Source organism: Mesorhizobium sp. WSM4306, assembly GCF_007003975.1.
Lineage (GTDB): Bacteria > Pseudomonadota > Alphaproteobacteria > Rhizobiales > Rhizobiaceae > Mesorhizobium.
This window is the reverse complement of sequence record NZ_VFTC01000037.1, coordinates 1-56,545: the sequence shown is the minus strand read 5'-3', so window position 1 is coordinate 56,545 and position 56,545 is coordinate 1. Positions and strand designations below refer to the sequence as shown.

Genomic DNA, 56,545 nt, shown 5'->3' with positions numbered 1-56,545 from the left:
CCTATTGCCTCATATCCCTTGGCGACAATTGCCCGCGCCGCGAGTTGAGATTGGGCGAAACGCTCAGTGGGACTCGGCAGCCATGCCTCGTCGATCATCGTCTGATGCTTCTTGAACCAGGGCACATGTGCGTAGCCGAACAGGGCCATCCGGTCTGGCTCCAAGGTCAGTGCCTGCGCCACCGTGGAACAGATCGTCTCGCGTGTCTGATTCGGGAGCCCGTAGAGCAGGTCCAGATTGACCGATTCGACGCCCCGCGAACGAACCCCGTCGACGACTGCCTTGGTCTGCAAAAAACTCTGCTCACGATTAATTGCTTTTTGCACTTGCGGATCGAAATCCTGCACGCCGAGGCTCGCCCGCGTTACGCCGATTTGAGCAAGTGCATCAAGGCGCGCCTTGTCCATGTCGTTGGTTTCGATTTCGATGCTGACCGTAGCATCCGGGAGAAGGTCGAAGCTGTCCCGCAAGGCCGCTCCAAGAGCAACCATATCATCGGGCCTCAGAATAGTTGGCGAACCGCCACCGAAGTGGATTGCACGGACATGTGCCTTGCCGCTCACCAGACCGGCAATCGTGACGATTTCGGCATTCAGCGAGCGCAGATAAGCGGCCACCGGCTCATATTGGTGCGTCTGCTTGGTGTGGCAGGCGCAGAACCAGCAGAGCTTGTCGCAGTAAGGAATGTGCAGGTACAGCGAGATTTCGTCGCCGCTTTCCAGCGTCTCCAACCAGCCACGGTAAATGGCAGCATCGATCCCCGAATGGAAATGCGGCGCCGTCGGATAGCTGGTGTAGCGTGGGACGTTCTCGCTGAGTTTGACAGCTATTTCCGATTGCATCTCGCGTTCACCGTGTTGCCCGCCGGAACACTGCACGCATCGCTGAAGCAGACCCTGATCTCGATCAGCCGCGCTCATGGACAAACCGCCGCAGGATTTCTCTACCCTGGATGGGTATCCTGCCGGCAGTTAGGATCGGGTAAGGCGAACGCATGACCTTTCGGCAAGACATTCATAGTTCCGGCATTCCTGTTCTTTGCTTCCCTTGCGAGGCACGGCGTCGCGGTGTCTGCGGTGCGCTCGATCCAGACAATTTGGTTGGGCTCGCCAAGACTTGCTCGCGTCGCCGGATCGAGTCAGGAATGGAGTTGACCGGCGAGGCACAGAACGTCGACAGCTACTCCAACGTGCTTTCAGGCGTGGTAAAGCTATCAAAGAGCCTGTCGGATGGGCGCCAGCAGATCGTCGGTCTCCAGTTTGCACCGGATTTTCTGGGACGTCCTTTCAAGGAGGAAAGCTCGATCAATGCGGAAGCGGCAACAGCAGTCACGCTGTGTTCGTTTCCGCGAGCGGCCGTCGAACGGATGATGAAGGCGTCACGGGAATTCGAGCATCGCCTGCTCAAACAGACGCTGAATGAACTCGATGAGGCGCGCGAGTGGATGGTGACGCTGGGGCGCAAGACAGCTCCGGAAAAGGTGGCGACTTTTCTCCTCATGATGGCCCGGAATATCGATTCCAGTCTCGATGCGGCTTCCGGGTCGGCCTCCTTCGATCTGCCGCTGACGCGTGCCGAAATGTCTGATTTCCTTGGAATCACCAGCGAGACCGTGAGCCGCCAACTGACGCGATTGCGGGCTGACGGGGTGATTCGGATTGAGAACGCACGCCATGTGACGGTGGACAGCATAAGCCGTCTGGAGAAGCGCTGTGGCGGCGGACGCGAGCGGCCCTAAGCGGCGAGGCCATGTCGCATGACTCCGGGGCGGGCCGTGTTTGCCTTTTAATGCGATGTCGCCGCGCCTTCGACGAAGCGGCGTCACGGTTGTCGAGACAAACAGCTTTCGGGCTTTGATAGGAACGTGACCAATCGCCAGGTGTGTTTCGGCACATACCGGCGAAGCATGGTCCTTAATCTGCCACGGCTCGGCGGAACGATCGCGTTCGTTTCCAATGGGATCCGAACAACGTTTGGCAGGGCATCGGCAATAGCATCCAACGCGCGCAGAGCCTCAGCTTTCGCCTCAGCGATCGCGTCTGCGCCCGCCCAACCCAGGGAACGCCTTCCATGAGGGAGTGAGCCCGCGCTGCGTTCCTCGTTCATTCGCCACCTGCTGATTGCGCCGCACAAAATCGTGCGGCCTGACATAGATCAGGGCGAGGGGGCGGCGGCTGCGCGATTAGTGCGCTGCGGATTTGGCATCCACCAGATTCGAGATCGGGATCTGCAATGAAATTCGGCACAGAGATCGTCCTTCTAAGCGTGTTCGCTTTTGCGGCCCTGGTGGCCGCCGGCTTCGGCGTGGATGAACCTTTCCGCCGACACATGTGGGTGTTGTTCTTCGCAGTGGCTGGTTTCACTGCGATCCTGTTGCGCAACACGGAGTTCAGGCCAGCAGCTCCGATTGACCCATCCGCTTACATGGATGGTCCGATCCGCTACGGCGCGATCGCCACCGTGTTCTGGGGTGTCGTCGGCATGCTGGTCGGCGTGGTGATCGCGCTGCAGCTCGCCTACCCCGATCTCAACATCCAGCCCTGGTTCAATTTCGGTCGTTTGCGGCCGTTGCACACATCCGGTGTCGTTTTCGCCTTCGGCGGCAACGCGCTGCTTTGCACGTCTCTGTATGTCGTGCAGCGCACCTGCCGCGCGCGCCTCTTCGGCCGTGATCTCGCCTGGTTCGTCTTCTGGGGCTACCAGCTGTTCATCGTCATGGCCGCGACCGGCTACCTGCTCGGCATCACCGAGGGCCGCGAGTACGCCGAACCCGAATGGTATGTGGATGTCTGGCTGACCATCGTCTGGGTCGCCTACCTCATTCTGTTCCTTGGCACGATCCTGAAGCGCAAGGAACCGCATATCTACGTGGCCAACTGGTTCTACCTGTCGTTCATCGTGACCATCGCGATGCTGCATGTGGTCAACAACCTGTCCATACCAGTCTCGTTCCCGGGCTCCAAGAGCTACTCCGCCTTTTCAGGGGTCCAGGACGCCTTGACGCAATGGTGGTACGGCCACAACGCGGTCGGCTTCTTTCTCACCGCCGGCTTCCTCGGCATGATGTATTATTTCGTGCCCAAGCAGGCGAACCGGCCAGTCTATTCGTACCGGCTGTCGATCGTCCATTTCTGGGCTATCATCTTTCTCTACATCTGGGCCGGGCCGCATCACCTGCACTACACCGCCTTGCCCGATTGGGCGCAGACGCTCGGCATGGTGTTCTCGATCATGCTGTGGATGCCGTCCTGGGGCGGCATGATCAACGGCCTGATGACGCTGTCCGGCGCCTGGGACAAGCTGCGCACCGATCCGATCATCCGCATGATGGTGATGGCCGTCGCCTTCTATGGCATGTCGACCTTCGAAGGCCCCATCATGGCGATCCGGGCGGTCAATTCGCTGTCGCATTATACCGACTGGACCATCGGGCACGTCCATTCGGGTGCGCTCGGCTGGGTCGGCATGATCTCGTTCGGCGCGATCTACTACATGGTCCCGAAGCTCTGGAACCGTCAACGGCTCTACTCGCTGAGGCTCGTCACCTGGCACTTCTGGCTGGCGACACTCGGGATCGTCGTCTACGCCGCGGTGATGTGGGTGTCCGGCATCATGCAGGGCCTGATGTGGCGCGAATATGGCGAGCAGGGCTTCCTGGTCTACTCCTTCGCCGAAACCGTCGCCGCCATGCACCCCTACTATGTCCTGCGCGCCATCGGCGGCGCCATGTACCTCTCCGGCGCCCTGATCATGGCCTGGAACATCACCAGGACCATCCTCGGCCACCAGCGCGAGGAGGAGCCGATGCCGAGCCCCGTCGCCATCCGACCTGCGCGATCAGGAGCCAGGTAATGGGCTTGATGGACAAACACGCAATCATCGAGAAGAACGCCACGCTTCTTCTCGTTGGCTCGCTGCTCGTGGTGACGGTCGGCGGCATCGTCGAGATCGCGCCTCTCTTCTATCTCGACAACACGATCGAGAAGGTGGAAGGCATGCGCCCCTATTCGCCGCTCGAACTTGTCGGGCGCAACATCTATATGCGCGAGGGCTGCTACCTCTGTCATAGCCAGATGATCAGGCCGTTCCGCGACGAAGTTGAGCGCTATGGCCACTACAGCCTGGCTGCCGAGTCCATGTACGATCACCCCTTCCAGTGGGGATCGAAGCGCACCGGGCCGGATCTCGCCAGAGTTGGCGACCGCTACTCGAATGCATGGCATGTCGCGCATCTTACCGACCCGCGCTCGGTGGTGCCGGAATCGATCATGCCGAGCTATGGGTTCCTGAAAGACACGCCGATCGACGTGAAGGATTTCTCGACGCATCTGGTCGCCAACAGGCTTGTAGCCGTCCCTTACACCGATGACATGATCGCCCACGCCAATGCGGATCTGGCGGCGCAGGCCGATCCCAATGCCGACACATCAGGCCTTGAGGCGCGTTACCCAAAAGCCAAGATCGGCGACTTCGACGGCAACCCGCAACAGGTCACCGAAATGGATGCCCTGCTCGCCTACCTGCAGATGCTTGGCACACTGGTCGACTTCAAAAATTACGACGAAGCCGCCGGCTACCGCTGAGGAGAACGCTGATGACCTACAATTTGATGCGGGCGTTTGCCGACAGCTGGGGCCTGGTTGCGATGGCGCTGTTCTTCGTGGGGTGCATCGCCTTTGCCCTACGCCCCGGCAGCCGAAGGCTGGCCGACGAAGCGGCCCGCATTCCGCTCGAGGACGAGTGATCATGAGCGACGAGCATATCGATGAAATCTCTGGCGTCTCGACCACCGGCCACGAATGGGATGGTATCCGGGAGCTGAACAACCCGCTTCCCAGATGGTGGGTTATCACTTTTTACGTCACCATTGTCTGGGCGATAGGCTACACCATTGCCTATCCAGCATGGCCTCTGTTGCACTCGGCGACAACGGGTGTGCTCGGCTATTCCAGCCGCAACGAGGTCAGGAACGAGCTGACCGCGGCTGAGGCCGCCAAGGGCAAATATATCTCGGCGGTGGAGTCCAAGAGCGTCTCGGAAATCGCCGCGGACGACGGCCTGCGCGAATTCGCAATCGCCGCCGGTGGCGCCGCTTTCAAGGTCAATTGCGTACAATGTCATGGCTCCGGCGCCCAGGGTTCCAAGGGCTTTCCCAATCTCAACGACGACGACTGGCTGTGGGGCGGCAAGGCCGAGCAGATCCAGCAGACGATTACGCACGGCATCCGCTTCGCATCCGATCCGGACACGCGCCTGTCGGAAATGCCGGCCTTCGGCGACATCATTACCGCCGACCAGATCGCACAAGTCAGCGCCTACGTGGCCAGCCTTTCCGGCAAGGTCCGCGATGCAAGTCTGATCCAACCCGGCGCCAAGGTCTTTGCCGAGAATTGCGTGGCCTGTCACGGCGACAATGCAAAAGGCAACAGGGAATTCGGCGCCCCCGACCTGACCGATGCGATCTGGCTCTATGGATCCGGTGAGACAGCCATCGCCGCACAGGTCCGTGCGCCAAAACAGGGCGTCATGCCGGCCTGGGTTGGCCGTCTCGGCGAGATCAAGGTCAAGGAACTTGCAGTTTATGTCCATTCGCTTGGCGGCGGAGAATAGGAATGGAAGGTCCTATTCTTCGGTCCCCCCTGCCAAGCGGACGAGGCCCGGCGTGAGCCGCCCCTCGACACCATCCCTAATGCGATCTGCACAACCCGGCAAGGCTATCCTACGGCGAGGCTTTACGACAGGTGCCCCTGACATTGGCTGGGAAAGTGGAGTTGCACATGCGTGACAAGACGCAGTTGACAGGGCTCGAAACAGAAACTGTCAATTCCGCCAAAACCCGCAAGCCGCTTTATGCCGCGCGTCAAAAGATCTTTCCGAAGCGCGCCTCGGGCAACTTTCGTCGCTTCAAATGGCTGGTGATGACGATCACACTTGGCATCTATTACCTGGCTGCGTGGCTGCCTTGGGCTCGCGGTCCATTTGCCCCGGACCAGGCAGTCCTGCTCGATCTCGCGAACCGGCGCTTCTACTTCTTCTTCATCGAGATATGGCCCCAGGAATTCTTCTATGTGGCCGGCCTCCTGGTCATGGCGGGCGTCGGTCTTTTCCTGATCACCTCGACTGTCGGCCGTGCCTGGTGCGGCTATGCATGCCCTCAGACGGTGTGGGTCGATCTGTTCCTCGTCGTCGAACGTGCGATAGAGGGCGACCGTAACGCTCGCATGAAACTCGATGCAGGCCCCTGGACCGCCCGCAAGCTGATGCTGCGCTTATCGAAGCACGCCGTCTGGCTGGTCATCGGTGCGGCGACCGGCGGCGCCTGGATTTTCTATTTTGCCGATGCGCCGACGCTGGTTGGCGAACTCTTCACCGGCACCGCGCCACCCGTCGCCTACATCACTGTCGCCGTGCTGACGGCTACCACCTACACGTTCGGCGGTCTGATGCGCGAGCAGGTCTGCACCTACATGTGCCCATGGCCGCGCATCCAGGCAGCGATGCTCGACGAAAGTTCTCTCACCGTCACCTACAATGACTGGCGCGGCGAACCGCGTTCTCGCCACGCCAAGAAGGTCCTTGCCGCAGGGCTGCCGGTCGGTGACTGCGTCGACTGCAATGCCTGCGTCGCGGTCTGCCCGATGGGGATCGACATCCGCGATGGCCAGCAGATGGAATGCATCACCTGCGCGCTGTGCATAGACGCCTGCGACGGGGTCATGGACAAGCTCGGCAAGGAGCGCGGGCTGATCTCCTATGCGACACTGTCCGACTACAACGCCAACATGATGCTGGCGACCGCGGGCGGCTCCAGTTCAGTCAACCCGTCGCAGGTCAGGACCGCTGATGGCCTGTTCTCCGACAAGGTGGCGCATTTCCATATCCGCAAGATCTTTCGGCCACGCACCTACGTCTACATGGGTATCTGGTCGCTGATCGGCCTGGGTCTGCTCTATTCGCTGCTGACGCGCGATCGGCTCGAAGTCAACGTGCTGCATGATCGCAATCCGCAATTTGTCACGCTGTCCGACGGCTCGATCCGCAACGGCTACACCGTCAAGCTGCTCAACATGATCCCCGAGCCAAGGACGATCGTTGTCGCGATTCAAGGCTTGCAGGGCGCCGAGATGAGCGTGGTCGGCGACGACATCCCGGAAGGCCGTTCTTTTGCCATTCCGGTCGAACCCGACCGCCTGAAAATGCTGAAGGTCTTCGTGCGCCAGCCGGCGGATCAAATCCAGGGCACAGCGCAGACCTTCAAGTTCCGTGTCGAGGACAAGGCGAGCTTCGAGGCGGACGAATACACCGCCACCTTCAACGCGCCGGAGACTGCCAGATGACCGCTAACGCTGAAAAACCCCGCGTATTCACCGGCAGGCACATGCTGGCCATCATCCTAGCCTTTTTCGGGGTGGTCATCGCGGTCAATCTGACGATGGCAACGCTCGCCAACACGAGCTGGACCGGCCTTGTCGTCGAAAACACCTATGTGGCGAGCCAGCAGTTCAACAAGAAGGCCGAGGAGGGGCGGGCGCAGGCAGCGCTCGGCTGGACCGGCAAGCTGACCATCGCATGGGGCGAGGTCCGCTATAGCCTTACCGACGCCGTCGGCAAGCCGATTGCCTTGCATGGCGTCAAGGTGCTGTTTCGCCATCCCGCCTACGAGAAAGAGGACAAGGCGGTCAACCTCGCCCTCGCCTCCGGCCAGGAATTCGCAGCCCAGCACATGCCGAAGGATGGCGTCTGGATCGTCGAAGTCGACGCTGACGCCGGTCTGGCCGAGCCCTACCGCGAAGTCCGCAGGATCATGATTTCCCATGGAGCGCTGAAATGAGTTGTTGTGCACCGGGCGCCGAAATGGCGCTTGATCTGGGCAGCACCACGTCGGTCCTGCCGTCTAGTCAAGAGATCAGGCTGGCGAGCCGATCGCTTGGAGATGATCTCCGCCAAACCGATCTTTCGGTGCCGAGCGTTCATTGCGCAGCTTGTATCCAGACGATCGAGACGGCGTTGGGAACGCTCGATCGCGTCGAGAGCGCCCGCGTCAACCTGTCGACGAAACGGGTCTCGGTCCGCTGGCGTGGCGACGAGGTTCCACCGTTCGTCGCCGCGCTTGGACGGCTCGGCTACCAGGCGCATCTCTTCGCCCCCGAGATTGATGAAAAGGACAGGACGCTTTCGGAGTTGATCCGCGCCGTCGCGGTTGCCGGGTTCGCGGCGGGCAATATCATGCTGCTTTCGGTCTCTGTCTGGTCCGGGGCCGAAGGGGCTACCCGCGACCTGTTTCACTGGGTCTCCGCATTGATCGCCATCCCAGCGCTCGCCTTCGCCGGCGGCATCTTCTTCCGCTCGGCCTGGAATGCACTGCGCCACGGCCGCATGAACATGGACGTGCCGATCGCGGTCGGAGTGTCGCTCGCTTACGCCATGAGCCTCTATGAGACGATCAACCATGGCGACCACGCCTATTTCGACGCGTCGGTTTCGCTGCTTTTTTTCCTTTTGATCGGCAGGACGCTGGATCACGTGATGCGCGAACGTGCCCGCACCGCGGTGAAAGGCCTGTCGCAGCTGGCCGCACGCGGCGCCATGGTGCTGCGCGGCGATGGCGCGCGCGACTATCTGCCGGTTGGCGAGATCGAACCGGGGATGCAGCTGCTGATCGCGGCCGGTGAAAGGATCCCCGTCGACGGCAAGATCATCCACGGAGCGTCTGATCTCGACTGCTCGCTGGCCTCAGGCGAAAGCGCGCCGAAAAACGTGGCGCCGGGCGAAGCCGTGCAGGCCGGCGTGCTCAATCTTACCGGCCCGCTGACGATCGAGGCGACCGCCGCCGCGAAGGATTCGTTCCTCGCCGAAATGGTTCGGCTGATGGAAGCCGCAGAGGGCGGTCGCGCGCACTATCGCCGCATCGCTGATCGCGTGTCGGCACTCTACGCGCCCGTGGTTCATCTCACCGCCTTCGTGACATTCCTGGGTTGGATGGCGGCGACGGGCGACTGGCACCGGGCGATGACGATCGCCATTGCCGTTCTGATCATCACCTGCCCGTGCGCGCTCGGCCTCGCCGTACCGATCGTTCAGGTGGTCGCCGCGCGGCGTCTGTTCGAGAACGGCATCATGGTCAAGGACGGTTCGGCCATGGAGCGCCTGGCGACGATTGATAACGCAGTGTTCGACAAGACCGGAACGCTCACGCTCGGACAACCCCGGCTCCTCAATGCATCGTCGATCGATCCGGCCATGCTGGCAATCGCGGCAGACATGGCCGCGCACTCGCGTCACCCGTTTTCAAAGGCCATAACCGGCTTTGCCGCTCCTGGCGGGCAACACAAATTCGATGCCGTCACAGAGCATCCGGGGTTCGGGATCGAAGCCACTGTCGCCGGAAGCATCTGGCGGCTGGGTCGACGCGGATGGGCTGGATGGAAGGCCCGGACCGGTGGTGAAGGCAACCATGGCTATGGCGGAACGGTGCTGACAAAAGACGGGTTCATTGTCGCGACCTTCGATTTCGAGGATGCGCTGCGCGCCGACGCGGCGGCGGCGATCAAGCGATTGAACGATACTGGGGTGTCGATGCAAATGCTGTCGGGCGATACCGCAGGTGCCTGCGGTGAAGTTGCAAGAATGCTGGGTGTCGAGGACTTCGTTCCGTGCCTGCTGCCGTCGGGCAAGGTCGAGCGCATCGAGACCCTGGCGAAAGACGGACACAAGGTTCTGATGGTTGGCGACGGCCTCAACGACACGCCGGCGCTGAGCGCGGCGCATGTCTCGATCGCTCCGGCCACCGCCGCCGACATTGGCCGCAATGCCGCCGACTTCGTATTCCTGCGCGAAAGCCTTCTGGCAGTGCCTCTCGCGCTGGACGTCTCGCGCAAGGCGGGACACCTGATCCGCCAGAACATCGCGATTGCGATCGTCTACAATGCCGTCGCCGTGCCGATCGCCATCCTGGGCCACGCCACGCCTTTGTTAGCGGCGATTGCCATGTCTGCCTCATCGGTGCTTGTTATTGGAAACGCATTGCGCTTGCACGGCTTCGGGGCGAATGCGACGCTGCAAGTTATTCAAAAAGTCGGACGCTCCGCAGTCAGCTATTCGGCATAATCCTCGTGACGACGTTGCTCTATCTCATACCAGTGGCCCTTTTTCTGGGTGCACTGGGTGTGTCCGGCTTCGTCTGGGCATTGCGAAGCGGTCAATACGAAGATCTCGACGGAGCCGCCGAGCGGATACTAATTGATCGGGACGACAAACCGGAACGCTGATTTCAATCCGCTGTGCATAAGATGCGCGGATCGCGCTCGTCAGTCGAGCCGGCTCGGTCGGGAACAAGCTGTCCATGCTCCATGCTCCATGCTCCATGCTCCATGCTCCATGACCATCTTGACCTAAGCTGCACACTACATTTGTGAAAAGCCTCTGTCGTGCGAAGGACTGCCTCCCATTGCACCCAGTATGAGGCGTGTGATGCCACGAGAGTACCTCGCGTGGCCGGACGAGAGCTTGGCAATGTGCGCACGGGTTCCAAAGTGGAACGTCACGGTCGATCACCTGACCGTGAACCGCCAGTGCCGATTGGTCATGTCTGGCTGATCCAGATCAGGGTCATACTCATCGGCGTGGTCTATTGACCAGTCTTCGACGGAGAAATGCATGACTTACGGAAAGATTGGTCGTCATTATCAGCACCTTCACGGTTCTGGGTTTTCTGTCGTGTGGTCGGCCATGCCTTGTGCTTACGGCGCAGCCATTAGCTGACCGGCGTCGTGTGTATCTCGCTTGCTGGCTGACCATCCGCGTGGCTTGCGCGGACAGGGGGCCGATCAACAGCTTTCGCCTTTGATGGGTTGTGTGCGTCGTTGCCGATCCATCCCGATTCCCGGCCCGCGCCTTGAGGCTATGCGACGGTACCGGAACCCAGCGCACGTCACGCGGTTCCGCGCGCGTGGTGTCCGCTCGTCACGACGATGAACGAACAAGCGGCTGGAGTACCATGAACACCGTACACATCATCGACTGCCACAATGCAAATGACTACTTCGCCGACAGGCAAGAGGGACCGATCGTGCAGCACTTGTTAAAGGCTGTCAACATCCGCGCGGAGCTCCAAATGGCGTTGAACCGAACGAAATTTGGTGAGGCTGTAGTACGAGCGATGGAGGCGGAGTGCGACGTGCTTCACATCGCCGGGCACGGCAATGGTGACGGGATCGCTTCGTCCAGTGGGCGAAGTGGCCTTCTTTGGGCTGACTTCGTAAAAATGTTCCAGGGCTCGCATCCAGCGCCGAAGATCCTCGTGATGTCAACGTGCTGCGGAGCATCATCGGGGTTGGGACGTGCGTTTTCGAAATCGATCAACCGTCCGAAGTTGATCATTGGTTCGAGTGACGCGCGCTATTTCGACGACTATGTCGCCGCGTGGGCTTTGCTCTATCGGCGACTGAATTGCAAGGACATCGACATCGAAGCCATGCAGCAGGTTCTTGATGAGATATGCGCGGTCGTGGATAAAAGTTTCCGCTACCTTGGCTGGGATGACGAGAGAGAGCGCTACGTTCGATACCCTCACCCTCGCAAGAGAGCCCGCTTCGACGTCGTGGAGCGTGAGTAGTATGCGCAAGGGTTCCAGGTGGAATGTGGCGATCGATGCGGCGCGGCCGTCGCTGACCAGCGTCGCGAGTGTCTCGCTTGCTGGCGGCGATCTGCGCGGCTGCGCGGCGAAAGGGCGGGATCGGTTAGCCGCATCCACCTCTGAGCGCTTTGAGTGCTTCGTTGCCGATCGATGCGAATCTCCCGGCCCAGCGCCTTTAGGCAATGCGGCGGGCACGGAGCTCATGTCACTCGGCTCAGTTCCACCGTTACACGAGGATAGGCGACCGGATGGCGGCACGCTGATGGGCTCTGACGATAATTTTGACATCGTTGTCGTTGGAGCCGGCCCGGTCGGCCTTTCGTTCGCTGCGTCGCTTGCCCAAAGCGAACTCAAGGTGGCAGTTGTTGAACAGAACACATTCGATAGTCTGGCGAATCCGGCTTTCGATGGTCGCGAAATCGCGCTGACCAACGCTTCGATCAGAACCCTTCGCGAGCTCGGCGCCTGGGATGTCATCCCGGCTTCGGACAAATCAGCACTTCAAGGCGCGCGCGTGCTCAACGGCTCGAGCGCATTCGCTCTTCGTTTCGATCCTCCCAGCAACTCTGGAGAACCGCTGGGGGTTTTGGTTCCAAATTGCCGGATCCGCGAGGCGCTGTTCAAAATCGTCCGCTTGCAGGATCGCGCCCGGCTGTTGTGCGGCCACTCGGTCGTCGATGCAACAAACAGCCAAGAAGGAGCAGTCGTAACGCTCTCTAATGGCGCGCGTTTAACTGCTCGGCTGGTTGTTGCCGCGGATTCGCGTTTGTCCGCCACGCGTGATCTGCTAGGCATCGGCGCCGATATCAACCGGCTTGGCCACTCGATGCTGATTTGCCGAGTGAGGCACGAGCGCGCCCACCACCAGATCGCCATCGAATGGTTCGATCACCATCAGACGATAGCGATATTGCCCCTCGCGGAGGGCATGTCGTCGCTGCTGCTCACATTGCGCTCAAACGAGGCCTATAGACTGCTTGCCTTCGATGATGATTTGTTCCTGTCGGAGTTGACGAAACGGTGTCGAGGGCGCCTTGGAAAAATGACCTTGGCAAGCAAGCGCCACACCTATCCGCTGGTCACGACCTGGGCGCACAAATTCCGGGCGCCGAGCGCCGCACTCATCGGCGACGCTGCCATCGGCATGCACCCGGTGACCGCTCACGGATTCAACATCGGTCTCAGCAGCCAGAAGCAACTCGCCCGTGGAATCATGACTGCGTGCCGCGACGGCCGCAATGTTGGCGACCCCGACATGCTGCATATATACGAAAGGCGGCTGCGCCTGTCGGCGGCGCCGCTCTACCATGCAACGAACATATTGGTTGGACTCTACTCCAGAGACCACCTGGCGGCACGGCTTGCAAGGCATCTGGGGCTTCGCTTTGCCCAACATGTTCCCCTTGTCCGGCATGGGATTTCGGCGGAGCTCCAGCGGTGATACTGCACCAGCAGTCGCATTTTTGCGCGTGCTGGGCGAGCGATGAGAGAGTGCATGATGCACCGGAGTAATCCTGCTCCCCGACGCTGATCTCCGATTGAAGAATTAACCCGTCCTTCAGGGGGGCTGCATAGGCTGCGGACAAGCAGGAGTAAGCAAGCTGACCCGTCCAGCCTTGGAAAAAGAAGATCCGCTGGAGGCGAGAATCCTTCAGGACCAGCTCGCTGATCTGAGGGCAGGCCTTTTCGTCTCAATGCCGATAAGCATTGTGCTGTCCGGGCTGATTTTGACCGTGCAGGCCCTTTCCGGGAACGGTCTTGCTGGCGCGGCCTGGTTTTCGGTCGTTAATGCGATAAATGCCGCCCGCCTTGCACTCGCCCGTCATCAGCTGAAGGAACCCGGAGTCCAGGATGATCTGACACGGGTTTGGCTGCGGCTTCGCTGGTTTGGCAGGCTTGCTCTTCTGGCGGGATTCACCTGGTCATTCCTTGCCGTCCTAACGGCTGGATACACGACGTCTCAAGCATCGCTGCATCTAATAATTCTGGCGGGCATTTCAGCTGGCGCGGTCACGTACGGCAGCTCATATGCTGCGGCAGCGATATGCTTCATCACACCGCCACTCCTCATTGCCGCCGCATGTTTGCTGACGAAGGGAGCCCCGGAAAACTACATTCTGGCTTTTGCCGTCCTGCTTTTCGAGGGCGGCCTGGTTCGATCCTCGTTCGTTGGACAAGCGCGCTTCCGTGACGCGAGCCGCCTGAGACATCAAGCCGAGCGGCTTGCCGCGGAAATGGAGCGCAATTCCAGGGAGGACCATCTTACCGCGCTCCTCAACAGGCGGGGCCTCGAACATGCAATCGATCAGTTTGAGAACACCGATGGACCCTTTGTGGCCATGCTGATTGATCTGGACGGGTTCAAATCTGTCAACGATACCTACGGTCACAGAACGGGTGACGAGCTGCTTGCCAGGATCGCCCGCCGAATAGAGGAAGAAGCACCGGAGGGCTCAACGCTCGCCCGCATCGGTGGGGATGAATTCGTGCTGGTTTTTTCTTCGCGAAAGAATTCTCCTTCTCCCACCAATCTCGCGTCCAATCTCATAGCCAAGCTTGCTCGCCCCTATCCTGGGATCGCATCAGTCCGCATTGGAGCGTCTATAGGAATCTACTTGGCTGAAAACCCCGGACTAACGGAAATGTTGTTGCGGGCCGACATCGCCCTTTACACAGCTAAGCGCCGCGGCAGGAATGAATTTTGTCTGTTCGATGCCGAGCTAGCCCGGGAGTTGCAACGCCGCCAGTCAATCGAACGCGATCTTCATTCGGCGATAACGATGAGAAGCTTGGTCGCTTGGTTTCAGCCAATCGTAAGACTCGAAACTGAAGCCGTCGTCAGTTTTGAAGCCTTGCTAAGATGGTCTCACCCGCTTCACGGTCCCATTTCTCCGCCCGAGATCATGACAGCGGCACGCGAAACTGGAATGCTTCAGCTGCTAACTCAAACGGTATTCGCCGACTGTTGCGCTCTTATCGAGGGCTTGGTCAAAGCTGACCGTCGTGATGTTCGTGTGGCGATGAATGTTTCACCGTGCGAGTTGGAAGCTGGCGATATTGACGAGATGATTCTTAATGGTCTGGCGGCAAAAGACCTCCCTGCAACGATGTTCGACATCGAGATTACCGAAGAAGCCCCAGTGGATCCGGACAGAGTGGATGAAAAGCTCGCCCGGCTTTCACATGCTGGCATTTCTATCGCGCTCGATGACTTCGGCACCGGTTTTTCGACGTTGGCATCGCTCAAGGACAGTCGGATCAGGAAGGTGAAAATAGATCAGGGCTTCGTTCGCGGCTTAGCCAAGTCCCGGGAGAATCGGCTGCTTGTCAAAGCGGTGATTGATCTTGGTAGGACGCTCGGGATCGAGGTCATGGCCGAGGGCGTTGAAACAGAGGCAGATCGGCAAACTCTGTACAAGCTTGGCTGCAGAACCGCGCAGGGCTTCCTGTTCTCTAAGGCAGTGCCTCTCCATTTGGCACTTGATTCGGTAGTAAAAGAGCACGCGAAGGAGTTGTGACCGGCCTCTCCGTCCGTGCTGCTCGCGGAACTTTCATGTGGGGTGGACCTGACGCGCGAAAGCCGTTTCGGACGGTAGAGTTATTACGGGGGCGAAACTGAGCACGTGGTTTGGATAGCAGCAATCCGGTCCACCGGCGCACATGCAGCGGCTTCATACAAGCGTTCAAGTTGCGAGATGAGCTTGAGTGAACGACGTCGGAGAATTGCGTCCTTTGGACGCTGGTTTCGCGGTTCCCGTAGGATTCGATTACGGGAAGCGTTCTTGGCTGCTTCTCGGCTCAGCGCTCATCGGGATGAACAACGTACCCGCGGTCAAGGTCTTCGCGACCTCAACCCAGTCACCATCCCGCAACAGCAGCGGTCGGGTCCTGATCAAGCGCTCAGCCTCAGCACAGGTGCTGGAGCAACGGTAGAGCGCGGAAAACGTGTATCGGAATGCGCTGGCTCACCATAGGAAGCTGCCACGGCATGTCGAATGTCCCCAGGGGGCGGACCGTTCCCTTGCATTTGTCTCGATGACGGGCTCTCAAAGCTAAAGCCAAGAGAGCTTTATAAAAATCGCACCCGATCGGCTGCGCAACGACGACCAGCTGAGGCCCGATCGGGTGCTAAGGTCGTGCCAAAAAAGGCGCGTCACTGTCGCATTTCTAGCCGGCTTGCGATCGGACGTCATCTCTTGGCGATCGCTGCCCCTTCTCTCAAATGCGCTTAGCGGCGCCGATGGCGAATAGCGCAAGCTTTTCCACCCGTTTCTACTCCACTACCGAGACTCGTCACCAACCTCCTTTTATTCGCTTCCATATGGCCCATCCTGTCTCCAATCGAGGAGGAGCGCGAACATGGGCCAAGCCGTAGAACGTCTCAGTCTCGGGAATTCTTCTGCTCGCCAAACTGCCGTTGTCGCCGGCACCATATTTGGCAGGGTGACAGTGCACGACAAGATATCAGGCGTTCTTGTCTGGGCTGAACTATGCTTGCAAGCCATAACCCAAAAATCGCCGATCCCTTTGAATTCGAGCCGGATGAATGGGTGTTTCAAAATTTTTGGCGGTTTTAGGCAGAACCCTCCGATGGCCCGCGTACCGGTCAAGCTTCGTGAGCACTTTAGGTTCGTCGATCAGGCATAGGTTTCTTTCCCATGCCACATGCTGGCCGTTTGCCTAGTTCGGAAGCCCTCGAGAGGCGTTGCTCGTCTTGGTATGGCGTCGCCCCTTTTTCCGATCCATCGGCCACGGAGCTAGAATGGTGTCTAGCTGTTGCCGCCTACTTGGTCATCCGGCATGGAGATGCCTATATACCGACCTTCGAAAGGCTGGAATACGAGGTCGAACAAATGCGGCGGAAGCTCGGAAATCGCGAGCGAGCGCAGCGCGTGCTGGCCACGCTCAACCTAAATGGCTCGGACAGCTGGAGCCGTGAGGTTGGTTCTCAAGGCCTGGATGGCGCCGCAATCACATTCGCCCGGGCGGGGTAAAAGCGATTTTTTGGAGCCACTCGCGCTTTTGCGCTAACGAAGGTCCCGCGCCGTATTTGGGCCGGATCCATTTGTGGCCCATCAGAGAAGCAATTACCTTCTCCGGCGCCTCAACTGCCGTCAGCCGGTCCTCGAAAGTGTGTCGCAGGCTATAAAGACTATGCTCGGAAGTCGGCAGAAGTTCCTTGCTGGCGAGCACCTTGTTGACGAGCGCTGAAAGTGACGCGGCCTTGTCGCGATAACGAGGAAAGCCGTCCGGATGGAGCTTGATGGCTGCAAGTGCGCCGCCAACCAAGGGAATGTCACGGGCTGAATGACCGGTCTTCAAGCGACGGCCATTGGGGCGCACCCGCACATGCGGGATTTCTCGATCGAGGTGGATTGTTTCGGTGGTGAGGTTTGCCGCTTCAGAAAGCCTGAGTCCGGTATCGGCAATCACATAGATTAGATGGCGGGCTTCGTCATTGAGTCCGTCGAGCGCGCCTTCAGCGAGTATCTTCTCCTGAATGAACTCCGCTGTGAACGCAGCGCGTTGCCCGGGGACGGCGCCGGAAAGACGCAGGTTTCGAAAAACCGGCTCCAGCTTGAGCTGGTGAGTCAGATCGACGACGCGCAGCATTTTCGAAACATGGCCGATGTCCTTGTTGGCCGTACCGATATCAAGTCCATCCTCAACGATCCGCTTTTGCCACCACTCGCGGAACGCGATTGCGTCGTCCCGAGTGAGGCTTGCGATCTCCTTGTCGCCAATGACTCCAACCAGATTGGCAACTGCGCGCTTTTTGGGGTTACGCCATTTCTTGATTTGGTTGGGCGACATGGTCAGCAAGTTCTGTTGCTCGATCGTCTCGAATTCCTTGATAAGACCGCTCAGGCGGACCGCTGGCCGCTTCTCCCCACCCATGACGGCCGAGACGTCCTGCGCGTCCTCGATCGATTTTTTGTCGAGGAGCAGCTTGATACGGGCCATGAGTTCGTCGAGCGGCCCCGCTGCTAGTTCCTCGTTAGTGCGATAGGCCAATCCAAATGACCGCGCGCGCTTCCTCGCGGCTTCGAAACGCAGCCCCGCCTCGGCGGATTGGCCTTCCCGCAGTCTACGCCAATACGCCTCCAGCCCCGCGCCGAGGCTTTGCACTGCATCTCGCGCCCGTACACCGCGGGGATCGTCAGCCACGGCGACGCCCGTGGAAATGCGTACTAGGCAGCGGCGATCAAACGCCGCGAATTCCTTCGGCACCCTGCGGACGAGATACCAGATGCCTTCACGTTTATGCGGCTTTGGCGCTGCGGAACGTCGCATTATCTTTCTCTAATGTTACACAGTTTGTTACACAGTCTAAGATATGTTTCGCTTCGTGCTGGTCAAGCGCAACAAGGAAGCTTTTGAAAGGAAAGGATTTTTATGGAAGCTAAATGGCGGAGAGGGAGGGATTCGAACCCCCGATGGGCTTGCACCCATGCCGCATTTCGAGTGCGGTGCATTCGACCACTCTGCCACCTCTCCGCGGTCATGGTCGGCCGTTGCCGGCGCGGCGCACTAGATAACGGCTGGGCGGACAGGTTACAAGGCCAAATCCGCGGGGAAATTCAGGTTCCTGTGTGGGCTTTGTCGGGAGAGCTGCGTTGCGGCCGCGTCGACAGGCGAGGCCGACCAGCCTTCGACCGCAGGGATCGGGCGCGGCGAGGATCCGGCATGGCCAAGGAATCGGGCCGTTTGCCTTGACTTCAGCCAAACCTTCGGTTAGGGAAAGCGCGCAATCGGCGTGGAGGGTTCTTCCGCGCCGCTTGTTTTTTGAACCCGCAGACTGACAAAAAGACGGCCGAACCGCCAGAGGCGGTTCATCAAGGCCGACCGAACAGCGAAAGGCAAAAAATGTTCGCAGTCATTAAAACGGGCGGTAAGCAGTATCGCGTTGCCGCCAACGATCTCCTGAAGATCGAAAAGCTCGAAGCCAATGTCGGCGATATCGTCGAAATCGGCAGCGTTCTCGCGCATGGCGAGGGCGAAAATGTCACCTTCGGCGCACCGTTCGTCGATGGCGCTCTGGTCACGGCGGAAGTCGTCGAGCAGGGCAAGAACCGCACCGTCATCGCTTTCAAGAAGCGCCGCCGGCAGAATTCGCGCCGCAAGATCGGCCACCGCCAGCTTCTGACCACGGTCAGGATCGCCGAGATCCTGCTGGGTGGCGCCAAGCCTTCCAAGAAGGCCGCAGCCAAGGTCGAAGCCAAGGCGCCGGAAGCCAAGGCAGAGGTCGCACCCGAGGCGAAGGCCGAGGCCGCGCCGAAGGAAGCCAAGGCCAAGAAGGAAGCCAAGGCAGAGGCTGCCCCGAAGGCAGAAGCCAAGGCCGAGACCGCCGTCGCCGCGCCGCTGTTCAAGGCGCCGAAGGGCGAGCCGGACGATTTGACCGTGATCAAGGGCATCGGCCCGGTCGCAGCCAAGGATCTGGCAGAGCAGGGCATCATCACCTTCGCGCAGCTGGCCAAGCTGACCGACAAGGATGTCGCCAAGATCGACGAGCACATGCCCTTCAGCGCCGACCAGATCAAGGACTGGCGCGAGCAGGCCAAGGAGCTGGCGAAGAAGTAATTTTCCGGCGACAGGGTCGCCGGATCGGACTTGAAACGGAACGCGAACGCGTTCATAAGACCATTCAAGCGCCTCTTGAGGCGCATCGGAGTTAGTTAGATGGCACACAAGAAAGCTGGCGGCTCGTCGCGCAACGGTCGCGACTCGCATTCCAAGCGCCTGGGCGTGAAGAAGTTCGGTGGCGAAGCCGTTATCCCGGGCAACATCATCATCCGTCAACGCGGCACCACCTGGCATCCCGGCGTCAACGTCGGCATGGGCACGGACCACACCCTTTTTGCGCTCGAGACCGGCGCAGTCACCTTCAACAAAAAAGCCAACGGCCGAACCTACGTATCGGTCAATCCGATTACCAAAGCCGCGGAGTAGCCGGTTCCGCACTATAAAACCGGCGCCCATCTCGGGAACCGGTGTCTGGAAGCCAAAAGGGTTTGGCAAATCCAGGAAAAGGATCAGGGGAGATGGGTTTTCCATCTCCCCTTTTTTCTTGCCTGGAGGACTGAAAATGGTTGCCGAAGCGGAAGACACCGAAGACGAAAGTTACGCGATAGACTGCCCGGTGCTGGCCACGGAGCGGCTGGTGATGCGGGCGCCTTGCGAAGCCGATATCGCGCAACTGGTCGAGCTTGCCGACAACCGTCATGTCGCTGAAATGCTGGCCCGCATGCCACACCCCTATGGCGAGGCCGAGGCACGCGCCTTCCTGGCCATGACAAGATCGCGCCGCGCCGGCATTGCCTATGCCCTGACGCTGGCCGGCACCGACACCTTCGTCGGCTGCGCCGGGCTCAACATGACCGATCGCGGGCTGGAACTTGGCTACTGGATTGGCGAGCCCTACTGGAAGCGCGGCTATGCGACGGAGGCGGCGCATGCGCTGGTCGACCTCGCCTTCCAGCGGACCTCGACGCAGGTGCTGCAGGCTTCGACGCGGGTGATCAATCCGGCCTCGCGCCGGGTCATCCACAAGTGCGGCTTCCAGTATGCCGGCCAGGGCATGCTGAACTCCATCGTCGCCGGCCAGGTGCCGGTCGAGCGGTATCGGCTGGATCGCAAGACGTGGATTAGTCTGCGCAACTGGGTGCACTTCTAGGTGTGCCGATATTCAGGTGAGGCCGGCCTGCGAATGGCGGCTTCCTGCGCTTCCGATGCTCACGTACGAAAAGTACGCTCCGCTCCGGCCTTCGCCGGCCGAAGCCCTCATAAGTGTCTCCGCTCTATGAAGGCTACGGCCGGCGTAGGCCGGTTCTCGAAAACCAGCGTTTTCGACTCGGCCTGACCTGAATCTCAACACACCTAAGCGCGTCGCGTGAGGCCAGAAGGTCCGTGGAGTCGTCGCTCAGCTCATCTCGACCCACACCGGCAGGTGATCGGAACCGACGGCTTTTTGATCGACCCACAGGCGCTTCAGCGATCCGGCGAGCGAGGCCGAGGTGAAGATGTAGTCGATGCGTTTGTGGCGGCTTGTGTCTTGTGGCCGGTTGGGGTCGACCCAGGTGACGATGTCCGATGCATTGAGACGCTGGGCGACATCGACGGCGAGATCGGCGGTCAGCGGCATGCCGAACTCATGGTCCGGGCGGCCGACGAGTTCGACATATTCCGAGGAGCCGGGAAGCATGTTGAAGTCGCCCATGACGATGAAGGCTTCGGGATAGGGCAGGTCAGGCAGGCCGATCTCGGGAATGCCGGAGAGACCGCCGCCTTCGAGAGCATAGTTCAACAGGCGCTGGCGCAGAAAACGGATCTGGCTGGCGCGCTCAACCGGACTGCGATGGTCGAGATGGGTGGAATAGAAGCGGACAAAGCCGAGCGGAGTCTCGATCAGCGCCTCGAGCGCGCCGCGCTGGAAGTTCATCGCCTCCAGGCTGCGGCTGCGTGGCAAAAGCAGATTGCGCGACAGTTGGATGGGTGTCTTCGACAGCACCATGTTGCCGAGCTGGAAGGTGGTGGTGATGGCGCGGCCGGCTTCCAGGCGCGAACCGACATTGACCTCGAAATTGCTGCCATAGGCGGCAAAGTACTCAGGCAGCGCCTCGCCGATCTCGGCCACCATGTCACGGTTGCCGTTCCGCGGGTTGTTGCGGGTCACTTCCTGCAGCGCGATGACGTCGGCGCCGCGCACCGCATCGGTGATGCGGCCGAGATCGTAGCGGCCATCGAGACCGATGCCGTACTGGATGTTATAGGTGACAACCTTCATTTCCGCGCCCCCCTCGCTCCGTCCCGGGTACACTGCTACCGCTTCCCCGGCAAAAGGGCATCCGGCGCTTTAGTCACAAATCGGCCTCGCCCTTCGGTCCGCCTTGGTTTAGAGCAAGGCGCAAGGTTAGAGCAAAGCCGCAAGGCGAACGGCAGAAACTGCGTAGTCCAATGAAATTTCTCGATCAAGCCAAGGTCTATATCCGCTCCGGCGACGGCGGCGCCGGTTCGGTGTCGTTCCGGCGCGAAAAATTCATCGAGTTCGGCGGTCCGGATGGCGGCGACGGCGGCCGCGGCGGCGATGTCTGGCTGGAGGCCGTCAACGGGCTGAACACGCTGATCGACTATCGCTACCAGCAGCATTTCAAGGCCAAGACCGGTGTCCACGGCATGGGCCGCAACATGACCGGCGCCAAGGGCGCCGACGTGACGCTGAAAGTGCCGGCCGGAACCCAGGTGTTTGCCGAGGACAATGAGACGCTGATCTGCGACCTGACCGTGGTCGGCCAGCGCTTCCTGCTGGCCAAGGGCGGCAATGGCGGCTTCGGCAACCAGCATTTCAAGACCTCCACCAACCAGGCGCCGCGGCGCGCCAATCCCGGCCTGCCCGGCGAGGAGATGAATGTCTGGCTGCGGCTGAAGCTGATTGCCGATGCCGGCCTGGTCGGGCTGCCCAATGCCGGCAAGTCGACTTTTCTTGCGGCGGTGACCGCGGCCAAGCCGAAGATCGCCGACTATCCCTTCACCACGCTGCATCCGGGCCTCGGCGTCGCTCGCATCGATGCGCGCGAATTCGTCATTGCCGACATTCCGGGCCTGATCGAAGGCGCGCATGAAGGCGTCGGCATCGGCGACCGGTTCCTCGGCCATGTCGAGCGCACACGGGTGCTTTTGCATCTGGTCTCGGCGCAGGAGGAGAACCCGGGCAAGGCCTACAAGACCGTGCGCGCCGAACTCGACGCCTATGGCAATGGCTTGACCGACAAGGTCGAGATCGTGGCGCTCAGCCAGGTCGACATCCTCGATGCCGACGAGCGCAAGAAGAAGGCCGCGTCGCTGAAACGCGCTGCCGGTCGCGCGCCGATGCTGTTGTCTGCCGTCACCGGCGAAGGCGTCGAGGCGGTGCTGCGCGCACTGATGGCAATAGTGGGGGAAGCGCGAGCAAGGACCGCCACTCCCGTCGAGACGCGCTGGAACAGCTGATCATGGCTGCGCATTCCCTGAAGAAATACCGGCGCATCACGGTCAAGATCGGCTCGGCGCTGCTTGTCGACCGCACTAGCGGCTTGAAGCGCGACTGGCTGGCCTCCCTGGCAGACGACATTGCGGAACTCGCCAATGGCGGCGCAGAGATCCTGGTTGTGTCGTCCGGCGCGATTGCGCTCGGCCGCACCATTTTGGGGCTCGGCAAACGGGCGTTGAAGCTTGAGGAAAGCCAGGCGGCGGCCGCCGTCGGCCAGATTGCGCTGGCCGGCGCGTGGTCGGATGCGCTGGGCAAGGGCGCGCTGAAATCGGGCCAGATCCTGCTGACGCTCGGCGACACCGAAGAGCGACGCCGCTACCTCAATGCCCGCGCCACCATCTCGACGCTGCTCAAGATGAAGGCGGTGCCGGTCATCAACGAGAACGACACGGTGGCGACCTCTGAAATCCGCTATGGCGACAATGACCGGCTGGCGGCACGGGTGGCGACGATGATGGGCGCGGATCTGCTGGTCCTGCTCTCCGACATTGACGGGCTCTACACCGCACCCCCGGCGCGCGATCCGCAAGCCAAATTCATCCCCGTGGTCGACCGGATCACGCCCGATATCGAGGCGATGGCGGGCGCGGCGGCGTCCGAGCTGTCGCGTGGCGGCATGCGCACCAAACTCGACGCCGGCAAGATCGCCACTGCCGCCGGCACCGCCATGATCATCACCTCGGGCACCAGGCTGTCGCCGTTGATGGCGATCGAACGCGGCGAGCGGGCCACCTTCTTCAGACCGAGCGCCAATCCGGTGAAGGGCTACAAGACCTGGATCGCCGGCCAGCTTGAGCCGGCCGGACGGCTCACCGTCGATGCCGGCGCCATCGGCGCGCTGCTGTCGGGCAAGTCGCTGCTGCCGGCCGGCGTCAGACTGGTCAGCGGCAATTTCTCGCGCGGCGACACGGTGGCCATCCTGTCGCCGGAGGGTCGTGAGATCGCGCGCGGCCTAGTTGCCTACGATGCCGCCGATGCCGTAAGGATCGCAGGCCTGAAGACGGCCGAGATCGAAACCGTGCTCGGCTATGAGGCACGCTCGGCGATGATCCACCGCGACGATCTGGTGGTGAGCGGCACGGCCGACTGAGTCTCGGCCCGGCGATCAAGGTCGCGCTACTTCTCTGGTTCATGAGGCCATTTCGGTGGGTTGCGATAACTCTCCAGAAACTGCTGCTGCATTTTCAGAAGCTCGCTGCAACCTCCCAACTCTCCTTCGATGGCGGCCTTGGCGCGTCGATCCATTTCAGCTTGGGGAATATCCTTCTCGTCATCGAAGGCCAGATTGCGGATGAGGTCGTCGGTCGTCATTACCTCTGCCCCTTCCATCCTTTTCTTGTATTCCGCCTCGAGCCGCGCTCGCGGCCCACATCCGTGGCCCTCCTCAACAACGACGAAGATCTGAGAGGGTGGTGTTGGTGGCGCGCCGCAATAGCGCTCGGCAAGCGCGACGGACAGCATCGAACCGAGCATAACCATGGCCTTGCCGTCAGGGCTTTCGCCAGGCTCGATCTTGTCGTCGCAGTAATCAGCGGCGTGTAGGGCTTTAGGCATGAGCATTGAGGCCAGAACAACGAGGATTAGGGCACTTCTCATTGGGCCTCCTCAGCTTCGCAGCCATTGCCGCGAAGGCCAGCCGCGTGTAAATCCACCAGGCTTCACCGGAGCGGTCAGATGCTGAAAAAACACCAAGGCGAAGATATAGCCAGTTTGATGGCCGATATCGGCCGTCGCGCTCGCGCTGCCGCCCGACCGTTGGCCATCGCTTCCATCGCTGCAAAGAATGCCGCGCTGCTGGCCATGGCGGATGCGATCATCGCCCGTGAGCAGGCTATTCTCGATGCCAACGCCATCGACGTCTCGAACGGCCACGAATCCGGGGTTTCCGGCTCGTTCATGGACCGGCTGAAGCTCGATCCGGCGCGCATCCGCGCCATGGCCGACGGTATTCGCGAAATCGCCGCCTTGCGCGATCCGGTTGGCGATGTCATCGCCGCATGGGATCGCCCCAATGGCCTGCATATAGAGCGCGTGCGCACGCCGCTCGGCGTCATCGGCGTCATCTATGAAAGCCGGCCGAACGTGACGGCGGATGCCGGCGCGCTCTGCCTCAAGGCTGGCAATCCGGTGATCCTGCGTGGCGGCTCGGACTCGCTCAATTCGTCCGCCGCCATCCATGCCTGCCTGGTCGAAGGGCTGAAGGCAGCCGGTCTGCCGCAGGATGCCATCCAGCTGGTGCCGACCACCGACCGCGCCGCTGTCGGCGAGATGCTGAAAGGGCTGTCCGGCAATCTCGACGTCATCATTCCACGTGGCGGCAAAAGCCTGGTCGGGCGCGTGCAGAGCGAGGCGCGGGTGCCGGTCTTTGCCCATCTCGAAGGCATCTGCCATCTCTACGTCGACCGTTCGGCCGATCTCGACATGGCGGTGAAGATCGCGGTCAACGCCAAGATGCGCCGCACCGGCGTCTGCGGCGCCGCCGAGACGCTGCTGGTCGACCGTGCTGTAGCCTCCACCCATCTGGTCCCCATCCTCGACGCGCTGCGTGCGGCCGGCTGCGAGATCCACGCCGATCAAGAGGTGATGAAGCTGTTCTTCGACGCCAAGCCGGCGACCGATGCCGACTGGGTCACCGAATATCTCGACGCCATCATCGCGGTGAAGCTGGTCGACGGCATTGCCGGCGCCATCGACCATATCGAAACCTTCTCCTCGCATCATACCGAGGCAATCATCGCCGAGGATGCAAAGGCGGTGGAGCGCTTCTTCAACGAGATCGATTCGGCGATTCTCTTGCACAATGCCTCGACCCAGTTCGCCGATGGCGGCGAGTTCGGCATGGGCGCCGAGATCGGCATCGCCACCGGCAAGATGCATGCGCGCGGGCCGGTCGGCGTCGAACAGCTGACCTCGTTCAAATACCGCGTGCGCGGATCGGGACAGGTGAGGCCTTGAGCGCTGACCTTACCCTCCCCCTTGTGGGGAGGGTGGCGAGCATAGCGAGCCGGGTGGGGGTACGACGCTGAATTCTGCAACACCCCCACCCCGCTCCGCTTCGCGGATCGACCGACCTGGGCAAGCCACGGGTCTTGCCCGTCCTGCGGACCCCCACAAGGGGGAGGGTGGGGCGCCTTTTTCTTCCCACTACCTCCGCATGCCGCACGCCGAGAAAGGCCTTGCCGTCGGCCTGTTCGGCGGCTCGTTCAACCCGCCGCATGCCGGCCATGCGCTGGTGGCGGAAATTGCGCTGCGGCGGCTGGCGCTTGACCAGCTGTGGTGGATGGTGACCCCAGGCAATCCGTTGAAGAGCACGCGCGAACTGGCGCCTCTCAGCGACCGGCTGCTGCAGTCGGAACAGATCGCCAAGAACCCGAAGATCAAAGTGACCTCCTTCGAGGCGGCGCATCATATCCGCTTCACCGCCGACACGCTGGAGCTGGTCAAGGCGCGCAATCCCGGCGTCGACTTCGTCTGGATCATGGGCGCCGACTCACTTCGCGATTTCCACCGCTGGCAACGCTGGCGCCAGATCGTCATGACCTTCCCGATCGCCGTCATCGACCGCCCGGGGGCGACGCTGTCCTTCCTGTCGTCGGTGGTGGCCAAGACCTTCGACTACGCCCGCGTCGACGAGGGCGACGCACCCAGGCTTGCGCGGATGAAGGCGCCGGCCTGGACTTTTATTCATGGCCCGCGCTCCTCGCTGTCGTCGAGCGCTATTCGCGGGGCTGCGAAGGAGGGCTGACCTTCCCTTCTCCCACAGGGGGAAGGGAAGACCCGGCAATGTCGCTTTTGCAGCGGCGTTTCGCTGGCGGGTAGGCGATGTTCTCCGGATATGGCCACTCTCGCTAATGCCAAGACCGACCGTGACGATCACGGCGCCCCGCCGGCGCCGGTGATCGCCATTGCCAGCGTCGTCGTATCGATGGCGCTGATTGCGGTCGGCAATGGGTTGATGTTTGCCTATATCCCGGTCCGGCTCGGTGTGGAGCATTTCGATCCGACATGGGCAGGGCTGATCATCACCGGCCTGTCGGCCGGCGGCCTTGCCGGCTGCATCCTGACCGGGCCTCTCGTCAGAAGGGTGGGGCATGCCCGCGCGTTCATGGTGCTGTCGGCGCTGATTGCGCTGTCCAACGCCGCCATCGGCGCCGGCACGTATCCGCTGCTGTGGATCGCGGCGCGCGCGCTTTACGGCTTTGCCATATGCGGTCTGTTCATCGTTGCCCAGAGCTGGCTCAACGATGCCGTCGCCAACGCCATTCGCGGCCGGGTGATGGCGGTGTTTTACGTCGCCTATGTCGCCGGGCTCGGCGTTGGCTATGCCCTGCTTGCGGCGGTCGACATCGCGTCGGCGCAGGCGCCGCTGATCGGCATTGCGTTCACCGCGGTGTCGATCCTGCCGGTGGGGATGACCCGTCTAGCTCAACCGCCACCACCTTGCGCGGCCTCGGTGGCGCTCGGCCGCGCCTGGCGAATCTCACCGGTCGGCGTGGCCGGCATGTTGGCCGTCGGCGGCCTATCGATGGCGATCTCGGGCTTTGCGCCGATCCATGCGACCGCCAAGGGCTACAGCCAGGCCGATGTGGCGCTGCTGCTCTCGGCCATGCCGGTCGGCACGCTGATCCTGCAGATCCCGCTCGGCTGGATCTCCGACCGCACAGACCGCCGCTACGTGCTGGCGGGTGCTGCGGCGCTCGCGATTGTTGCCGGCCTGCTGGCCATCGGCTTCGACGGCGGCGTGCTGGCGGTGCTGGTGGTGATCTACGTGATCTGGGACGGCGCCTCGGAATCGATCTATTCGCTGGCCAGTGCGCATGCCGCTGACCGCGCCGGCAAGGACGACATGGTGGCACTGTCGAGTTCGCTGCTGTTTGCCTGGTCGCTGGCGGGCTTCATCGTGCCGGGCATCGTGACGGCCCTGTCGGCTGTCTATGGAACGCAGGCCTTCATCTATGTGGCGATCGTCATCGCCACCGGCTTCTGCCTGTTCGTGCTGTGGCGGGTGACGACGACGCGCGCCGTGCCCGCCACGGAGACCGGCAGTTTCGCGCCGATGTCGGCGCAAGCGCCGTTGCCTGTGGAACTCGCCTACGCGCCGGAAGAGCAGCGCTAGAGCAATCCCAAGGAAAAGCGCGTAGCGCTTTCCCTTGGGAATTGCGAAAAACAAAGGAGCAATTCCACAGAACCTACTGTCGGGTAGCGGCAGCCTCCTGCCGCGCCTCCGGCGGCGGCGCAGGAACCGAGATGGCCTCGGCGTCGAAGGCCTGCTTGACGCGTTTGGTGAGATCGATCTGGGTGGCGAAGAAATCCGCCGCTGACGTCCAGTAGCGCAAGGTGATGGCGACACTGGCGTCGCCAACGGTCGCAACGAAGGCGATCGGCGCCGGCTCGCGCTTGATGCGGCGCTCGCCAGCGGCGACACCAAGCATGGTCTTTTGCGCGAGGTCGATGTCGTTCCAGGAGCCTATGCTCAGCGTGATGTCGGTGCGGCGCACGCCGTTGCGGGTAAAATTGCGAACCGGCTGGTTCCACAGCGTCGAATTGGGCGCCAGCACATAGACGCCGTCCGTTGTGCGAAGCTTGGTGGCGAACAGGCCGATTTCCTCGATGGTGCCGGCAATGGCGCCGACCTCGACATATTCGCCGATGCGGAATGGCCTGAGCGCCAGAAGCATGATGCCGGCGGCGATGTTCTGCAGCGTGCCTTGCAGCGCCAGGCCGATGGCAAGGCCTATGGCGCCGATCGCGGCGATGATCGAAGCCGTCTGTACGCCGAACTGTCCCAGCACCATGATGACCACGAGAATCAGGATGGCGTAGCGCACGATCTTCGAGAAGAAATGCCGCAGCGTCGCGTCGAAGCCATGGATATGGCCGAGTCCGGCAAAGATCGAGCGTTCGGCAAGACCGGCCACGAGGTAGCCGACAACCAGCAGGATGATGGCGCCGATGGCAGAGAAAGAATAGGAAACGATCAGGGTGCTCAGTTGCGCAAGGCCGGCCTGCACGGTGAGAAGCGTGTTTTGGGGGTCGATGGGCATCAGGAAAATCCGGTTGGGCGATGGGTCGATAACGTGTCGATAACCCTGGCGGTCGCCATGGGTTCCGATTTTTTTTGAAGCCCGGCGGAACCGCAAGGTGGGCGCCACGTTCGCGCTGGCGCGGCCTGCGTCTTGAAACTGCAACGGAACTCTGCCTATCTATGGGGTGTCACCTGATTTCATGGGTGATTTGGTTGTTCTTGCTGCGAAAGGAAATACACTGAGAACAGCACTGCGGAAGAAGGCCGACATCGTGCCTTCGCCGGCCAGGATCAGCGTAGACGACGCCGTATCCCGTGCCATCAAGACAGTCCTTGCCAGTCTGGAAGACTCCAAGGCCGAAAATATTGTCTCAATCGACATTCAGGGGAAATCGAGCCTCGGCGACTATATGGTCGTCGCGTCGGGTCGATCGCACCGTCATGTCTCGGCTGTCGCCGACCATCTCCTCAAGGCGCTGAAGGATGCCGGCCTCGGCATGGCGCGCGTCGAGGGGTTGTCCGGCGCCGACTGGGTCCTGATCGATTCGGGCGATATCATCGTCCATGTCTTCCGCCCCGAAGTCCGCGAATTCTACAATCTTGAAAAGATGTGGCAGGCGCCGGATCTCGAGGAAGAGACCCTCCACTAAGCCGCACGCGCGGCTTATAGAGGCGGGATGAAAGTATTCGTTCATGCCGTGGGCCGGATGAAGACCGGCCCCGAGAGAGAACTCGCCGACCGCTATTTCGAGCGTTTCGCCAAGAGCGGCCCGGCGATCGGGCTCGAATTCTCCGGTGTCACCGAGATTGCCGAGGGACGCGCGCAGAACGCCAATGAGCGCCGCCGCGAGGAAGGGCAGAAGCTGCAGGCGCAGCTGCAGCCGGGAACGGCGCTGTTCCTGCTCGACGAACGCGGCAAGAACCTCTCCTCGGATGATTTCGCCACCCGAATCAGCCAGTTGCGCGACGGCGGCCGCAAGGCGCTGGTCATCGCCATAGGCGGCGCCGACGGTCACGACCAGCCGCTGCGCGACCAGGCCGATCTGGTGCTGTCGTTCGGCGCCGCGACCTGGCCGCACCAAATGGTGCGTATCATGCTGGGCGAGCAGCTTTACCGGGCGGCGACGATTCTCTCCGGCCATCCGTACCATCGGTCGTAAACCAGTGGACGCAATCACCGTCATACCGATTTCCGCCCCAATGCACCGCTGTCTTATGCTAAAGCGCGTCAGGCGGCGCGCTTTAGGTCTTTGGTTTATGCATGTCGTTTTCCTAAAACCGAGGTCACTTTTGGGCGACATGCATTCGGCTTCGGTTTCGATCATGGTTGATGGTTCGTTAACGAAGCCACGCATAGAGTCGGGCTTCAATGGCTGACAACGGGAAATCAGGAACGGGCTACGGGCGCGCGCGCTATGGCATCGCTGTCGCGGCGCTGTTGCTATCGCTTGGGCTTGCGCGGGCGCAGAGCACACTCGATATCGCGCCCGACCCCGACCAAAGCCGCGCCGAATATGAGAAGGTTTCGGCCGAGATCACCTTGTCGTCCGAACGGCTGGCCAAGCTTGCCGCCGACATTGCGGCGGTCAAGAAGGACCATGCCTCGATCACCGCGGCCCTGATCCAGTCGGCGATGACCGAACAGAAGCTCGGCCAGGACATCGAGGATATCGGCGCCAGGCTCGAAGGCCTGAAGGGCGAGGAACAGAAAATCCGCGTCTCGCTGGCGGCGCGGCGCGACGTGCTGGCCGAGGTGCTGGGCGCGCTGCAGCGCATGGGGCTCAACCCGCCGCCGGCGATCCTGGTCAAGCCGGAAGACGCGCTGTCGTCGGTGCGCAGCGCCATCCTGCTCGGCGCGGTGGTGCCGGAACTGCGCCAGCAGACCGACAAATTGCTGGCCGATCTCAAGGAACAGACACGGGTAACGGCCTCGATCGAGGCCGAGCGGACTCGGCTGACGGTGGCGGTCGGCGAGCAGACAGCGGAAAAGAAGCGGCTCTCCATGCTGCTTGAGGCCAAGCAGAAGCTCGAAGCGGACACCTGGACCGCGATCGTGGCGGAAAAGCAGCGCTCCCAAGCCCTTGCGGCCAAGGCCGGCAGCCTGAAGGAACTGATCGCCTCGCTCGAGGCCGACAAGAGCCGCAAGGCGGCGGATGCTGCGAAAGCTGGCGAGCAGAAGGCTGCCGACGCAGACAAGACCGACGCCGATACGACCGCGTCGACGGAGCTCGCCTCTCTGCCGGTGCCGGAAGGCAATCGCCTCACCGCCTCGGCGCCGTTCTCGGCGCTTCAGGGCCAGGTCGCACTGCCTGTCACCGGCAAGATCAAGCGCCGTTTCGGGGCCGATGACGGTAACGGCGCGGTGATGCTTGGCGACATGGTTGCGACACAATCGGGAGCCATCGTTACGGCACCGGCGGACGGAAATGTGCTTTATGCGGGGCCTTTTCGCTCCTATGGTCAACTCTTGATCCTCAATGCGGGAGACGGCTATCATGTCGTTCTGGCGGGGATGAGCAGAATCAGCGTCGCGTCTGGCCAGTCGGTGCTCGCAGGAGAGCCGGTCGGCGCGATGGGAGAGGCCCGGGTGGCAAGCACCTCGGCCTCGAAGAATGGAAATGCCACGCCGGAACTCTACGTCGAGTTCCGCAAGGATGGAAAACCCGTCGATCCGACCCCATGGTGGGCGGACCGCTTCTCTGGAAGGACGTGAAATGATGCGGAAACTGTCGCTTCTTATTGCCGGTGCGCTGATGGGCGCGTCAGCGATGAGCCTGGTCTATGGCGCGCCCGGCTCGACGGCGAACGCCGCAGGCTCCGAAACCTACAAGCAACTGGCGATCTTCGGCGACATCTTCGAGCGCGTGCGGGCGCAGTATGTGACGCCGCCGGACGACAAGTCGCTGGTCGAAAACGCCATCAACGGCATGCTGGCCTCGCTCGATCCGCATTCCTCCTACATGAATGCCGAGCAGGCGCAGGACATGCGCGTGCAGACCAAGGGTGAGTTCGGCGGCCTCGGCATCGAGGTCACCATGGAGAATGACCTGGTCAAGGTGATCACGCCGATTGACGACACCCCGGCCGCCAAGGCAGGCGTGCTGGCCGGCGACTATATCGCCAAGATCGATGGCCAAGAGGTTCGCGGCCTGACGCTGAACGACGCGGTCGAGAAGATGCGCGGCCTGGTCAACACGCCGATCAAGCTCACCATCCTGCGCCAGGGCGCCGACAAGCCGATCGAGCTGACCGTCGTGCGCGACATCATCAAGGTCAAGGCGGTCAAGTTCCGGGTCGAGAACGACATCGGCTACATGAAGATCACCTCCTTCACCGAAAAGACCTACGACGACCTTGAGAACGCCATCGACACCATCAAGAAGCAGGTGCCGAACGACAAGCTCAAGGGCTATGTGCTCGATCTGCGCCTCAACCCGGGCGGCCTGCTCGACCAGGCGGTGAGCGTGTCCGACGCCTTCCTCGACCGTGGCGAGATTGTCTCGACCCGCGGCCGCGACCCGAAGGATGTCACCCGCTTCGACGCCAAGACAGGCGACGACATCGGCGCCAAGCCGCTGGTCGTGCTGGTCAATGGCGGTTCGGCCAGTGCTTCGGAAATCGTTGCCGGCGCGCTGCAGGACCTGCGTCGCGCCACCGTGGTCGGCACGCAGTCCTTCGGCAAGGGCTCGGTGCAGACCATCATCCCGCTTGGCGAGAACGGCGCGCTGCGTCTGACGACGGCGCTTTATTACACGCCGTCCGGCAAGTCGATCCAGGGCAAGGGCATCACGCCCGACATCAAGGTCGACCAGCCGCTGCCGCCCGAACTGCAGGGCAGGGACCTGACGCGCGGCGAATCGGACCTCAAGGGCCACATCAAGGGCGCCGACGAGAGCGATACCGGTTCGGGCTCGGCTGCCTATGTGCCGCCGGATCCTAAGGACGATCTGCAACTGATCTACGCCGAACAGCTGCTGCGCGGCCAGAAGACCGATCCGGCGTTCCCGCCGAATCCGGAGAAGGCCGTGCTCAACCAGTAAGTCGACCGGCGAGACTCTTTGTTTGATGCATGTCGTTGTCCCAAAACCGGGACCACTTTTGAGCGACATGCATCTGGCTGCCTGATCGAAGCAATGCAATGCTGCCGGGACCGCAAGGTTCCGGCAGTTTGATTCGGAGGCAGTGGCTGGAGAGCGGTGCCTCAAAAGGCGCCGAGGACGCGCCGTCAGTTTTGGATCTGCGCATGGCGAAAAGATTTCGTGGATCATGCGCACGGGGATACGGCTTGGCTGACATCGGCAAGGACATAGAACGCCCGCTCGGACAGACCGTCCGGCCGCGCGCTGTGTCGCGCGGGTTGAGCGCCCGTGCTGTCGCGACGACGCTGGTCGTCCTGGCCGCGCTCGGCATCTCCGGCGCGATCGCGCTTCGCGAAAAGCCGTTCCGCAAGCCCGAACAGGCGGCGGTCTCGACGCCGAAGGTGACGGCGGCGGCGGAGCCTGCCGCGGCGGCACCGACTGCCGAGCCCGCAGCGCCGAAGGCGGAAACGCCGCCCAAGGCAGCCGGGCCGCAGATCATCCATGTGCAGACCCAAGAGGGCGACGGTCCGCCGAATGCAGCCATCGTCATCCATGACCCGTCGACGATCGGTCAGAATCTGAAGATCGCACATATTCCTGACAAGGCGCTGATCGAGGCCAGCGACACCGGCCCGCTGCCGGTCCGTGCCGCCGACGGCAGGCGGCCGTTCGACGTCTATGCGCGGCCGTGGTCCGGGTCGCGAGGCGCCCGCGTGGCGATTGTCATCGGTGGGCTTGCCGTGTCGCAGACCGGCACGCAGGCGGCGATCGCCAAGCTGCCGGCGGAAGTGACGCTGGCCATTGCGCCGCAAGGCAACAGCATCGGCCGCTGGATGCAGGCGGCACGGCAGAGCGGGCATGAGGTCGTCATGCAGGTGCCGCTCGAACCGTTCGACTATCCCAACGTCAATCCCGGCCGCAACACGCTGACGGTGGCGGCGAGCCCGGATGACAACCTGAAGAGCCTGCGCTGGGCGCTGTCGCGGACCACCAATTATACCGGCGTCATGAACTATATGGGCGCGCGCTTTTCCGCCGACGCGACGGCGATGGGACCGTTCATGGCCGAGCTAGGCAAACGCGGCCTTGCCTATGTCGACGACGGCTCGTCCGCGCGGAGCCTGGCGCCCGATCTCGCCTTGAAGGACGGCGTGCCGTTTGTCGCCGGCGATATGGCGATCGATGCCGTGCAGGATCGCGGCGCCATCCTGAAAAAGCTCGACGCGCTGGAAGCCACAGCGCGCGCCAAAGGCTCCGCCGTCGGTATCGGCTCGGCCTTCGATCTCACCGTCGACACGGTTGCGGCCTGGGTGCTCGAGGCGAAAAAGCGCGGCATCGAGATCGTGCCGATCTCGGCGGTGGCCATAGACCCGGAAAAAAATTAGCGCGAACTCCCGAAACGGCTGGACCTGACTGATGGCTAAAAAGATCGATCCCGAGACGCTGCCCTACCGCCCCTGCGTCGGACTGATGATCCTCAATGGCGACGGGATGGTCTGGGTCGGCCATCGCATCGCCGAGCCGGACAGCGAATTTGCCGGCACGAAGCAGCTCTGGCAGATGCCGCAAGGCGGCATCGACAAGGGCGAGGAACCGCTGCAGGCGGCGGGGCGCGAGCTCTACGAAGAGACCGGCATGCGCTCGGTGACGCTGCTGGCCGAGGCGCCGCACTGGATCAACTACGATCTGCCGGCCAATCTGGTCGGCATCGCCTTCAAGGGCCGCTATCGTGGCCAGACGCAGAAATGGTTCGCCTACCGCTTTCATGGCGAGACCAGCGAAATCCAGATCAATCCGCCGCCCGGCGGCCATACGGCCGAATTCGACGAATGGGCTTGGCGGCCGATGCGGGACCTGCCCGACCTGATCGTGCCGTTCAAGCGCAAGGTCTATGAGGACGTGGTGGCGGCGTTCCGTCACCTGGCATAGGCCGATATGACCGTTCGCGCGGTGCGGGATTCGTGCTTTATTGGTCCGGAAATGCCCAGCCGCGAGCCGCTTATGCAATGGCATCATGACGTAACGTTTGCGCTGCCCCTCACCTGCCTGCCGGCATCCTCTCCCCGTATAGTGACGGGGAGAGGGGCGCTTTCATCGCCGATTTCGGCAATCGCCGACGTTGCAAAAAAAGCGGCAAGGGTGAAGCCAGCCCTTTCTCCCCGTCACTATACGGGGAGAAATGTCCGGCAGGACAATGAGGGGCGGCACCAACCTCTGCGAGCTTGGCATGCTTAAAGCCGAAGACGCGATCAGCGAAGCGGCGGCCGGCGCGATCCTGACCATCGATCTCGGCGCGGTCAGGGAGAATTACCGGCGGCTGAAGGCGAGGCTCGGCGGCGCGCGCTGCGCCGGCGTGGTCAAGGCCGACGGTTACGGGCTCGGCGCGCGGCAGGTGGCGACGGCACTGGTTGCCGAAGGCTGCGACATCTTCTTTGTCGCGCATCCCACTGAGGGTGTGGCGCTGCGCGACGCACTCGGGCCGCGGCCGCAGATCCATGTGCTGAACGGCTTGCCGCCGGGCTCCGAGCCGGAGGCGGTTGCGGCGGATCTTGTGCCCGTCATCAACAGTGCCGGACAGCTGAAGGCATGGAGCGAGGCCGGCCAAAAGGCTGGCCGCAAGTTCAAGGCGGCCATCCAGGTCGATAGTGGCATGTCACGGCTGGGGATGGCGCCTGCGGAGGTCGAGGCGCTTGCGGCCGATGCCTTCGCCGGCGTCGACGTTGTCCTGGTCATGAGCCATCTGGCCCGTGCCGACGAACCCACCAATGCGGCCAATGATGCGCAACTCATGGAATTCGAACGGTTGCGCAAAATGCTGCCCAAGGCGCCGGCGTCGCTCGACAATTCCTCCGGCATCTTTCTCGGGCCACGCTATCGGTACGACCTCGCCCGCCCAGGTGCTGCGCTCTACGGCATCAACCCGACGCCAAGCGAGGCGAACCCGATGCTGCCGGTGGTAGGGCTCGAGGCAAAGATCATCCAGACGCGCAGCATTGAAAAGGGTGTGGGCGTCGGCTACGGCCATGCCTTTCTGGCCAGCGGTCCCTTGCGCGCGGCGACGATCTCGCTCGGTTATGCCGATGGCTGGCACCGGCGCGCCGCGTCGGCCGCCTGGTTCGAAGGTGTCAGGCTGCCCTTTGTCGGACGCGTGTCGATGGATTCGATCATCCTCGACATCTCGGCGCTGCCGGCCGGCCGCTTGCGCGAGGGCGACCTTGTCGAACTGCTGGGTCCGTCGCAGAGCGTCGACGATGCGGCCGGTCATGCCGGCACCATCGGCTATGAAATCCTGACCAGCCTCGGCCCCCGCTTTCATCGCCGCTACATCAACGAATAGAGGCGCGACACGCCACCCCTTGGCGGACGCGGCAAAATCCGGCAGACAGGAGGCGACGGCTTCAGGCACGGATAAGATGTCGTCGTGGAGAGTGATGCGATGAAGATCTTCGTGTTGGGCGGCGGCGTTATCGGGGTCACCACAGCCTACTATCTCGCCGAGGCCGGCCACGAGGTCACGGTGTTCGACCGCCAGAAAGGGCCGGCGCTGGAAACCAGCTTCGCCAATGCCGGCGAGGTTTCGCCCGGCTACGCCTCGCCCTGGGCCGGTCCCGGCATTCCGGTGAAAGCGATCAAATGGCTGTTGATGAAGCATGGTCCGCTGGTGGTGCGGCCGGCCTTCGATCCGCATATGTGGACGTGGCTGCTCAAGATGCTGCGCAACTGCACGGCCGATCGCTACGCCATCAACAAGGCGCGCATGGTGCCGCTCGCCGAATACAGCCGCGACACGCTGAAGGCGCTGCGCCAGGCGACCGGCATCGCCTATGACGAGCGCACCAAAGGCACGCTGCAGCTGTTTCGCACGCAAAAGCAGCTCGACGGCACCGGCGGCGATGTCGAGGTCCTGAAGAAATATGGCGTACCCTATGAGTTGCTCGATCCCGATGGCTGTATCGCCGCCGAGCCGGCACTGGCCGGCGTCAAGGAAAAATTTGTAGGTGGGCTCAGGCTGCCCGGCGACGAAACCGGCGACTGCAAGATGTTCACCGACCGGCTGGCCGAGCTCTGCGTGGCGCGTGGCGTCACCTTCGAATACGGCACGCAGATCAGGCGCTTCACCAAGAACCGCAATCGCATCGTCAGCTTCGGCACGGACCAGCGCTCGCGCGCGGCCGACGCCTATGTGCTGGCCTTGGGCAGCTATTCGGCACGCTTCATGCGACTGCTCAGGCGTCCGATCCCGGTCTATCCGGTTAAGGGTTACTCGATCACTGTACCGATCAAGGATGCCGCCGCAGCACCCGTGTCGACGGTGATGGACGAAACCTACAAGGTGGCGATCACCAGGCTCGGCGACCGCATCCGCGTCGGCGGCACGGCGGAGATTTCGGGCTTCGACCTCAGGCTGCATGAATCGCGCCGGCGCACGCTCGAACATTCGGTCGGCGATCTGTTCCCGGACGGCGGCGACATCAAGGCCGCGTCGTTCTGGTGCGGACTGCGGCCGATGACGCCGGATGGGCCGCCGCTGATCGGCCGCACCGAGTTCTCCAATCTGTATCTCAACACCGGCCACGGCACGCTCGGCTGGACCATGGCCTGCGGCTCGGCCAAGGTGCTGTCCGACATCATCTCCAGCAAAGTGCCTGATATCGATGTGCGGGAGCTGGGGCCGGAAAGATATTTGAGGTAGGGATGGGGCGAAAAGATACACATTGTGTATGCGCTTGTGTTATGATGGCGAGACAAGGGAACCCATCATGGCCACAAAGACCCCCAAGACCCACGCCAAGCCCATTAATCTGCGCATCCGTGAAGACGTCCGCAATCTGATTGACCGGGCTGCGAAGCTGCGCGGCAAGACCCGTTCGGACTTCATGATCGAGGCGGCATACCGCGCCGCAGAGGACACTTTGCTTGATCAGGCGCTCGTCAAGGTCGACGCCGCCAGCTATCGTCACTATTTGGCCATTCTGGACCGACCGCCGAGCGGGGAAGGCTTTGACCGGCTGATGAACGCTCCGAAGCCTTGGCAGAAATGACGCTGTCGGCGCCAACATTGCTGACTGATGCGCACGATCTCGAACTCTTTCAAAGTGGTACTGACGGCCTTGATCAATGGCTTCGCCGACGGGCGCGCGCCAATCAGGTCAGTGGGGCGTCCCGAACCTATGTTGTGGCGGTGGAGGGGCGTGTCGTCGGATATTATTGCCTTTCCTCCGGCGGACTAGATCTCGCCGACGCGCCGGGATCCATCCGCCGCAATATGCCCGATCCAATGCCGGTTGTGGTGCTTGGTCGTCTCGCCGTCGATCAGCGCTGGCAAGGCAAGGGTCTTGGCGCCGCGCTCCTGCAAGATGCCGCCTTGCGTGCGGCCCAGGCGGCGGCCATTCTCGGGGTTCGGGGACTTCTGGTTCACGCCATATCCGAAGAAGCGAAGGGCTTCTATGAACATTACGGGTTTGCTGCCTCCCCCAACAATCCGATGACGCTCGTTCTTTCACTGAAAGCTTCGACGTAGAGGCCGGACGTTTCCCAGGTCTAGAACGCTTCCTTCACCCAGCCTTTCGAGAACAACCACCGGTAGGCCCAGGGTATCCTCACCTTGGTCGAGACCGGGTTCGAATGGGCGACATAGTCGTCGTAGACCGGCTGCATCCTGGCGTAGAAGGCGGGGTCAAGCACCATCATGCCGTTCTCCAGGTCGTGGAAGAAGCTGCGGTTGTTGAGGTTGACCGACGAGATCGTCACCAGCCTTTCGTCGATCATCATGATCTTGGAATGCAGCACGACATCGGGCGCCTTGAATTCGCGGATGTTGATGCGGTCGCCATATTTCTCGACGAACAGCTTGTTGAGCGCGGTCAGCAACTTGCCGCCAATGTCGCCCTTGAGGTCGATGCGGCCGACAATGTCGATCCTGACACCGCGCGCCAGTGCCCGCTCGATGGCCAGGCTGAGCTTCGGCGTCAGATTGAGGTAGGGATTGACGATCTCGATATGGTGTTCTGCGGTGTCGATCAGGTCGACGAAATAGGTCTCCAGCGCGTGGTTGTCCTCATAAGGCACGGAGATGAAATGGCGCACCGTGCCTAGGGGGCGCCGGCCGTCGGTGCGCACCGGAATGGAGAAAGGCCTGATAATGTTGGTGTCGGCGTCGCGCAGCCACAAGGTCGAGAGGTGCGCAGCCAATATCTCGACCGTTGCCGGGTCGGCGAACTCGATGTCGAAATCGCTCCAGTTCGAATAGTAGTTCAGCGAGAAGCCGTCGGTCTTGCCGTATTGCTCAAGATCCGGATAGCGCGACAGGTTGATCGGCTTGTGGAACAGGAAGCCGTCATGGATGTTGCGGCCGCCGATGATGACGCGCGAGCGGGCGGGATTTTCGGCCAGCGTCGCCAGCATCTTGACGTGGTGGGTCTTGTGTAACTGGGACAGCTGCTCGTCGATCGGCGCGCCTTGGTCGGCCCGCCAGCGATACTCCTGCAACTCGACATTGGGGTAGTCGGCCGCCAGCCGGTGCAGCAGCGCGTCGTCCTTGTCGCGTTCCAGCACGTCGGTGACCATGATGCGCACCTTGGTGCCGAGGGCGGCGTGGTGGCGGATCAGCCGCTCGAGGATGCGGCCGGAAAAGTCGGCCTTGAACTCCAGCGACGACAGATAGATCAGCTTGAGTTTCGGCGCGCGCGAGAAATCGAGCGGCAGTTCCGGATCGACGTTGTCGAAGGCGCTGTCGGGCAGTGGCATGCCGAGCAGCGCCACGACCTTGGCGTTGAAGCCGTCTCGCGACTTGCGCAACAGGCTCGGCTGCCCGAGCGGTAGCGAGCAGGTCTGCGACAGCCAGCGGCCGGCATAGAAGACACGGTCGAGCTCCTCCAGTCCGGATGGATCGGGCACGGGACAGCGTTCGTAGCGGCTGTCGAGCTCCGCAAGCGCCGGATACGCAACCTCTTCGCGCAGGATGGTGAGTGGGGCGCCGGCTGGTGCGATGGCGGAACTGACCTTGAGACTGCAGCGGTTCAGACCATCGCTCGGGAACAGGCTTGCGGTTTGCTCGGCCGACAGGCGGAGCCGGAAGGCAGCGCCGCTCGCCACGCTGCGTGAACCACGGCCGGCACGGATCGCCAGCGCGCCGTCGCAGATGCCCGACAGGTTGACAGGCAGCTTTCCCGACTGGCGCAACACGATCTCGACCGAGCGCGCCTGCAGGCCGGAGAAGCTGAACGTCTTGGGCGCGGAGGGCCGGGCACCGGCGTCGATATAGAGCGTCTGCCGCGACACCCGCCAGCGGCCGTCGAAATGGCCTTCGCCAGCCGTGCCGCTCGCCGCTGGCATCTGCTCCGCGGTAACGGACTTTGCCAGCTGTTCCAATGTCCGGTAGGTGGCCTGGAAATCACTGTTGGCAATGGCATGGCGGTCATGGCCAAACGGACCGGTGCCGTTCGCCCTGTCGATGGCACCGATCTGGTTGTGGGCGAGCAGCGCCAGGAACTGTCTTTCGTAGTCGCCGGTGCCGGCATCGCCGAAAAACTGCGTGGCAGCGACTTGCGGTCCTGGCGCGTCGGCCGACAGCGAGGGCCGCGCGCAGTCCTCGTTAACAGGGAAGAAATCGCAGCTGTGTTTAAGCGGACCGGCGCATGCGGCCAGCGCTATAAGCGCCAGCCCGGCAAGGACCAGGCAAGTGGCGCGGTTCATCCCGCCGCCCCGTTCATGGTTTTCAGCTCGGCCGGGTCTCGGGGTGGCAGGAAGCCTTGCGGAAACACCTTGCAGACGGGAAGCGCAAAGGTGGCGATCAAAAGCTCGGCCTCGCCGCGCATCTTTCTCGGTGCCGTCCTGTCGTCGCGGATTGCCTTTGCCGAGGCGACGAGCGCGCCGTCGCAGGCGCAATGGTTGCGCCGCGCTATGTAGCAGGCGTCATGGACCTGGCAGGCGCTGTCGAGCCGGTCGACCGGCCGGGCCGAGAGGTCGCCGGTGCGGGTGCCCGGGCCGCAATAATTGCCGAAGACGAAGGGCGAGGGGCGGGCCATTGCAGTGCGGACCGGCTTTGGTAACTCGGCTTCCGGAACCTTGGTCCATGGGTTGGCGCAGGCCGAAAGCCAGGCCAGCAGGAGGATGGCAAGAACGGCTCGCATTGTTATCCGCGCCAGCTTTCCGAAAAAATGTGCCACCCGGCGCTCCACCGTATTTGCGGCAGAATCCTGCGCCTGATGCCACACTCATTGATTCCGTGGCAAGGGAAGGGGATTTTATGGCGAGGGAAAGGCGGCAGCTACACGAACAACCCACGTTCGCGCTCGACCGCCCTGGTGATGAAGTTGGCGACAATCTGCACGCGGCGCAGCGGGCGAACCGATTCATGATAGACCAGCCAGTAGGCGCGGCGGATCGGCGCTACGATGTCGACGGGGATCAGCTCCGGCATCGAGCGGGCGACGAAGGTATGCAGGATGCCAATGCCGGCGCCCGAGCGCACCGCCTCAGCCTGGCCGAGGGCCGAGGAAATGGCAAAGCTGGTGCGCCAGTCCGGGCTGAACTCGGCCGCATAGTCGAGCGACGGGCTGACGATGAGATCCGGAACATAGCCGATCAGCGTGTGCTGGCTAAGTTCCGCTGAAGTCCTCGGCAAGCCATGCGCCTCGACATAGCCACGTGAGGCAAACAGCCCCAGCGTGTAGTCGACCAGCTTTCCCGCCACCAGCCGGCCTTCGCTCGGTCGCTCGACGGTGATGGCGATGTCGGCCTCGCGCCGCGACAGCGAGAAGGAACGCGGCACCGGCACCAGCTGGATGGTCAGTTCGCGGTGCAGCGCCGTCAGCGCGCCGAGACGCGTGGCGAGGAAAGCGACGCCGAACCCGTCGGGCGCGCCGATGCGTACCGTGCCGGAAATATCGTCGCCTTCGCCCGACACGGTCGAGCGCGCGGCGATCATGTCGCCCTCCATGCGCTCGGCAATGTCGAGAAAGCGCTCGCCGGCCGGCGTCAGTTCGCTGCCGGTGGTAAGCCGGCGAAAGAGTTTTGTCCGCAATGCGTCCTCGAGCGCCGCGATGCGGCGCGAGACGGTGGCGTGGTTGAGCTCCAGCCGCTTGGCGGCGCCCAGGATCTGCCCGGCGCGAGCGACAGCGAGGAAGATACGGACGTCATCCCAGTTCATGGAAGTGGTCCGGATGATGATGGTCAACGTCGCGTTCTGTGGCGCCCCCCTCTGTCCTGCCGGACATCTCCCCCACTTGGGGGGAGATCAGCAGCCCGGCCGACCGGTCTCCTGTAACAGCGGTGGGGATTAGCGAAATCGGGGATGACCAAGCAATCTCCCCCCTTGTGGGGGAGATGGCCGGCAGGGCAGAGGGGGGCGCGAAGGGACTCAACCGGTTGTCCTTTAAGCAGATACTTGGTGACAACGTCATTTGCGGCAATTAATGCACACCCGGCTGCCGTTGTCTATTTCTTGCACAACGGTTGCGTTCTCCCTCGCGTTGCCTTCGCGCCGGCAAAGGCGTTGAATGCATCATCACAAACTCAGGGAGAGAAACCATGATCGAATACGGTCATTTCATCGGCGGCAAGCATGTCGCCGGGACCAGCGGGCGCAAGCAGGATGTCATGCAGCCGATGGACGGCACGGTGCGCGGCACGGTGGCGCTGGCTTCGCCAGCGGAACTGCGCACGGCTGTCGAGAATGCCAAGGAAGCGCAGCCGAAATGGGCCGCCACCAACCCGCAGCGCCGCGTGCGCGTCTTGATGAAATTCCTCGAACTGGTCGCCCGCGACTATGACGAACTGGCCGACATACTGGCGCGCGAGCATGGCAAGACCATCGCCGACGCCAAGGGCGACATCCAGCGCGGCCTCGAAGTGGTCGAAGTCTGCATCGGCGCGCCGCACATGATGAAAGGCGAATTCACCGACGGGGCCGGCCCCGGCATCGATGTCTATTCGATGCGCCAGCCGCTCGGCGTCGTCGCCGGCATCACGCCGTTCAATTTCCCGGCGATGATTCCGCTGTGGAAGATCGCGCCGGCAATCGCTTGCGGCAACGCGTTCATCCTGAAGCCTTCGGAGCGTGACCCGGGCGTGCCGATGCGCATAGCCGAACTGTTCATCGAGGCCGGCCTGCCTGCAGGCATCCTCAACGTCGTCAATGGCGACAAGGATGTCGTCGACGCCATCCTCGACGATGCCGATATCAAGGCCATCGGCTTTGTCGGCTCGACGCCGATCGCGCATTACATCTATTCGCGCGGCACGGCGGCGGGAAAACGCGTGCAGTGCTTCGGCGGCGCCAAGAACCACATGATCATCATGCCCGACGCCGACATGGACCAGACCGTCGATGCGCTGATCGGCGCCGGCTACGGCTCGGCCGGCGAGCGCTGCATGGCGATCTCGGTGGCGGTGCCTGTCGGCAATGACACCGCCAACCGACTGATGGAAAAGCTGGTCCCGCGTGTCGAAAGCCTCAAGGTCGGCCCGTCGACGGACTCCTCCGCCGATTTCGGCCCGCTGGTGACGCGCCAAGCTCTGGAGCGGGTCAAGGGCTATGTCGATATTGGCGTCAAGGAAGGCGCCAAGCTGGTCGTCGACGGCCGCGGCTTCAAGATGCAGGGCTACGAGGACGGCTACTATATGGGCGGCTGCCTGTTCGACAACGTCACCGCCGACATGCGCATCTACAAGGAAGAGATCTTTGGTCCGGTGCTTTCGGTGGTGCGCGCGCCGACCTATGAGAACGCCATCAAGTTCGCCAATGACCACGAAATGGGCAATGGCGTCGCCATCTTCACCCGCGACGGCGATGCCGCGCGCGACTTCGCTTCCCGTGTCCAGGTCGGCATGGTCGGTGTCAACGTGCCGATCCCGGTTCCGATCGCCTACTACACGTTCGGCGGCTGGAAGGCGTCGTCCTTCGGCGACCTCAATCAGCATGGTCCGGATGCGTTCCGCTTCTACACCAAGACCAAGACGGTGACGTCGCGCTGGCCGTCCGGCATCAAGGACGGCGCCGAATTCATCATCCCGACGATGAACTGAATATCGCCCATGCTGGGCTTTTGCGGGCGCCTCGTCTCTGCGGGGCGCCCGTTTTGAGTCCGGTGATGCCAATCCTGGCGGCGCTGGAAACGACGCTTGTTTTCGAGAAGCAGGGCCACCATATCGAATCCAGGGAGCGTTATAGTTGCTCCCGACGACAGACCGGAAACCAGAAGGAGTGACGTGATGAAGACGTCGAACCCGGCCTGGAGCGTTTCGGTATATTGAGGCTGCCTCATGTGCCTCCTTTGCCGGAACGCCAAGGCGAAGGAGGTGCCCCATGGCACACAAATTTTCGTTTCGATGGATCAGGATAGCCGCGATCGGCACCGCGCTGGCGCTGTCGACGCTATCGGCGCAGGCGCAATTTATCTGCGGTGGTCACAGCGACCTCGTCGCGGGGCTGGCGAAGGCCTTTCAACAAAAGCAGATCGGCTACGGTGTGGTCGGCGAGGCCGCCATTGTCGAGATCTATGTTTCGGTAAATGGGACCTGGTCGATGCTGGTAACCGACGTGCAGGGTCGAAGCTGCATCTTCGCGACCGGTGACGGATGGGAGAATACTGCCATCGCCACCACGCAAGGGATCTGATCGCCCGTTCAGCGCGTCGCGGCGACCTCGGCACGGCCACGCAGTAGCGCCATCAGCCGCTTGGCGTCCTTGGCGGCGGCTTCCTCGTCGCCGGCCAGGATCGAGCGGATTAGCGCGACATGGTGCTCGGCGGATTCGGCGAGCCCCGTATCGGCCTTGTAGCGGAACCAGAAGCGGCGGCTGTGGGTCTGCAAGGGCGCGGCCAGCCGCGCCGCGAACGGGTTGTCGGCAGCCTGCGCCAGCGCCTCGTCGAGCGCCTTGTCGGCCTGGATGAAGGCCAGCACGTTGCCGGAGATCACCGCCTTCTGCATGGCAAGTGCTGCGTCGTGAAACAGGTCTGCGGCCTCGCGGGTGACGAAACGCGCGGCTGAGCGTGCCAGCACCACCTCGACGCCGCGGCGCGCGTCAAGCACGCGCAGCCAATCGCCGGGATGCAGCGGCGCAATGGCGATGCCGGCGCGTGGCCTTATGTCGAGCAAGCCTTCCCAGGCCAGGCGCTGGATCGCCTCGCGCACCGGCGTGCGGCCGAGGCCGAGCCTCTCGATCAGGGCGCCCTCGGTGACAAAGCTCGCCGGCGCCAGTTCCAGCGTCACGATCAAATGCTCGAGCGCGCGATAGGCCCTGGTGGCAGCCGGCTCTGGGGATGCAGTGTCGGTGGATATCAAAGGTCCGCTCCTGATATATTTTAGATATATCATAGCAGATTCCGCATTGACAGTAGATTTCCTAGCAGATATATGACTGATATATCAGATGGAGACATAGCCATGTGGACTGGAGTTTTCCCCGCCGTCACGACCAAATTCACTGCTGACGACCGTCTCGACCATGCCGAGATGGAGCGCTGCTTTGCCTTGCAGATGGAGGCCGGCTGCGACGGTATCATCGTCTGCGGCTCGCTCGGCGAAGGGCCGATGCTGTCGCATGACGAAAAGATCGAGGTGCTGAAGACCGCGCAAAAGGTTGCCGGGAAGAAGCCGGTGCTGCTGACGGTCAACGAGGCCGGCACCCGCGAGGCGGCAAGCATCGCCAAGCGCGCCGCCAAGGAAGGCGCCAACGGGCTGATGGTGGTGCCGAGCCCGATCTATCACACCAACCCGGAAGAGACCGTCGCCGCCTTGCGCGCCGTCGCTCAGGCCGGCGACCTGCCGGTGATGATCTACTCCAACCGGCTCGCCTACCGCGTCGACGTCACCGTCGACCAGATGGAGGAGCTGGCGGCCGACAAGCGCTTCGTCGCCATCAAGGAATCGTCCGATGACATCCGCCGTTCGACCGAGATCATCAACCGCTTCGGCGACCGTTACGACCTCTTCACCGGCGTCGACAACCTCGCTTTCGAGGCGCTGTCGGTCGGCGCCATCGGCTGGGTAGCGGGTCTGGTCACGGCCTTCCCGCGCGAGACCGTCGCCATCTTCCAGCTGATGAAGCAGGGCCGCCGCGAGGAGGCGCTTTCGATCTACCGCTGGTTCCGGCCGCTACTCGATCTCGACGTATCGACCTATCTGGTGCAGAACATCAAGCTTGCCGAAGTGTTCGCGATCAACACCAATGACCGGGTGCGCATGCCGCGCCAGCCGCTGTCGGGCGAGCGCCGCAAGGCGGTCGAGAAGATCGTCAAGGACGCGCTGGCGGTACGGCCGAAGCTGCCGACGTTCTGAGAGCTTTCTTCTCCCCGTTCACGGGGAGAAGATGGCGGCAGCCAGATGAGGGGCAGCGCCAGCGTGCAAGGAAATTCCAAATCGGCAGAGGCGGGGCGCCGCCCGCCATCCGCCCTTCGGGCACCGCAGCCCTTCGCTACTGCTGCGGGCGTTCCTCATTCGGAAAGCCAAGCAGTTGGCTTTCCGCCCGCTACGCGGACCACTCCTCACCCCCGTCAACGGGGAGAAGGGGAAGACATCGCCATTGTCGGTGGCGGCATTGTCGGCATCTGCGCCGCAGCCATGCTGGCCGAGGCCGGGCGCAGTGTTACGATCTTCGATCGCACCGGCATCTGCGAGGAGACGAGCTCCGGCAATGCCGCCGCCTTCGCCTTCTCCGACGTGCTGCCCATGGCGCATAAGGGCATGATGCGGCAATTGCCGAGATGGCTAGCCGATCCGCTCGGACCGCTCAGCATCCCGCCAGCCTACCTGCCGAAGCTGTTGCCATGGCTGATCCGCTTCTGGCGCGCTGGCGCGCCGAGGCATTATGAGGCGAGCCTTGCTGCTCAGGCCGGCATGATGAAGCTCGCCGAGGCCGAATGGATGGGACTGCTCGACCGGTCCGGCACGCGGCCGATGCTGCACGAGAATGGTTCGGTGGAACTTTACGAAAGCGAGGCGGAATTCCAGGCCGGGCTCCCCGGCTGGGCGGCGCGCGAGCGCTTCGGCATCGGCTTTCGCCATGTCGAAGGCGACGAACTGGCGCGGCTGCAGCCTGGGCTGTCGCCGCGCTTCATCAAGGGCACGTTCGTGCCGGGATGGAAGACGGTTGCCGACCCGAAACTGCTCGGCAAGGCAGTGTGGGCCTATGCCGAAGGGTTGGGCGCGCGTTTCGAGAAAGCACGCGTCGAGCGCGTCGCGGCCAATGATGGCGGCGCGGCGCTGACGCTGGCCGACGGCACGACCAGACAGGCGAGACACCTCGTCGTCGCTGCCGGGGCATGGTCGCATCTGCTGGCCAAGAACCTCGGCGACATTATCCCGCTCGAGACCGAGCGGGGCTACAACACGACCTTGCCGAAGACCGCCTTTGCCGTGCAGCGGATGCTGATCTTTTCCGGCCACGGCTTTGTCATCACGCCGCTCGACACCGGCTTGCGCGTCGGCGGCGCCGTCGAACTGGGCGGACTCGACCGGCCGCCGAATTTTGCACGCTCCAAGGCGATGCTGGAAAAAGCCAAACAATTCCTACCGGGACTGGACGCGTCAGGCGGCCGCGAATGGATGGGCTATCGTCCGTCGTTGCCGGATTCGCTGCCGGTCATCGGCACGGCGCGCGCCGCGCCCAACGTCGTCTACGCCTTTGGTCATGGCCATCTCGGCCTGACCCAGGCGGCGGCCAGCGGCCGCTTGATCCGCGATCTCGTTCTCGGGCAGACTTCGCCGATCGATCTTACCCCCTTCAGCCCGCAACGGTTTTGAGTTCGAGGAAATCATGGCCAAAAAATCCTTCTTTTGCATCGACGGCCATACGTGCGGCAATCCGGTGCGGCTGGTCGCTGGCGGCGGTCCCTTGCTCGAAGGGTCGACGATGATGGAACGGCGGGCGCATTTCCTGGCGGAGTATGACTGGATCCGCACCGGGCTGATGTTCGAGCCGCGCGGCCATGACGTGATGTCGGGCTCGATCCTTTATCCGCCGACGCGCGAGGATTGCGACATCGCCATCCTGTTCATCGAGACATCGGGCTGCCTGCCAATGTGCGGCCACGGCACCATCGGCACGGTGACGATGGCCATTGAATATGGGTTGATCAAGCCGAAAACGCCGGGTGTACTCAGGCTCGACACGCCGGCTGGCCTGGTCATTGCCGAGTACAAACAGGTGGGCGATTATGTCGAAGAGGTGCGCATCACCAATGTGCCGTCCTTCCTTTATGCGGAAGGGCTGACGGTGGAGTGTCCGCAGCTTGGCGAGATTACCGTCGATGTCGCTTATGGCGGCAATTTCTACGCCATTGTCGAACCGCAGGCGAATTACCGCGATATGGCTGACTACTCCGCCAGTGACTTCATCGCCTGGAGCCCGGTGGTGCGGCAGCGGCTCAACGAAAAGTACTCGTTCGTGCATCCGGAAAATCCTGAGATCAACCGGCTGTCGCATATGCTGTGGACGGGCAAGCCGACGGTGGCGGGCGCGGATGCGCGCAATGCCGTCTTCTATGGCGACAAGGCGATCGACCGCTCACCTTGCGGTACGGGCACCTCTGCGCGCATGGCGCAGCTTCGTGCCAAGGGCAAGCTCAAGGCAGGCGACGGCTTTGTCCATGAATCGATCATCGGCTCGCTGTTCAAGGGCAAGGTCGAGAAGGACGTCACCGTCGCCGGCAAGCCGGCCATCATCCCTTCGATCGGCGGCTGGGCGCGGATGACCGGCCTGAACACTATCTTCATCGACGACCGCGATCCGTTCGCGCATGGGTTCGTCGTCAAGTAGCGCGCTGGTTGCCCTCGGCATCGACCGAGACTTCCCGACGGAACCAGTCGGCGAAGGTGAGTGCGGCGGGGGAGGCATTCGCCGCCATGGTCAGGAAGTAAGCCTTGTCGCGGTTCGTCGATATGTTGGACAGGACCACCAGGTCGCCGCGTTTCAGCTCGTCACGGAAAACATCGACCGGACACAGCGCCACGCCGTGGCCGGCGATGACGGCGGTGGCAAGAATATTGAAGTCGGCGAAGACCGGCCCGTTGCCGACATCGACCTTGGCCAGTCCGGCCTCGGCAAACCACTCGCTCCAGCCTTGGCGGTTCTCGTCGTGCAGCAGGTCGGCGCCGGCGATCCCGGCAGGTGTCTTGAGATGCTCCCTGCCGGCCAGATAGTAGGGGCTGCACACCGGGCGGTTGAGGCGCGAAAACAGTTTCAGGCTGGTGACGCCGGGCGTCGGATCGGCGCCGAGCGTGATCAGCACGTCATTGTCGCCGTCGCCAAGCCTGTCCTCAGCCTTGGCATAGGCGACGCGCATGCCGATGTCGGGATGGCTGGCGGTGAAGGCTGGCAGGCGGGGCACCAGCCAGCGGCTGGCGATGGACGGGATGCAGCCGACAGAAATCGTCGCCGCCGCGGCATTGCGCCGGATGCGCCGGCAGGTGGCGCCGAGTTCGGCAAGGGCAGCGCTCGCTGACGCCTGCAGGATCACGCCGGCATCGGTCAGCCTTACCTTGCGCGCATCGCGGTGGAACAGAGGCACGCCCAGCCATTCCTCCAGGCGCCTGATCTGATGGCTGATCGCCGGATGGGTGACATGCAGCTCTTCGGCGGCAGCGGAAAAGCTCAAGCGGCGCGAAGCAGCCTCGAAGGCACGGATGGCATTCAGCGGAACGTAGTCCATCTGTAAGATTTACTAACATGATCGGTGAGAAGCAATCATTTGAAAGCCTGCCCGGCATGCGGCATCTCTGCTGTGGATCACCAATCCATACACAAATTTCCCGGCCCTTGGCCGGCATCCGCAGGGAAATCGTCATGTTCACCAGACAATTGGCTGATGTAGAAAAATCTGACTTCTTCGTGAATTGGGGCAATGGCACCAGCCATCGGCTGCTGACCCAGCAGGACGGCATGGGCTTCACGGTCTGCCATACCGTGGTGCGTGCCGGCAGCGAATCACGCCTGCAGTATCGGCGGCATTTCGAGGCCTGCTATTGCATCGCCGGCGCCGGTGAGGTCGAGGACATGTCCGGTGCGGTGCACCGCATCGAGCCGGGTACGATCTATGTGCTCAATGAGCATGACGAGCATTATCTGCGGGCCGACCCCGCAGGCGACATGATCCTGGTCAGCGTCTTCAATCCGCCCTTGAAGGGCACGGAGCGGCATGCGCTGAGCGATGACGGTGGATCCGCCTACTGATCAAAGACAGGCAGCCGCTTCCTTGCCCGGCGGTCGAGCCTGGACGCTCGAGTTCAACTCGGTCTTTTATCGGCCATCGCGGCCCACTCGATCAAGCTTTGTGGCCAAGTAGCAAGAATCTTGCCCCCGAGGAAAGGAATGTGGCTAAAAAACGCAGCCTGTCAGTAACGCAACGATTCGTCTCATCACGCAATTTTGACGGCGATTTCTTCGAAAGGGGGTGCGTTGTCCGGCTGAATCGTCAAAGACATTGCGTTATGCCAATGATAGGGTCCGCGATAGTCCAGGGGTCGGGAGCAAAAAAACGGGCAATCGGAAGGCGTGCCGGCAAAACACGCACGACGTTTGAAAAATCACGTTGCAATCCGGGCTCGAAACTTTACGACTAGGGGAAATACGAAAAGGAATGCGTCTGCATGGGCGACATTCCAGGGGAGCCATGTACACATGCAGTACTTTGTCCAGCAGCTTATCAATGGGCTGACGCTGGGATCGATCTATGGGCTGATCGCAATCGGCTACACGATGGTCTACGGCATCATCGGCATGATCAACTTCGCCCACGGCGACATTTTCATGGTCGGGGCCTTCGCCGCCCTCGTTGTCTTCCTCATCCTCGGCTCCTTGTTCTATTCGGTGCCGGTCGTCCTGGCGCTGCTGATCATGATGATCGTGGCGATGCTGCTCACCAGCCTCTACAACTGGACGATCGAGAAGGTGGCCTACCGGCCGCTGCGCGGTTCGTTTCGGCTGGCGCCGCTGATCACCGCCATCGGCATGTCGATCGCGCTGTCGAACTTCATCCAGGTGACGCAGGGTCCGCGCAACAAGCCGATCCCGCCGATGGTTAGCCAGGTCTACAACATCAACGGCATCAGCGTGTCGCTGAAGCAGATCATCATCGTCATCGTCACGGCGCTGCTGCTCGCTTTGTTCTGGTACCTGGTCAACAGGACCTCACTGGGCCGGGCGCAACGGGCGTGTGAGCAGGACCGCAAGATGGCCGCACTTCTCGGCGTCGATGTCGATCGTACGATCTCGATCACCTTCATCATGGGCGCAGCGCTTGCGGCCGTCGCCGGCACGCTGTTCCTGATGTATTACGGCGTCATCGCCTTCTCCGACGGCTTCGTGCCGGGGGTCAAGGCCTTCACCGCGGCCGTTCTCGGCGGCATCGGGTCTCTGCCGGGCGCCGTGCTTGGCGGGCTGATGATCGGCTTCATCGAGAGCATGTGGTCGGCGTATTTCTCGATCGACTACAAGGACGTCGCGGCGTTCTCCATCCTGGCGATCGTGCTGATCTTCCTGCCTTCCGGCATTTTGGGCCGGCCAGAAGTCGAAAAGGTCTGAGACAATGGCGGTTTCCGTATCCTCGGAGCGCGACACCGTCGCCTCCCCCGTGCAGCGCGCATTTCGTGAAGCGCTCTATGCCGGCGCCATCGCGCTGGGCCTGTTCATTCTGTTCATCGGCCTGAAGACCGACCAGAACATCAGCAACCAGCTGATCCTGGCGCAGCGCTGGGGGCTGCTCATAACCGTGGTCGTGCTGACCATGCTTGGCCGCTTCTTCTATATCGCCTACGGCCAGCCGTTCATGACCAATCAGAAGATCGCCGATGTCGCCACCGGCCTGTTGCCGGCGAGCTTGGCGTCGCGCTTCTTCCAGCTTCCGGCCTTCATCGTCGCCATCGTGCTGGCGGTGGTCCTGTTTGCGTTCAACAGCGCCTTGCCGGGGCTGGTGGGTGACAAGCTGGCCGGTGGTTTGCAATTCCTGCGCGCGCTGGCCGTCATCTATGCGCTGGCCTGCGTGATCTTTTACTTCCGCGCCTTCATCCACGCCAATTTCACCAAGCTCGGCATAGCGGCGCTGGTGCTCTATCCGATCCTTGTCGTCGTAGTGCTGTCGATCTATGCGTGGTCGATCATGGGCGGCCTGCAAGGGTCGTTGAAATGGGTCGACAATTACGGCATCCAGATCCTGATCTATGTGATGCTGGCCTGGGGGCTGAACATCGTCGTCGGCCTCGCCGGCCTGCTCGACCTTGGCTATGTCGCCTTCTACGCGGTCGGCGCCTACGCCTATGCGTTGCTCGGTTCGCACTACGGCCTGTCCTTCTGGATCCTGCTGCCGGTTGCCGGCGCCATGGCCGCTTTCTGGGGCGTGATGCTCGGGTTTCCGGTGCTCAGGCTGCGCGGCGATTATCTGGCAATCGTCACACTGGCCTTCGGCGAGATCATCCGCCTGGTATTGATCAACTGGCGCGACGTGACCAACGGCTCTGCCGGCGTCTCCGGCATCCCGAAGGTCACCTTCTTCGGCCTGATGACGTTCAATTCGACGGACCCGAACTATATCGGCAAGGTGCTGGATATCGCCCAGTCGAGCGCCTACTACAAGATCTTCCTCTACTATCTGATCCTGGCGCTGGCGCTGCTGACGGCCTTCGTCACCACCCGATTGCGGCGCATGCCTGTCGGCCGAGCCTGGGAGGCGCTGCGCGAGGACGAGATCGCCTGCCGCTCGCTTGGCATCAATACCACCACCACCAAGCTCACCGCCTTTGCCACCGGTGCCATGTTCGGCGGTTTTGCCGGCGCCTTCTTCTCCGCAAGGCAGGGCTTCGTCAGCCCTGAATCCTTCGTCTTCCTCGAATCGGCGATCATCCTTGCTATCGTCGTGCTCGGCGGCATGGGTTCGCTGGTCGGCATCGCGGTCGCCGCAATGGTGATGATCGGCGGTACGGAGGCGTTGCGTGAGCTCGACTTCCTGAAAAGTTTCTTCGGAAAGGACTTCACGCCGGAGCTTTACCGCATGCTTCTGTTCGGCATGGCCATGGTCATCGTCATGCTGTGGAAGCCGCGCGGCTTCGTCGGCAGTCGTGAACCGACAGCCTTCCTCAGAGAACGAAAAGCCGTCTCCGGTTCCTTCACCAAGGAAGGGCACGGCTGATGAGTGCTAATTCGATGAAAGACGCCATTCTCCAGGTCGAGCATCTGTCGATGAAGTTCGGCGGCCTGGTCGCCATCGGCGACCTGTCGTTCCAGGCCAAGCGCGGCGAGATCACCGCGCTGATCGGGCCCAACGGTGCCGGCAAGACCACCGTCTTCAACTGCATCACCGGCTTCTACAAGCCGTCGGAAGGCATGATCACGCTCAACGGTGCCGACGGCTCGAGCTTCCTGCTCGAACGGCTGCCTAACCACGAGATCCCGGCGCGCGCCAAGGTGGCGCGCACCTTCCAGAACATCCGGCTGTTCTCCGGCATGACGCTGCTGGAGAACCTCTTGGTTGCCCAGCACAACAAACTGATGAAGGCATCGGGCTATACGATCCTTGGCCTGCTCGGGATCGGCGGCTACCGCAGGGCCTCGGCCGAATCGGTGGAGCTTGCCAAGCACTGGCTGGAGAAGGCAGATCTCGTCGATCGCGCCGACGATCCGGCCGGCGATTTGCCCTATGGCGCGCAGCGGCGCCTCGAGATCGCGCGCGCCATGTGCACGGGGCCCGAGCTTCTGTGCCTCGACGAGCCGGCGGCCGGCCTCAATCCGAAGGAATCGGCCGCGCTCAATACGCTGCTGATGGACATCAAGAGCAGCACCTCTATCCTGCTGATCGAGCATGACATGTCGGTGGTCATGCAGATTTCCGACCATGTCGTTGTGCTCGAATATGGCCGCAAGATTTCCGACGGCAGCCCGCAATCGGTGCGCACCGACCCGCGCGTCATCGCCGCCTATCTCGGCGTCGACGACGAGGAGGTCGAGACGGTGCTGACCGAGGTCGGCGATGAAGACGTCATCGAGCAGTTGGACATAGGGCCTGATACGGCACACGGACCAGGCACGTCGTCGTCTTATCTCGCCGGTCCGGTGAGCGACACGATCGGCCATAGCGAGGGCGAGCGGGTCACGGTATCGAAGGGCGCCTCGAAGGCAGCTCAATTCGATGCAAAGGCCAGCGTCGCGCCGAGAAAACCGACCGAGCGGGCCACGGCCAAGCCTCCCGGGAAATCCCCGACATCCAAGCCGCGCGGAGGGCGTAAGTGATGGCCGAGACAACGTTGCTCGACATCAAGGGCGTCGAGACCTACTACGGCAACATCAAGGCGCTGAACGGCGTCGATGTCCACGTCAACCAGGGCGAGATCGTCGCGCTGATCGGCGCCAACGGCGCCGGCAAGTCGACGCTGATGATGACCATCTTCGGTGCGCCGCGGGCCCGTTCCGGCACCATCACTTTCGCCGGAACCGACATCACCCAGATGCCGACGCATGAGATCGCGCGCATGCGCATAGCGCAGTCGCCCGAAGGCAGACGCATTTTCCCGCGCATGACGGTGATGGAAAACCTGCAGATGGGCGCCGGTCTAGACAACCTCAAGCACTATGACGAGGATGCCGAGAAGGTGTTCACGCTGTTCCCGCGCCTCAAGGAGCGCATCGCCCAGCGCGGCGGCACGCTGTCGGGCGGGGAGCAGCAGATGCTGTCGATCGGACGCGCGCTGATGGCGCGGCCGAAGCTGCTCCTGCTCGACGAGCCGTCGCTGGGCCTGGCGCCGCTGATCGTCAAGCAAATCTTCGACGCCATCCGCGAGCTGAACCGCACGCAAGGGCTGACCGTGTTCCTGGTCGAGCAGAACGCCTTCGGCGCGCTCAAGCTTGCCACGCGCGGCTATGTCATGGTCAACGGCAACGTGACCATGAGCGGCACCGGCAAGGAATTGCTCGCCAATCCGGAAGTGCGCGCGGCCTATCTCGAAGGCGGCCATCACTGAGTTTGGAGCGGAATGTTTGCATACGGTATTCCGCTCCAAGTTGTTTGTTTGTCGCATGACCTTTGTCCGAAAAGTCTGCAACTTTTCGGGGTCATGCTAGGGAGTCTTCACCATGCAAGGCATTCTTTACGAGGAACCTTCCATCTGGCAGTTCTTCTTCGTCACCTGTCTGCTCGGCGGGTGGGCGGCATGGATGACCGGCAAGGCCAGCGCCCAGACATGGCGCAGGCTGCCGGCGCTGTTCGCCTACTTGCTGGGACTAGGCATCGGCATCAGGTTCATCCATCATGCCCTGTTCGGCGGCACGATGTTTTCGCTGCAATACTATGTCGTGGACACAATCGTGCTCATGATATTGGGGTTTGTCGGCTATCAATACACGCGCACCAACCAGATGGTGACGCAGTATAATTGGCTTTACGAACGGGCTTCGATCTTAAGCTGGAAACCGAAAGGCTGACGTTCATCATTAACGCCGTTCCGGGGATGAATCGGCGTGACAAGAGCCTGAAAATCGGCAAAGTACGCTTTCTGCGATAAGGGTGGGCATCGCATGAAAGTATCATCCACGCCCACCTCGTAAATGGGAGCGTTTAAATGAAAAAATCACTTTTGTCCGCCGTTGCCCTGACCGCGCTTGTCGCGTTCGGCGGTAACGCATGGGCTGACGTCCTCGTCGGCGTCGCCGGTCCGATCACCGGCCCGAATGCGGCTTTCGGTGCGCAGTTGCAGAAGGGTGCGGAAGCGGCTGTCGCCGACATCAACGCAGCAGGCGGCATGAATGGCGAGCAGATCAAGCTTGAAGTCGGCGACGACGTCTCCGATCCGAAGCAGGGCATCTCGGTCGGCAACAAGTTCGTTGGCGACGGCGTCAAGTTCGTGGTCGGCCACTTCAACTCGGGCGTCTCGATCCCGGTCTCTCAGGAAGTCTATGTCGACAACAACATCGTCGAAATTACCCCGGCGGCGACCAACCCGAAATTCACCGAGCGCGGCCTGTGGAACGTGTTCCGCACCTGCGGACGCGATGATCAGCAGGGCGGCATTGCCGGCGCCTACATCGCGGCCAACTTCAAGGACGCCAAGGTTGCCGTCATCCACGACAAGACCCCCTACGGTCAGGGCCTTGCCGACGAAACCAAGAAGGCGATGAACGCAGCCGGCCTGACGGAAGTCATGTACGAAGGCGTCAATGTCGGCGACAAGGACTTCTCGGCGCTGATCGCCAAGATGAAGGACGCCGGCGTCACCCTGATCTACTGGGGCGGCCTGCACACGGAAGCCGGCCTGATCATCCGCCAGTCGGCTGACCAGGGCCTCAAGGCAACCCTGATGTCGGGCGACGGCATCGTCACCGACGAGCTGGCTGCGATCGCCGGCGACGCGGTTATCGGCACGCTCAACACCTTCGGTCCGGATCCCCGCCTGATCCCCGAGAACAAGGCTCTGGTCGAGAAGTTCCGCGCCCAGGGCTTTGAACCGGAAGCCTACACGCTCTACGCCTACGCCGCCATGCAGGTGATCGCGGAGGCCGCTGCCGTGGCCAAGTCGAACGACCCGGTGGAAGTGGCCAAGGCGATGCATGAGAAGGGTCCGTTCAAGACCGTTCTGGGCGACCTCGCCTATGACGAGAAGGGCGATCCGAAGCTCCCGGGCTACATCATGTACGAGTGGAAGAAGGGTCCGGACGGCAAGATCACCTGGCTGCCGAAGTCCTGATCGGATAACTCAATCGCTACGAAATGCCCGGCGCTTGTGAACTGACCCCGTAAAGTTGGACGGTTCATTGAGCTGGTAGATTTAAGGGCTGGGTCCTGTATTGCACAGGGGCC

52 protein-coding genes and 1 tRNA gene (1 of these 53 cut by a window edge) are annotated in these 56,545 nt (G+C 62.2%); 42 read left to right on the top strand and 11 right to left on the bottom strand.

The window, feature by feature from the left end; translation table 11 throughout:
* Positions 1–842, bottom strand: partial view of an oxygen-independent coproporphyrinogen III oxidase gene (hemN, locus tag FJV77_RS29130; RefSeq protein ID WP_063169226.1) — the 5' portion only. It extends 508 nt beyond the left edge of the window; 842 of the gene's 1,350 nt are visible here — the first part of the coding sequence; it begins with the start codon at positions 840–842; its stop codon lies beyond the left edge, outside the window.
* Positions 843–994: 152 nt separating this feature from the next.
* Here hemN and FJV77_RS29125 point away from each other — a divergent pair, with 152 nt between their 5' ends.
* The 12 genes from FJV77_RS29125 (at position 995) to FJV77_RS29070 (ending at position 15,153) form a co-directional block, all read left to right on the top strand.
* Positions 995–1,738 (top strand): Crp/Fnr family transcriptional regulator, encoded by a 744-nt coding sequence (locus FJV77_RS29125; protein WP_024502861.1) that lies wholly within the window; start codon positions 995–997, stop codon positions 1,736–1,738.
* Positions 1,739–2,232: 494 nt separating this feature from the next.
* Positions 2,233–3,852: a cytochrome-c oxidase, cbb3-type subunit I gene (gene ccoN, locus FJV77_RS29120; protein ID WP_063169225.1), complete on the top strand. Its 1,620-nt coding sequence runs from the start codon at positions 2,233–2,235 to the stop codon at positions 3,850–3,852.
* The gene (ccoO, locus tag FJV77_RS29115) at positions 3,852–4,583 is read left to right on the top strand and encodes a cytochrome-c oxidase, cbb3-type subunit II (RefSeq protein ID WP_063169224.1); all 732 of its coding nucleotides are present in this window, start codon (positions 3,852–3,854) and stop codon (positions 4,581–4,583) included. Before ccoN ends, ccoO begins: the two co-directional genes overlap by 1 nt.
* A gap of 11 nt (positions 4,584–4,594) precedes the next feature.
* On the top strand, positions 4,595–4,744 hold the full coding sequence (locus tag FJV77_RS29110; RefSeq protein WP_024502864.1) for a cbb3-type cytochrome c oxidase subunit 3: 150 nt from the start codon (positions 4,595–4,597) through the stop codon (positions 4,742–4,744).
* 2 nt (positions 4,745–4,746) lie between these two features.
* On the top strand, positions 4,747–5,610 hold the full coding sequence (gene ccoP / locus FJV77_RS29105) for a cytochrome-c oxidase, cbb3-type subunit III (RefSeq protein ID WP_063169223.1): 864 nt from the start codon (positions 4,747–4,749) through the stop codon (positions 5,608–5,610).
* A 167-nt stretch (positions 5,611–5,777) separates the two neighbouring features.
* Positions 5,778–7,337: a cytochrome c oxidase accessory protein CcoG gene (gene ccoG, locus FJV77_RS29100; RefSeq protein ID WP_063169222.1), complete on the top strand. Its 1,560-nt coding sequence runs from the start codon at positions 5,778–5,780 to the stop codon at positions 7,335–7,337.
* On the top strand, positions 7,334–7,831 hold the full coding sequence (locus FJV77_RS29095) for a FixH family protein (RefSeq protein ID WP_063169221.1): 498 nt from the start codon (positions 7,334–7,336) through the stop codon (positions 7,829–7,831). The genes ccoG and FJV77_RS29095 overlap by 4 nt, the downstream gene beginning before the upstream one ends.
* Positions 7,828–10,107, top strand: a complete 2,280-nt coding sequence (locus FJV77_RS29090; RefSeq protein ID WP_063169220.1) for a cation-translocating P-type ATPase — start codon at positions 7,828–7,830, stop codon at positions 10,105–10,107. The genes FJV77_RS29095 and FJV77_RS29090 overlap by 4 nt, the downstream gene beginning before the upstream one ends.
* A gap of 5 nt (positions 10,108–10,112) precedes the next feature.
* Positions 10,113–10,268 carry a cbb3-type cytochrome oxidase assembly protein CcoS gene (gene ccoS, locus FJV77_RS29085; protein WP_081714250.1) on the top strand — a complete coding sequence of 52 codons (156 nt, stop codon included), beginning with the start codon at positions 10,113–10,115 and terminating at the stop codon, positions 10,266–10,268.
* A 728-nt stretch (positions 10,269–10,996) separates the two neighbouring features.
* The gene (locus tag FJV77_RS29080) at positions 10,997–11,614 is read left to right on the top strand and encodes a hypothetical protein (RefSeq protein ID WP_063169219.1); all 618 of its coding nucleotides are present in this window, start codon (positions 10,997–10,999) and stop codon (positions 11,612–11,614) included.
* Positions 11,615–11,894: 280 nt separating this feature from the next.
* Positions 11,895–13,076 carry a 5-demethoxyubiquinol-8 5-hydroxylase UbiM gene (ubiM, locus tag FJV77_RS29075; protein ID WP_024502870.1) on the top strand — a complete coding sequence of 394 codons (1,182 nt, stop codon included), beginning with the start codon at positions 11,895–11,897 and terminating at the stop codon, positions 13,074–13,076.
* Between the two features lie 175 nt (positions 13,077–13,251).
* Entirely contained in the window at positions 13,252–15,153 is a 1,902-nt protein-coding gene (locus FJV77_RS29070) for an EAL domain-containing protein (RefSeq protein ID WP_082826564.1), read from the top strand.
* 1,453 nt (positions 15,154–16,606) lie between these two features.
* On the opposite strand, the gene FJV77_RS29065 is transcribed toward FJV77_RS29070, so the two are convergent.
* Together FJV77_RS29065 and FJV77_RS29060 are read right to left on the bottom strand one after the other, a co-directional pair.
* Entirely contained in the window at positions 16,607–17,929 is a 1,323-nt protein-coding gene (locus FJV77_RS29065) for an integrase (RefSeq protein WP_063169217.1), read from the bottom strand.
* 114 nt (positions 17,930–18,043) lie between these two features.
* Positions 18,044–18,133, bottom strand: a tRNA-Ser gene (locus tag FJV77_RS29060).
* Between the two features lie 369 nt (positions 18,134–18,502).
* On the opposite strand from FJV77_RS29060, the gene FJV77_RS29055 reads away from it, so the two are divergent.
* From FJV77_RS29055 to FJV77_RS29045, 3 genes are all read left to right on the top strand, one after another.
* Positions 18,503–19,216, top strand: a complete 714-nt coding sequence (locus FJV77_RS29055; protein WP_142869831.1) for a 50S ribosomal protein L21 — start codon at positions 18,503–18,505, stop codon at positions 19,214–19,216.
* Positions 19,217–19,315: 99 nt separating this feature from the next.
* Complete coding sequence (gene rpmA, locus FJV77_RS29050) at positions 19,316–19,585, top strand: 50S ribosomal protein L27 (RefSeq protein WP_015315190.1); 270 nt, start codon at positions 19,316–19,318, stop codon at positions 19,583–19,585.
* A gap of 136 nt (positions 19,586–19,721) precedes the next feature.
* Positions 19,722–20,309 (top strand): GNAT family protein, encoded by a 588-nt coding sequence (locus tag FJV77_RS29045; RefSeq protein WP_112393576.1) that lies wholly within the window; start codon positions 19,722–19,724, stop codon positions 20,307–20,309.
* Positions 20,310–20,555: 246 nt separating this feature from the next.
* Here FJV77_RS29045 and FJV77_RS29040 read toward each other — a convergent pair whose 3' ends face one another.
* Positions 20,556–21,419 carry an endonuclease/exonuclease/phosphatase family protein gene (locus FJV77_RS29040; RefSeq protein ID WP_142869830.1) on the bottom strand — a complete coding sequence of 288 codons (864 nt, stop codon included), beginning with the start codon at positions 21,417–21,419 and terminating at the stop codon, positions 20,556–20,558.
* A 170-nt stretch (positions 21,420–21,589) separates the two neighbouring features.
* Here FJV77_RS29040 and obgE point away from each other — a divergent pair, with 170 nt between their 5' ends.
* Both obgE and proB read left to right on the top strand, forming a co-directional pair.
* Entirely contained in the window at positions 21,590–22,621 is a 1,032-nt protein-coding gene (gene obgE / locus FJV77_RS29035; RefSeq protein ID WP_142869829.1) for a GTPase ObgE, read from the top strand.
* A 2-nt stretch (positions 22,622–22,623) separates the two neighbouring features.
* Positions 22,624–23,751 (top strand): glutamate 5-kinase, encoded by a 1,128-nt coding sequence (proB, locus tag FJV77_RS29030; protein WP_142869828.1) that lies wholly within the window; start codon positions 22,624–22,626, stop codon positions 23,749–23,751.
* 26 nt (positions 23,752–23,777) lie between these two features.
* Here the strand turns inward: proB and FJV77_RS29025 are convergent, their stop codons facing one another.
* Positions 23,778–24,257 (bottom strand): hypothetical protein, encoded by a 480-nt coding sequence (locus FJV77_RS29025; protein WP_142869827.1) that lies wholly within the window; start codon positions 24,255–24,257, stop codon positions 23,778–23,780.
* 78 nt (positions 24,258–24,335) lie between these two features.
* On the opposite strand from FJV77_RS29025, the gene FJV77_RS29020 reads away from it, so the two are divergent.
* The 3 genes from FJV77_RS29020 (at position 24,336) to FJV77_RS29010 (ending at position 27,777) form a co-directional block, all read left to right on the top strand.
* The gene (locus FJV77_RS29020) at positions 24,336–25,616 is read left to right on the top strand and encodes a glutamate-5-semialdehyde dehydrogenase (RefSeq protein ID WP_142869826.1); all 1,281 of its coding nucleotides are present in this window, start codon (positions 24,336–24,338) and stop codon (positions 25,614–25,616) included.
* A 199-nt stretch (positions 25,617–25,815) separates the two neighbouring features.
* On the top strand, positions 25,816–26,406 hold the full coding sequence (locus tag FJV77_RS29015) for a nicotinate-nucleotide adenylyltransferase (protein WP_142869825.1): 591 nt from the start codon (positions 25,816–25,818) through the stop codon (positions 26,404–26,406).
* Between the two features lie 90 nt (positions 26,407–26,496).
* Positions 26,497–27,777 (top strand): MFS transporter, encoded by a 1,281-nt coding sequence (locus FJV77_RS29010; RefSeq protein WP_142869824.1) that lies wholly within the window; start codon positions 26,497–26,499, stop codon positions 27,775–27,777.
* A 73-nt stretch (positions 27,778–27,850) separates the two neighbouring features.
* On the opposite strand, the gene FJV77_RS29005 is transcribed toward FJV77_RS29010, so the two are convergent.
* Positions 27,851–28,705 carry a mechanosensitive ion channel domain-containing protein gene (locus FJV77_RS29005; RefSeq protein WP_142869823.1) on the bottom strand — a complete coding sequence of 285 codons (855 nt, stop codon included), beginning with the start codon at positions 28,703–28,705 and terminating at the stop codon, positions 27,851–27,853.
* Between the two features lie 253 nt (positions 28,706–28,958).
* Between FJV77_RS29005 and rsfS the strand changes: the two genes are divergently transcribed.
* The 10 genes from rsfS to FJV77_RS28950 all read left to right on the top strand — a co-directional run bounded on the left by rsfS (position 28,959) and on the right by FJV77_RS28950 (position 38,286).
* Entirely contained in the window at positions 28,959–29,336 is a 378-nt protein-coding gene (gene rsfS, locus FJV77_RS29000) for a ribosome silencing factor (protein WP_112559829.1), read from the top strand.
* A 27-nt stretch (positions 29,337–29,363) separates the two neighbouring features.
* Positions 29,364–29,846 (top strand): 23S rRNA (pseudouridine(1915)-N(3))-methyltransferase RlmH, encoded by a 483-nt coding sequence (gene rlmH, locus FJV77_RS28995; protein WP_142869822.1) that lies wholly within the window; start codon positions 29,364–29,366, stop codon positions 29,844–29,846.
* A gap of 209 nt (positions 29,847–30,055) precedes the next feature.
* Complete coding sequence (locus FJV77_RS28990) at positions 30,056–31,399, top strand: murein hydrolase activator EnvC (protein ID WP_142869821.1); 1,344 nt, start codon at positions 30,056–30,058, stop codon at positions 31,397–31,399.
* Position 31,400: 1 nt separating this feature from the next.
* Positions 31,401–32,726, top strand: a complete 1,326-nt coding sequence (locus tag FJV77_RS28985) for a S41 family peptidase (protein WP_185970460.1) — start codon at positions 31,401–31,403, stop codon at positions 32,724–32,726.
* A gap of 245 nt (positions 32,727–32,971) precedes the next feature.
* The gene (locus FJV77_RS28975) at positions 32,972–34,150 is read left to right on the top strand and encodes a divergent polysaccharide deacetylase family protein (RefSeq protein ID WP_142869819.1); all 1,179 of its coding nucleotides are present in this window, start codon (positions 32,972–32,974) and stop codon (positions 34,148–34,150) included.
* A 31-nt stretch (positions 34,151–34,181) separates the two neighbouring features.
* Positions 34,182–34,694: an RNA pyrophosphohydrolase gene (locus FJV77_RS28970; RefSeq protein WP_142869818.1), complete on the top strand. Its 513-nt coding sequence runs from the start codon at positions 34,182–34,184 to the stop codon at positions 34,692–34,694.
* 298 nt (positions 34,695–34,992) lie between these two features.
* Complete coding sequence (gene alr / locus FJV77_RS28965; RefSeq protein ID WP_142869817.1) at positions 34,993–36,102, top strand: alanine racemase; 1,110 nt, start codon at positions 34,993–34,995, stop codon at positions 36,100–36,102.
* Between the two features lie 99 nt (positions 36,103–36,201).
* Positions 36,202–37,458, top strand: a complete 1,257-nt coding sequence (locus FJV77_RS28960; protein ID WP_142869816.1) for a D-amino acid dehydrogenase — start codon at positions 36,202–36,204, stop codon at positions 37,456–37,458.
* 67 nt (positions 37,459–37,525) lie between these two features.
* Positions 37,526–37,807, top strand: a complete 282-nt coding sequence (locus FJV77_RS28955; protein WP_142869815.1) for a DUF1778 domain-containing protein — start codon at positions 37,526–37,528, stop codon at positions 37,805–37,807.
* The gene (locus FJV77_RS28950) at positions 37,804–38,286 is read left to right on the top strand and encodes a GNAT family N-acetyltransferase (protein WP_142869814.1); all 483 of its coding nucleotides are present in this window, start codon (positions 37,804–37,806) and stop codon (positions 38,284–38,286) included. Before FJV77_RS28955 ends, FJV77_RS28950 begins: the two co-directional genes overlap by 4 nt.
* A gap of 20 nt (positions 38,287–38,306) precedes the next feature.
* Here the strand turns inward: FJV77_RS28950 and FJV77_RS28945 are convergent, their stop codons facing one another.
* From FJV77_RS28945 to FJV77_RS28935, 3 genes are all read right to left on the bottom strand, one after another.
* Positions 38,307–40,460: a phosphatidylserine/phosphatidylglycerophosphate/cardiolipin synthase family protein gene (locus tag FJV77_RS28945; RefSeq protein ID WP_142869813.1), complete on the bottom strand. Its 2,154-nt coding sequence runs from the start codon at positions 40,458–40,460 to the stop codon at positions 38,307–38,309.
* Positions 40,457–40,897 (bottom strand): hypothetical protein, encoded by a 441-nt coding sequence (locus FJV77_RS28940; RefSeq protein ID WP_142869812.1) that lies wholly within the window; start codon positions 40,895–40,897, stop codon positions 40,457–40,459. Before FJV77_RS28940 ends, FJV77_RS28945 begins: the two co-directional genes overlap by 4 nt.
* Positions 40,898–41,034: 137 nt before the next feature.
* Positions 41,035–41,916 carry a LysR family transcriptional regulator gene (locus FJV77_RS28935; protein WP_142869811.1) on the bottom strand — a complete coding sequence of 294 codons (882 nt, stop codon included), beginning with the start codon at positions 41,914–41,916 and terminating at the stop codon, positions 41,035–41,037.
* A gap of 380 nt (positions 41,917–42,296) precedes the next feature.
* Between FJV77_RS28935 and FJV77_RS28925 the strand changes: the two genes are divergently transcribed.
* Both FJV77_RS28925 and FJV77_RS28920 read left to right on the top strand, forming a co-directional pair.
* Entirely contained in the window at positions 42,297–43,793 is a 1,497-nt protein-coding gene (locus tag FJV77_RS28925; protein ID WP_142869810.1) for a CoA-acylating methylmalonate-semialdehyde dehydrogenase, read from the top strand.
* Between the two features lie 280 nt (positions 43,794–44,073).
* Positions 44,074–44,385: a hypothetical protein gene (locus FJV77_RS28920; RefSeq protein WP_142869809.1), complete on the top strand. Its 312-nt coding sequence runs from the start codon at positions 44,074–44,076 to the stop codon at positions 44,383–44,385.
* An 8-nt stretch (positions 44,386–44,393) separates the two neighbouring features.
* Here FJV77_RS28920 and FJV77_RS28915 read toward each other — a convergent pair whose 3' ends face one another.
* On the bottom strand, positions 44,394–45,083 hold the full coding sequence (locus tag FJV77_RS28915) for a GntR family transcriptional regulator (protein WP_185970459.1): 690 nt from the start codon (positions 45,081–45,083) through the stop codon (positions 44,394–44,396).
* A 69-nt stretch (positions 45,084–45,152) separates the two neighbouring features.
* On the opposite strand from FJV77_RS28915, the gene FJV77_RS28910 reads away from it, so the two are divergent.
* From FJV77_RS28910 to FJV77_RS28900, 3 genes are read left to right on the top strand one after another with little or no spacing between them, the layout of a single operon-like run.
* Positions 45,153–46,046: a dihydrodipicolinate synthase family protein gene (locus tag FJV77_RS28910; protein WP_142869807.1), complete on the top strand. Its 894-nt coding sequence runs from the start codon at positions 45,153–45,155 to the stop codon at positions 46,044–46,046.
* Between the two features lie 45 nt (positions 46,047–46,091).
* Complete coding sequence (locus FJV77_RS28905) at positions 46,092–47,510, top strand: FAD-dependent oxidoreductase (protein ID WP_185970458.1); 1,419 nt, start codon at positions 46,092–46,094, stop codon at positions 47,508–47,510.
* Between the two features lie 13 nt (positions 47,511–47,523).
* Entirely contained in the window at positions 47,524–48,525 is a 1,002-nt protein-coding gene (locus tag FJV77_RS28900) for a 4-hydroxyproline epimerase (protein ID WP_142869806.1), read from the top strand.
* Here the strand turns inward: FJV77_RS28900 and FJV77_RS28895 are convergent.
* Positions 48,518–49,417, bottom strand: coding sequence for a LysR substrate-binding domain-containing protein (locus FJV77_RS28895; RefSeq protein WP_142869805.1), 900 nt, complete (start codon positions 49,415–49,417; stop codon positions 48,518–48,520). The two genes, FJV77_RS28900 and FJV77_RS28895, sit on opposite strands and share 8 nt — an antisense overlap.
* A gap of 134 nt (positions 49,418–49,551) precedes the next feature.
* On the opposite strand from FJV77_RS28895, the gene FJV77_RS28890 reads away from it, so the two are divergent.
* The 7 genes from FJV77_RS28890 to FJV77_RS28860 all read left to right on the top strand — a co-directional run bounded on the left by FJV77_RS28890 (position 49,552) and on the right by FJV77_RS28860 (position 56,432).
* Entirely contained in the window at positions 49,552–49,938 is a 387-nt protein-coding gene (locus tag FJV77_RS28890; RefSeq protein ID WP_142869832.1) for an ectoine synthase, read from the top strand.
* A 447-nt stretch (positions 49,939–50,385) separates the two neighbouring features.
* Positions 50,386–51,288 carry a branched-chain amino acid ABC transporter permease LivH gene (locus FJV77_RS28885; protein WP_142869804.1) on the top strand — a complete coding sequence of 301 codons (903 nt, stop codon included), beginning with the start codon at positions 50,386–50,388 and terminating at the stop codon, positions 51,286–51,288.
* A gap of 4 nt (positions 51,289–51,292) precedes the next feature.
* Complete coding sequence (gene livM / locus FJV77_RS28880) at positions 51,293–52,888, top strand: high-affinity branched-chain amino acid ABC transporter permease LivM (RefSeq protein ID WP_142869803.1); 1,596 nt, start codon at positions 51,293–51,295, stop codon at positions 52,886–52,888.
* On the top strand, positions 52,888–53,985 hold the full coding sequence (locus tag FJV77_RS28875; RefSeq protein WP_142869802.1) for an ABC transporter ATP-binding protein: 1,098 nt from the start codon (positions 52,888–52,890) through the stop codon (positions 53,983–53,985). The genes livM and FJV77_RS28875 overlap by 1 nt, the downstream gene beginning before the upstream one ends.
* Positions 53,985–54,713, top strand: a complete 729-nt coding sequence (locus FJV77_RS28870; RefSeq protein WP_142869801.1) for an ABC transporter ATP-binding protein — start codon at positions 53,985–53,987, stop codon at positions 54,711–54,713. Before FJV77_RS28875 ends, FJV77_RS28870 begins: the two co-directional genes overlap by 1 nt.
* 112 nt (positions 54,714–54,825) lie before the next feature.
* On the top strand, positions 54,826–55,173 hold the full coding sequence (locus tag FJV77_RS28865) for a DUF6867 family protein (RefSeq protein WP_142869800.1): 348 nt from the start codon (positions 54,826–54,828) through the stop codon (positions 55,171–55,173).
* A 137-nt stretch (positions 55,174–55,310) separates the two neighbouring features.
* Complete coding sequence (locus FJV77_RS28860; RefSeq protein ID WP_142869799.1) at positions 55,311–56,432, top strand: branched-chain amino acid ABC transporter substrate-binding protein; 1,122 nt, start codon at positions 55,311–55,313, stop codon at positions 56,430–56,432.
* Positions 56,433–56,545 lie beyond the last annotated feature (113 nt).

What these genes read in the sequence shown, in the direction of transcription:
- FJV77_RS29125 (WP_024502861.1), top strand. Translation starts at nt 995, where the DNA reads ATGACCTTTCGGCAAGACATTCATAGTTCCGGCATTCCTGTTCTTTGC.
- ccoN (WP_063169225.1), top strand. Translation starts at nt 2,233, where the DNA reads ATGAAATTCGGCACAGAGATCGTCCTTCTAAGCGTGTTCGCTTTTGCG.
- ccoO (WP_063169224.1), top strand. Translation starts at nt 3,852, where the DNA reads ATGGGCTTGATGGACAAACACGCAATCATCGAGAAGAACGCCACGCTT.
- FJV77_RS29110 (WP_024502864.1), top strand. Translation starts at nt 4,595, where the DNA reads ATGACCTACAATTTGATGCGGGCGTTTGCCGACAGCTGGGGCCTGGTT.
- ccoP (WP_063169223.1), top strand. Translation starts at nt 4,747, where the DNA reads ATGAGCGACGAGCATATCGATGAAATCTCTGGCGTCTCGACCACCGGC.
- ccoG (WP_063169222.1), top strand. Translation starts at nt 5,778, where the DNA reads ATGCGTGACAAGACGCAGTTGACAGGGCTCGAAACAGAAACTGTCAAT.
- FJV77_RS29095 (WP_063169221.1), top strand. Translation starts at nt 7,334, where the DNA reads ATGACCGCTAACGCTGAAAAACCCCGCGTATTCACCGGCAGGCACATG.
- FJV77_RS29090 (WP_063169220.1), top strand. Translation starts at nt 7,828, where the DNA reads ATGAGTTGTTGTGCACCGGGCGCCGAAATGGCGCTTGATCTGGGCAGC.
- FJV77_RS29080 (WP_063169219.1), top strand. Translation starts at nt 10,997, where the DNA reads ATGAACACCGTACACATCATCGACTGCCACAATGCAAATGACTACTTC.
- FJV77_RS29065 (WP_063169217.1), bottom strand. Translation starts at nt 17,929, where the DNA reads ATGCGACGTTCCGCAGCGCCAAAGCCGCATAAACGTGAAGGCATCTGG.
- FJV77_RS29055 (WP_142869831.1), top strand. Translation starts at nt 18,503, where the DNA reads ATGTTCGCAGTCATTAAAACGGGCGGTAAGCAGTATCGCGTTGCCGCC.
- rpmA (WP_015315190.1), top strand. Translation starts at nt 19,316, where the DNA reads ATGGCACACAAGAAAGCTGGCGGCTCGTCGCGCAACGGTCGCGACTCG.
- FJV77_RS29045 (WP_112393576.1), top strand. Translation starts at nt 19,722, where the DNA reads ATGGTTGCCGAAGCGGAAGACACCGAAGACGAAAGTTACGCGATAGAC.
- FJV77_RS29040 (WP_142869830.1), bottom strand. Translation starts at nt 21,419, where the DNA reads ATGAAGGTTGTCACCTATAACATCCAGTACGGCATCGGTCTCGATGGC.
- obgE (WP_142869829.1), top strand. Translation starts at nt 21,590, where the DNA reads ATGAAATTTCTCGATCAAGCCAAGGTCTATATCCGCTCCGGCGACGGC.
- proB (WP_142869828.1), top strand. Translation starts at nt 22,624, where the DNA reads ATGGCTGCGCATTCCCTGAAGAAATACCGGCGCATCACGGTCAAGATC.
- FJV77_RS29025 (WP_142869827.1), bottom strand. Translation starts at nt 24,257, where the DNA reads ATGAGAAGTGCCCTAATCCTCGTTGTTCTGGCCTCAATGCTCATGCCT.
- FJV77_RS29020 (WP_142869826.1), top strand. Translation starts at nt 24,336, where the DNA reads ATGCTGAAAAAACACCAAGGCGAAGATATAGCCAGTTTGATGGCCGAT.
- FJV77_RS29015 (WP_142869825.1), top strand. Translation starts at nt 25,816, where the DNA reads ATGCCGCACGCCGAGAAAGGCCTTGCCGTCGGCCTGTTCGGCGGCTCG.
- FJV77_RS29010 (WP_142869824.1), top strand. Translation starts at nt 26,497, where the DNA reads ATGGCCACTCTCGCTAATGCCAAGACCGACCGTGACGATCACGGCGCC.
- FJV77_RS29005 (WP_142869823.1), bottom strand. Translation starts at nt 28,705, where the DNA reads ATGCCCATCGACCCCCAAAACACGCTTCTCACCGTGCAGGCCGGCCTT.
- rlmH (WP_142869822.1), top strand. Translation starts at nt 29,364, where the DNA reads ATGAAAGTATTCGTTCATGCCGTGGGCCGGATGAAGACCGGCCCCGAG.
- FJV77_RS28990 (WP_142869821.1), top strand. Translation starts at nt 30,056, where the DNA reads ATGGCTGACAACGGGAAATCAGGAACGGGCTACGGGCGCGCGCGCTAT.
- FJV77_RS28985 (WP_185970460.1), top strand. Translation starts at nt 31,401, where the DNA reads ATGATGCGGAAACTGTCGCTTCTTATTGCCGGTGCGCTGATGGGCGCG.
- FJV77_RS28970 (WP_142869818.1), top strand. Translation starts at nt 34,182, where the DNA reads ATGGCTAAAAAGATCGATCCCGAGACGCTGCCCTACCGCCCCTGCGTC.
- alr (WP_142869817.1), top strand. Translation starts at nt 34,993, where the DNA reads ATGCTTAAAGCCGAAGACGCGATCAGCGAAGCGGCGGCCGGCGCGATC.
- FJV77_RS28960 (WP_142869816.1), top strand. Translation starts at nt 36,202, where the DNA reads ATGAAGATCTTCGTGTTGGGCGGCGGCGTTATCGGGGTCACCACAGCC.
- FJV77_RS28955 (WP_142869815.1), top strand. Translation starts at nt 37,526, where the DNA reads ATGGCCACAAAGACCCCCAAGACCCACGCCAAGCCCATTAATCTGCGC.
- FJV77_RS28950 (WP_142869814.1), top strand. Translation starts at nt 37,804, where the DNA reads ATGACGCTGTCGGCGCCAACATTGCTGACTGATGCGCACGATCTCGAA.
- FJV77_RS28945 (WP_142869813.1), bottom strand. Translation starts at nt 40,460, where the DNA reads ATGAACCGCGCCACTTGCCTGGTCCTTGCCGGGCTGGCGCTTATAGCG.
- FJV77_RS28940 (WP_142869812.1), bottom strand. Translation starts at nt 40,897, where the DNA reads ATGCGAGCCGTTCTTGCCATCCTCCTGCTGGCCTGGCTTTCGGCCTGC.
- FJV77_RS28935 (WP_142869811.1), bottom strand. Translation starts at nt 41,916, where the DNA reads ATGAACTGGGATGACGTCCGTATCTTCCTCGCTGTCGCTCGCGCCGGG.
- FJV77_RS28925 (WP_142869810.1), top strand. Translation starts at nt 42,297, where the DNA reads ATGATCGAATACGGTCATTTCATCGGCGGCAAGCATGTCGCCGGGACC.
- FJV77_RS28920 (WP_142869809.1), top strand. Translation starts at nt 44,074, where the DNA reads ATGGCACACAAATTTTCGTTTCGATGGATCAGGATAGCCGCGATCGGC.
- FJV77_RS28915 (WP_185970459.1), bottom strand. Translation starts at nt 45,083, where the DNA reads ATGATATATCTAAAATATATCAGGAGCGGACCTTTGATATCCACCGAC.
- FJV77_RS28910 (WP_142869807.1), top strand. Translation starts at nt 45,153, where the DNA reads ATGTGGACTGGAGTTTTCCCCGCCGTCACGACCAAATTCACTGCTGAC.
- FJV77_RS28905 (WP_185970458.1), top strand. Translation starts at nt 46,092, where the DNA reads ATGAGGGGCAGCGCCAGCGTGCAAGGAAATTCCAAATCGGCAGAGGCG.
- FJV77_RS28900 (WP_142869806.1), top strand. Translation starts at nt 47,524, where the DNA reads ATGGCCAAAAAATCCTTCTTTTGCATCGACGGCCATACGTGCGGCAAT.
- FJV77_RS28895 (WP_142869805.1), bottom strand. Translation starts at nt 49,417, where the DNA reads ATGGACTACGTTCCGCTGAATGCCATCCGTGCCTTCGAGGCTGCTTCG.
- FJV77_RS28890 (WP_142869832.1), top strand. Translation starts at nt 49,552, where the DNA reads ATGTTCACCAGACAATTGGCTGATGTAGAAAAATCTGACTTCTTCGTG.
- FJV77_RS28885 (WP_142869804.1), top strand. Translation starts at nt 50,386, where the DNA reads ATGCAGTACTTTGTCCAGCAGCTTATCAATGGGCTGACGCTGGGATCG.
- livM (WP_142869803.1), top strand. Translation starts at nt 51,293, where the DNA reads ATGGCGGTTTCCGTATCCTCGGAGCGCGACACCGTCGCCTCCCCCGTG.
- FJV77_RS28875 (WP_142869802.1), top strand. Translation starts at nt 52,888, where the DNA reads ATGAGTGCTAATTCGATGAAAGACGCCATTCTCCAGGTCGAGCATCTG.
- FJV77_RS28870 (WP_142869801.1), top strand. Translation starts at nt 53,985, where the DNA reads ATGGCCGAGACAACGTTGCTCGACATCAAGGGCGTCGAGACCTACTAC.
- FJV77_RS28865 (WP_142869800.1), top strand. Translation starts at nt 54,826, where the DNA reads ATGCAAGGCATTCTTTACGAGGAACCTTCCATCTGGCAGTTCTTCTTC.
- FJV77_RS28860 (WP_142869799.1), top strand. Translation starts at nt 55,311, where the DNA reads ATGAAAAAATCACTTTTGTCCGCCGTTGCCCTGACCGCGCTTGTCGCG.